General features: G+C 62.1%; 55 protein-coding genes (2 of these 55 cut by a window edge). 32 read left to right on the forward strand and 23 right to left on the reverse strand.

What is annotated here, in order from left to right; all coding sequences use genetic code 11:
• Positions 1-1,065 (reverse strand): IS3 family transposase gene (locus tag AC2YB9_RS16955; RefSeq protein WP_487266538.1). Its coding sequence is split into 2 segments (ribosomal slippage): positions 1-784 and positions 787-1,065, totalling 1,185 coding nucleotides (it extends 122 nt beyond the left edge of the window); the frame shifts between segments, so codons are not numbered across the junction.
• A gap of 264 nt (positions 1,066-1,329) precedes the next feature.
• Here AC2YB9_RS16955 and AC2YB9_RS16960 point away from each other — a divergent pair.
• From AC2YB9_RS16960 to AC2YB9_RS16970, 3 genes are read left to right on the forward strand one after another with little or no spacing between them, the layout of a single operon-like run.
• Positions 1,330-1,767 carry a hypothetical protein gene (locus AC2YB9_RS16960; RefSeq protein ID WP_487266539.1) on the forward strand — a complete coding sequence of 146 codons (438 nt, stop codon included), beginning with the start codon at positions 1,330-1,332 and terminating at the stop codon, positions 1,765-1,767.
• Positions 1,764-2,210: a hypothetical protein gene (locus AC2YB9_RS16965; RefSeq protein ID WP_487266540.1), complete on the forward strand. Its 447-nt coding sequence runs from the start codon at positions 1,764-1,766 to the stop codon at positions 2,208-2,210. The genes AC2YB9_RS16960 and AC2YB9_RS16965 overlap by 4 nt, the downstream gene beginning before the upstream one ends.
• A complete protein-coding gene (locus AC2YB9_RS16970; RefSeq protein ID WP_487266541.1) occupies positions 2,207-2,653 on the forward strand; it encodes a hypothetical protein in 447 nt (148 codons plus the stop codon). Before AC2YB9_RS16965 ends, AC2YB9_RS16970 begins: the two co-directional genes overlap by 4 nt.
• Before the next feature lie 53 nt (positions 2,654-2,706).
• On the opposite strand, the gene AC2YB9_RS16975 is transcribed toward AC2YB9_RS16970, so the two are convergent.
• From AC2YB9_RS16975 to eccD, 12 genes are all read right to left on the reverse strand, one after another.
• Positions 2,707-3,351 carry a TadE/TadG family type IV pilus assembly protein gene (locus AC2YB9_RS16975; RefSeq protein ID WP_487266542.1) on the reverse strand — a complete coding sequence of 215 codons (645 nt, stop codon included), beginning with the start codon at positions 3,349-3,351 and terminating at the stop codon, positions 2,707-2,709.
• Complete coding sequence (locus tag AC2YB9_RS16980; protein WP_487266543.1) at positions 3,348-3,791, reverse strand: TadE family protein; 444 nt, start codon at positions 3,789-3,791, stop codon at positions 3,348-3,350. The genes AC2YB9_RS16975 and AC2YB9_RS16980 overlap by 4 nt, the downstream gene beginning before the upstream one ends.
• Positions 3,788-4,279: a TadE/TadG family type IV pilus assembly protein gene (locus AC2YB9_RS16985; protein WP_487266544.1), complete on the reverse strand. Its 492-nt coding sequence runs from the start codon at positions 4,277-4,279 to the stop codon at positions 3,788-3,790. The genes AC2YB9_RS16980 and AC2YB9_RS16985 overlap by 4 nt, the downstream gene beginning before the upstream one ends.
• Positions 4,221-4,436: a hypothetical protein gene (locus AC2YB9_RS16990; protein WP_487266545.1), complete on the reverse strand. Its 216-nt coding sequence runs from the start codon at positions 4,434-4,436 to the stop codon at positions 4,221-4,223. The genes AC2YB9_RS16985 and AC2YB9_RS16990 overlap by 59 nt, the downstream gene beginning before the upstream one ends.
• A gap of 30 nt (positions 4,437-4,466) precedes the next feature.
• A complete protein-coding gene (locus tag AC2YB9_RS16995; RefSeq protein ID WP_487266546.1) occupies positions 4,467-5,369 on the reverse strand; it encodes a type II secretion system F family protein in 903 nt (300 codons plus the stop codon).
• On the reverse strand, positions 5,366-6,250 hold the full coding sequence (locus tag AC2YB9_RS17000; RefSeq protein ID WP_487266547.1) for a type II secretion system F family protein: 885 nt from the start codon (positions 6,248-6,250) through the stop codon (positions 5,366-5,368). The genes AC2YB9_RS16995 and AC2YB9_RS17000 overlap by 4 nt, the downstream gene beginning before the upstream one ends.
• On the reverse strand, positions 6,250-7,557 hold the full coding sequence (locus tag AC2YB9_RS17005) for a TadA family conjugal transfer-associated ATPase (protein ID WP_487266548.1): 1,308 nt from the start codon (positions 7,555-7,557) through the stop codon (positions 6,250-6,252). The genes AC2YB9_RS17000 and AC2YB9_RS17005 overlap by 1 nt, the downstream gene beginning before the upstream one ends.
• The gene (locus AC2YB9_RS17010) at positions 7,554-8,393 is read right to left on the reverse strand and encodes a CpaE/TadZ family protein (RefSeq protein ID WP_487266549.1); all 840 of its coding nucleotides are present in this window, start codon (positions 8,391-8,393) and stop codon (positions 7,554-7,556) included. Before AC2YB9_RS17010 ends, AC2YB9_RS17005 begins: the two co-directional genes overlap by 4 nt.
• Before the next feature lie 3 nt (positions 8,394-8,396).
• Positions 8,397-9,062 carry a hypothetical protein gene (locus tag AC2YB9_RS17015; RefSeq protein WP_487266550.1) on the reverse strand — a complete coding sequence of 222 codons (666 nt, stop codon included), beginning with the start codon at positions 9,060-9,062 and terminating at the stop codon, positions 8,397-8,399.
• A gap of 117 nt (positions 9,063-9,179) precedes the next feature.
• The gene (locus AC2YB9_RS17020) at positions 9,180-9,488 is read right to left on the reverse strand and encodes a hypothetical protein (protein WP_487266551.1); all 309 of its coding nucleotides are present in this window, start codon (positions 9,486-9,488) and stop codon (positions 9,180-9,182) included.
• A gap of 38 nt (positions 9,489-9,526) precedes the next feature.
• Complete coding sequence (locus AC2YB9_RS17025) at positions 9,527-10,663, reverse strand: CpaE/TadZ family protein (protein ID WP_487266552.1); 1,137 nt, start codon at positions 10,661-10,663, stop codon at positions 9,527-9,529.
• Positions 10,663-12,084, reverse strand: coding sequence for a type VII secretion integral membrane protein EccD (eccD, locus tag AC2YB9_RS17030; protein WP_487266553.1), 1,422 nt, complete (start codon positions 12,082-12,084; stop codon positions 10,663-10,665). The genes AC2YB9_RS17025 and eccD overlap by 1 nt, the downstream gene beginning before the upstream one ends.
• Before the next feature lie 47 nt (positions 12,085-12,131).
• Here eccD and eccCa point away from each other — a divergent pair, with 47 nt between their 5' ends.
• From eccCa to AC2YB9_RS17075, 9 genes are all read left to right on the forward strand, one after another.
• Positions 12,132-16,136: a type VII secretion protein EccCa gene (gene eccCa / locus AC2YB9_RS17035; protein ID WP_487266554.1), complete on the forward strand. Its 4,005-nt coding sequence runs from the start codon at positions 12,132-12,134 to the stop codon at positions 16,134-16,136.
• Between the two features lie 116 nt (positions 16,137-16,252).
• Complete coding sequence (locus AC2YB9_RS17040; protein WP_487266555.1) at positions 16,253-16,615, forward strand: hypothetical protein; 363 nt, start codon at positions 16,253-16,255, stop codon at positions 16,613-16,615.
• Positions 16,616-16,642: 27 nt separating this feature from the next.
• Complete coding sequence (locus tag AC2YB9_RS17045; protein ID WP_487266556.1) at positions 16,643-16,945, forward strand: hypothetical protein; 303 nt, start codon at positions 16,643-16,645, stop codon at positions 16,943-16,945.
• 14 nt (positions 16,946-16,959) lie between these two features.
• Positions 16,960-17,334 carry a hypothetical protein gene (locus tag AC2YB9_RS17050; protein ID WP_487266557.1) on the forward strand — a complete coding sequence of 125 codons (375 nt, stop codon included), beginning with the start codon at positions 16,960-16,962 and terminating at the stop codon, positions 17,332-17,334.
• 106 nt (positions 17,335-17,440) lie between these two features.
• Positions 17,441-20,332 carry a hypothetical protein gene (locus tag AC2YB9_RS17055; protein ID WP_487266558.1) on the forward strand — a complete coding sequence of 964 codons (2,892 nt, stop codon included), beginning with the start codon at positions 17,441-17,443 and terminating at the stop codon, positions 20,330-20,332.
• Positions 20,307-21,044, forward strand: coding sequence for a hypothetical protein (locus AC2YB9_RS17060; RefSeq protein ID WP_487266559.1), 738 nt, complete (start codon positions 20,307-20,309; stop codon positions 21,042-21,044). Before AC2YB9_RS17055 ends, AC2YB9_RS17060 begins: the two co-directional genes overlap by 26 nt.
• 180 nt (positions 21,045-21,224) lie before the next feature.
• On the forward strand, positions 21,225-21,851 hold the full coding sequence (locus tag AC2YB9_RS17065) for a hypothetical protein (RefSeq protein WP_487266560.1): 627 nt from the start codon (positions 21,225-21,227) through the stop codon (positions 21,849-21,851).
• A gap of 86 nt (positions 21,852-21,937) precedes the next feature.
• On the forward strand, positions 21,938-24,325 hold the full coding sequence (locus tag AC2YB9_RS17070) for a hypothetical protein (protein ID WP_487266561.1): 2,388 nt from the start codon (positions 21,938-21,940) through the stop codon (positions 24,323-24,325).
• Complete coding sequence (locus AC2YB9_RS17075; protein WP_487266562.1) at positions 24,315-24,857, forward strand: hypothetical protein; 543 nt, start codon at positions 24,315-24,317, stop codon at positions 24,855-24,857. The genes AC2YB9_RS17070 and AC2YB9_RS17075 overlap by 11 nt, the downstream gene beginning before the upstream one ends.
• Positions 24,858-25,070: 213 nt before the next feature.
• Here AC2YB9_RS17075 and AC2YB9_RS17080 read toward each other — a convergent pair whose 3' ends face one another.
• Entirely contained in the window at positions 25,071-25,241 is a 171-nt protein-coding gene (locus AC2YB9_RS17080; protein ID WP_487266563.1) for a hypothetical protein, read from the reverse strand.
• A gap of 266 nt (positions 25,242-25,507) precedes the next feature.
• Between AC2YB9_RS17080 and AC2YB9_RS17085 the strand changes: the two genes are divergently transcribed.
• The 8 genes from AC2YB9_RS17085 to AC2YB9_RS17120 all read left to right on the forward strand — a co-directional run bounded on the left by AC2YB9_RS17085 (position 25,508) and on the right by AC2YB9_RS17120 (position 34,789).
• Positions 25,508-26,107 carry an HAD family hydrolase gene (locus tag AC2YB9_RS17085; protein ID WP_487266564.1) on the forward strand — a complete coding sequence of 200 codons (600 nt, stop codon included), beginning with the start codon at positions 25,508-25,510 and terminating at the stop codon, positions 26,105-26,107.
• Between the two features lie 178 nt (positions 26,108-26,285).
• Positions 26,286-28,148: an acyl-CoA dehydrogenase gene (locus AC2YB9_RS17090; protein ID WP_487266565.1), complete on the forward strand. Its 1,863-nt coding sequence runs from the start codon at positions 26,286-26,288 to the stop codon at positions 28,146-28,148.
• Between the two features lie 100 nt (positions 28,149-28,248).
• The gene (locus tag AC2YB9_RS17095; RefSeq protein WP_487266566.1) at positions 28,249-30,558 is read left to right on the forward strand and encodes a glycerol-3-phosphate 1-O-acyltransferase; all 2,310 of its coding nucleotides are present in this window, start codon (positions 28,249-28,251) and stop codon (positions 30,556-30,558) included.
• Positions 30,545-31,981: an HAD-IB family hydrolase gene (locus AC2YB9_RS17100; RefSeq protein WP_487266567.1), complete on the forward strand. Its 1,437-nt coding sequence runs from the start codon at positions 30,545-30,547 to the stop codon at positions 31,979-31,981. Before AC2YB9_RS17095 ends, AC2YB9_RS17100 begins: the two co-directional genes overlap by 14 nt.
• A gap of 8 nt (positions 31,982-31,989) precedes the next feature.
• Positions 31,990-32,223: a hypothetical protein gene (locus tag AC2YB9_RS17105; RefSeq protein WP_487268639.1), complete on the forward strand. Its 234-nt coding sequence runs from the start codon at positions 31,990-31,992 to the stop codon at positions 32,221-32,223.
• A gap of 357 nt (positions 32,224-32,580) precedes the next feature.
• The gene (locus AC2YB9_RS17110; RefSeq protein ID WP_487266568.1) at positions 32,581-33,378 is read left to right on the forward strand and encodes a maleylpyruvate isomerase family mycothiol-dependent enzyme; all 798 of its coding nucleotides are present in this window, start codon (positions 32,581-32,583) and stop codon (positions 33,376-33,378) included.
• A gap of 17 nt (positions 33,379-33,395) precedes the next feature.
• Positions 33,396-34,328, forward strand: a complete 933-nt coding sequence (locus AC2YB9_RS17115) for an oxidoreductase (RefSeq protein ID WP_487266569.1) — start codon at positions 33,396-33,398, stop codon at positions 34,326-34,328.
• Complete coding sequence (locus AC2YB9_RS17120; protein WP_487266570.1) at positions 34,325-34,789, forward strand: GNAT family N-acetyltransferase; 465 nt, start codon at positions 34,325-34,327, stop codon at positions 34,787-34,789. The genes AC2YB9_RS17115 and AC2YB9_RS17120 overlap by 4 nt, the downstream gene beginning before the upstream one ends.
• 4 nt (positions 34,790-34,793) lie before the next feature.
• Here AC2YB9_RS17120 and AC2YB9_RS17125 read toward each other — a convergent pair whose 3' ends face one another.
• From AC2YB9_RS17125 to AC2YB9_RS17150, 6 genes are all read right to left on the reverse strand, one after another.
• Positions 34,794-36,095: an MFS transporter gene (locus AC2YB9_RS17125; protein WP_487266571.1), complete on the reverse strand. Its 1,302-nt coding sequence runs from the start codon at positions 36,093-36,095 to the stop codon at positions 34,794-34,796.
• 20 nt (positions 36,096-36,115) lie between these two features.
• Entirely contained in the window at positions 36,116-37,429 is a 1,314-nt protein-coding gene (locus tag AC2YB9_RS17130) for a dihydrolipoamide acetyltransferase family protein (protein WP_487266572.1), read from the reverse strand.
• A 9-nt stretch (positions 37,430-37,438) separates the two neighbouring features.
• Positions 37,439-38,428, reverse strand: coding sequence for an alpha-ketoacid dehydrogenase subunit beta (locus AC2YB9_RS17135; RefSeq protein ID WP_487266573.1), 990 nt, complete (start codon positions 38,426-38,428; stop codon positions 37,439-37,441).
• Positions 38,425-39,561 (reverse strand): pyruvate dehydrogenase (acetyl-transferring) E1 component subunit alpha, encoded by a 1,137-nt coding sequence (pdhA, locus tag AC2YB9_RS17140; protein ID WP_487266574.1) that lies wholly within the window; start codon positions 39,559-39,561, stop codon positions 38,425-38,427. The genes AC2YB9_RS17135 and pdhA overlap by 4 nt, the downstream gene beginning before the upstream one ends.
• Positions 39,562-39,802: 241 nt before the next feature.
• Positions 39,803-39,991 carry a hypothetical protein gene (locus AC2YB9_RS17145; protein ID WP_487266575.1) on the reverse strand — a complete coding sequence of 63 codons (189 nt, stop codon included), beginning with the start codon at positions 39,989-39,991 and terminating at the stop codon, positions 39,803-39,805.
• 69 nt (positions 39,992-40,060) lie between these two features.
• Positions 40,061-41,122 carry a histidinol-phosphate transaminase gene (locus AC2YB9_RS17150; protein ID WP_487266576.1) on the reverse strand — a complete coding sequence of 354 codons (1,062 nt, stop codon included), beginning with the start codon at positions 41,120-41,122 and terminating at the stop codon, positions 40,061-40,063.
• A 75-nt stretch (positions 41,123-41,197) separates the two neighbouring features.
• Between AC2YB9_RS17150 and AC2YB9_RS17155 the strand changes: the two genes are divergently transcribed.
• The 9 genes from AC2YB9_RS17155 to AC2YB9_RS17195 all read left to right on the forward strand — a co-directional run bounded on the left by AC2YB9_RS17155 (position 41,198) and on the right by AC2YB9_RS17195 (position 50,142).
• Entirely contained in the window at positions 41,198-42,139 is a 942-nt protein-coding gene (locus tag AC2YB9_RS17155; protein WP_487266577.1) for an EamA family transporter, read from the forward strand.
• Between the two features lie 98 nt (positions 42,140-42,237).
• Positions 42,238-43,485, forward strand: coding sequence for an IS30 family transposase (locus AC2YB9_RS17160; protein WP_487266578.1), 1,248 nt, complete (start codon positions 42,238-42,240; stop codon positions 43,483-43,485).
• A 73-nt stretch (positions 43,486-43,558) separates the two neighbouring features.
• Positions 43,559-43,945 (forward strand): phage holin family protein, encoded by a 387-nt coding sequence (locus AC2YB9_RS17165; RefSeq protein WP_487266579.1) that lies wholly within the window; start codon positions 43,559-43,561, stop codon positions 43,943-43,945.
• Entirely contained in the window at positions 43,942-44,430 is a 489-nt protein-coding gene (locus tag AC2YB9_RS17170) for a low molecular weight protein-tyrosine-phosphatase (protein WP_487266580.1), read from the forward strand. The genes AC2YB9_RS17165 and AC2YB9_RS17170 overlap by 4 nt, the downstream gene beginning before the upstream one ends.
• Positions 44,431-44,447: 17 nt before the next feature.
• On the forward strand, positions 44,448-45,332 hold the full coding sequence (locus AC2YB9_RS17175) for a fructosamine kinase family protein (protein ID WP_487266581.1): 885 nt from the start codon (positions 44,448-44,450) through the stop codon (positions 45,330-45,332).
• 65 nt (positions 45,333-45,397) lie between these two features.
• Positions 45,398-46,090, forward strand: coding sequence for a response regulator transcription factor (locus AC2YB9_RS17180; RefSeq protein ID WP_487266582.1), 693 nt, complete (start codon positions 45,398-45,400; stop codon positions 46,088-46,090).
• A complete protein-coding gene (locus tag AC2YB9_RS17185) occupies positions 46,087-47,490 on the forward strand; it encodes a sensor histidine kinase (protein ID WP_487266583.1) in 1,404 nt (467 codons plus the stop codon). Before AC2YB9_RS17180 ends, AC2YB9_RS17185 begins: the two co-directional genes overlap by 4 nt.
• Before the next feature lie 79 nt (positions 47,491-47,569).
• Positions 47,570-49,144 (forward strand): S1C family serine protease, encoded by a 1,575-nt coding sequence (locus AC2YB9_RS17190; protein ID WP_487266584.1) that lies wholly within the window; start codon positions 47,570-47,572, stop codon positions 49,142-49,144.
• 68 nt (positions 49,145-49,212) lie between these two features.
• Positions 49,213-50,142: a DMT family transporter gene (locus tag AC2YB9_RS17195; RefSeq protein WP_487266585.1), complete on the forward strand. Its 930-nt coding sequence runs from the start codon at positions 49,213-49,215 to the stop codon at positions 50,140-50,142.
• On the opposite strand, the gene AC2YB9_RS17200 is transcribed toward AC2YB9_RS17195, so the two are convergent.
• Positions 50,127-52,001: a chorismate-binding protein gene (locus AC2YB9_RS17200; RefSeq protein ID WP_487266586.1), complete on the reverse strand. Its 1,875-nt coding sequence runs from the start codon at positions 51,999-52,001 to the stop codon at positions 50,127-50,129. The two genes, AC2YB9_RS17195 and AC2YB9_RS17200, sit on opposite strands and share 16 nt — an antisense overlap.
• Before the next feature lie 74 nt (positions 52,002-52,075).
• Between AC2YB9_RS17200 and AC2YB9_RS17205 the strand changes: the two genes are divergently transcribed.
• From AC2YB9_RS17205 to AC2YB9_RS17215, 3 genes are read left to right on the forward strand one after another with little or no spacing between them, the layout of a single operon-like run.
• Positions 52,076-52,279, forward strand: a complete 204-nt coding sequence (locus AC2YB9_RS17205; RefSeq protein ID WP_487266587.1) for a CopG family transcriptional regulator — start codon at positions 52,076-52,078, stop codon at positions 52,277-52,279.
• A complete protein-coding gene (locus AC2YB9_RS17210; RefSeq protein ID WP_487266588.1) occupies positions 52,276-52,647 on the forward strand; it encodes a type II toxin-antitoxin system death-on-curing family toxin in 372 nt (123 codons plus the stop codon). Before AC2YB9_RS17205 ends, AC2YB9_RS17210 begins: the two co-directional genes overlap by 4 nt.
• Entirely contained in the window at positions 52,644-53,861 is a 1,218-nt protein-coding gene (locus AC2YB9_RS17215; protein WP_487266589.1) for an ArgE/DapE family deacylase, read from the forward strand. The genes AC2YB9_RS17210 and AC2YB9_RS17215 overlap by 4 nt, the downstream gene beginning before the upstream one ends.
• 6 nt (positions 53,862-53,867) lie before the next feature.
• Here AC2YB9_RS17215 and AC2YB9_RS17220 read toward each other — a convergent pair whose 3' ends face one another.
• Entirely contained in the window at positions 53,868-55,418 is a 1,551-nt protein-coding gene (locus tag AC2YB9_RS17220; protein ID WP_487266590.1) for a metallophosphoesterase family protein, read from the reverse strand.
• Positions 55,418-57,422, reverse strand: partial view of a HelD family protein gene (locus tag AC2YB9_RS17225; RefSeq protein ID WP_487266591.1) — the 3' portion only. Its footprint extends 116 nt past the window's final position; the window shows 2,005 of its 2,121 coding nt (coding positions 117-2,121); its start codon lies off the right edge, out of view — the gene reads right to left on this strand; its stop codon occupies positions 55,418-55,420. Before AC2YB9_RS17225 ends, AC2YB9_RS17220 begins: the two co-directional genes overlap by 1 nt.

Raw genomic sequence — 57,422 nt, forward strand, 5'->3', positions numbered from 1 at the left:
GTTGCTCGCGGGTGTCCCACCGTCTGGTGTTGAGGACGTTCTTCTGCAGCAATGAGAAGAACGACTCCATGGCGGCGTTGTCTCCGCACGCTCCGACCCGCCCCATCGACCCCAAGAGGCCGTTGATCCTGAGGGTGCGGACGAACTTCTTGGAGCGAAATTGGCTGCCTCTGTCACTGTGCACAATTGTTCCCTCAGGCGAGCGGAGACTGATCGCGTTGCGCAACGCTGAGACCGCGAGCGATGCCTTCATCCGCGAGTCGATCGAGTAACCCACGATCCGACCTGAATAGCAGTCCTTGATCGCACACAGATAAAGCTTTCCCTCAGCAGTGGGATGCTCGGTGATGTCGGTGAGCCACTTGGTGTTCGGCGCGTCCGCGGTGAAGTCACGTCCAGGCTTCCCGTTCTCATCTTTGGTGGCCAACAGGTCGTCATGGACCGGTGGGCCGGGTTTGCGGTTCAGGCCACGCTTCTTGGAGTGGATCGAGAAGATCCCCTGCAAGGAGCACAATCGCCACACACGGTTCTCCGACGCGGCGAACCCCAGGTCGGCGAGCTCGTCAGCGATGAACCGATAGCCATCACCTGGGTCCTCGGCATGCAGATCAAGGGCCGCGTTGATCAGGTGCGCATCGTCCCAGTCTCGTTGACTGACCGGTGCCTTGAGCCACTTGTAATACCCCTTGGTGCTCAAACCCAAGACCCTGCACGCCACCGTGACCGACACCCTGATTCGGGCGCCGGCCGCGGCCATTTCACGGACGAGCGGGAAGACTATTTTCCCGGCAGGTTCGCCTGCGACAAATACGCTGCCGCACGCCGCAGGACCTCGTTCTCCTGCTCCAACAGCCGGTTACGTTTCTTCAACTCACGCACCTCGACCGACTGCTTTTCAGTGACACCAGGACGGTTGCCGTCCTCAACATCGGCCTTCTTCAACCAGTTCGACAAACACGACTCCGAAATACCGAAGTCCTTCGCGATCTGGGACAGCGGGGCTTCACCTTTGCGAGCAACCGCAACAACATCATCACGAAACTCGACGGGATAGGGCTTAGGCATAACAGACATCCTTCCAGCGAAGACCGAAATCCTCACAGGTCAGGTGTCAACCAAAGTCTGGGCAGTCCCTGCCGACGCACACGGCGGAGTGTTCGAACCAGGCTCTGACGCATGGGAGGACATGTTTCAAGTGTTCACCGGTGGTACGGCGACTGGTTATCGTGAACCGGCCTACGACTGGGAGGCCGGCCACCTGGGAACCTTGACCTTCCCACACCGGGTACAGACCGGTTGGGAAACACCAGGTGAAAGGATCGACATCCCATGAAACCTTCCACCGCTCTCGTCGCCCTTGTCATCGCATTCGCCCTCATCGTCGCCGGCTGTGGCAATACCAAGGAGAACCAGATGAAGAAGATCGACGAAGTCGCCGCACACGCACGAACCGACATCGACGCGCTCGCCGCGCAAGTCGGCACCGACCCGGTAGTCAAAGACGACGTGATCACCGACTGTGTCCCGGGCCGTGATGACTCCGGCAAAGAATTCGTCTACATCGTGCATGTCAAGGTCACTCCCGGCACCCTCGCCCGACTCAGAGGAGAAATCGCCGACAACCTCCAAGCTAAGGGCTGGACCCCCCATCCAGGACCCGGAGACGAAGAAATCAGCTTCACCAAAGGCACCACCACGATGGGCGCCCGCGTGTGGGAAGACGACGGAATCGCTTCGGTCAGTGGCTCCGGTGGCTGCGTGAAATGAACACCAGACTCCTCGCCACCGCCCTCACCTTCGCTGCGCTTCTCGTTCTGGCCGTCACCGCCGGCTGCGGCGCCACCGAGAAAGACCAGATGGACACGGTCAAGAAAGTCGCCGCGCAGGCACGAACCGACATCGACGCGCTCGCCGCGCAGGTCGGCACCGACCCCGAAATCAGACAAAACGTGATCACCGACTGTGTCCCGGGCCGTGATGACTCCGGCAAAGACCTCATCTACATCGTGCATGTCAAGGTCACACCCGGCACCCTCGCCCGCCTCAGAGGAGAAATCGCCGACAACTTCGAAGCTAAAGGCTGGACCGTCAATCGCGCCTACAGCCCCGAAGGCGTCAACTTCACCAAAGGCAGAACAACGATGGGCACGCATGTGTGGGAAGACACCAAGCTGGCCTCGGTCGGTGGCTCCGGTGGCTGCGTGAAATGAACACCCGACTCCTCGCCACCGCCCTCACCTTCGCTGCGCTTCTCGTTCTGGCCGTCACCGCCGGCTGCGGCGCCACCGAGAAAGACCAGATGGACACGGTCAGGAAAGTCGCCGCGCAGGCACGAACCGACATCGACGCGCTCGCCGCGCAGGTCGGCACCGATCCCGAAATCAGGCAAAACGACATTGGCGCGTGTATCCCGGGCCGTGACGACTCCGGAAAGGACCTCATCTACATCGTGCATGTGAAGGTCACACCGGGCACCCTCACCCGACTCAGAGGAGAAATCGCCGACAACTTCGAAGCTAAAGGCTGGACTGCCAACCGCAAAATCGATCCCGAAGGGGTCAATTTCGCCAAAGGTGCCACCACAATGGGCGCCACTGTGTGGGCGAACGATGGAATCGCGGCGGTCAGTGGCTCCGGTGGTTGCGTGAAATAGATAGTCCGTACGCGGCCTACGCCGGTGGAGCCGAAGGAGTCACGTCGCGAAACTCACTTCGGCTCCTTGCATTCATCCGGCTTGTCCTTGTCTTTGTCTTTCTTGTCCTTGTCCTTCTTGGGCGTCGGGGTTGCCGTTGGCTTCGGCGTGCACGGCGTCACCTCGACCTCGGGTGGCTTGGGAGGCGCCGTCGACGGCGGGCCACCTTGGCCGGGCGGCGCAACTGACGGCGGTCCCGGCGTTGCGACCTTGCCGCTGTCCGCCTTGGAAATGCCACTGACCGGCCGGGCCAACGCAGTCCCGCTGGCGTCAAGCACATGACGCCCGATGATGCCCAGCAAGATGGCCTTTATTTGCACGCGAGTGGTGACCTTGACCGCCTTGAAGTCCCCCGCCGGATCTTGAACCGTGGTCAGCGCCGCCTGGCATTTGATCAATTGGGCGTCCGCCGCCATTGCTTGGCGGCAATATTCAGCAGCCGATCTCAATGCCTGACCCGGCAACAGATCGAGCCGCGGATCAGTCACATCAATGGCTTGTGCGCCGGCGCGTGCAGCCTCTTGGGAGTAGGCGATCGAGCGCCCTTTGGCATTGAGTTGCCGGCCACCATCGACAACCAGCGCCGCCAGCATGATGAGTGCCAGCGAAACAATGATCACGAATGGCGTGATCGATCCGGTCTCGTCATGACGCTTCATCGATAGCCTCGATAGCGGTCGAGTGGGCTGGTGAACGTACGCGAAATGTCGACCGACTTCAGCGGCAACGCCGCAAGATCGCTCAGGTCAAGGGTGCAATGCACGGTCACGGTTACTGTGTCGATCGCCGAGGGATCATTGGGGTCCGGCAGCTGGAAGGCCGTTGCGGTCAACGCGACCTTGTCCGCGACCGCGCTCTGGCGACAAGATGCCGGAGCGTCGATCATCGAGTCCTTCACAACTGCGGCGACAACGTCGGGCACGGCAGCGCGGACATTCTGCGCCGTCGCCGCGCGGGCAGCATCACGCGCCGCTTGATCCACAAGATTTTCGGTCTGCGCGTAGCGACCGAACGCAATGATCAACATCATCAGCGCCAAGAGGAATGGCGCGGTGATGACCAGTTCGAGGCTCGCTGTCCCCCGGTCGCGGCGCTTCATGGCGAGTCCCGAGTGTCGCCACGGAACTGCTCAAGTGTTGCCTCAGAGGTCTGTTGAACTTCGACGGTTCCGCCGAGCGGGAGTACGACGTCGCCGATCACCAGCATCGTGACGCGCCCGCTTTTGGTGTCGACCGAACCCACCGCAGTCACATTGGTGAGCCGGCCAAGCTTCGTCGCATAGCCGGCAGTGACCTGTTCGGCAGCATCAACGAACGCCTGAGGATCAGAATTGTTGCCCGCCAGCCGCAGATAGGAGACCCCTTCGCGGGACGCCGATTGAGCGGTGTTGCGGGCATAAAAATAAAGCCCAGCCTGGATAATCGTGAAGATCAGCAGAAGGAAGACCGGCGCGATGACAGAAAATTCGAGCGCGCTGGTGCCGCGCTCCCGCCGTCGCGGCGAGGGTTTCGGAGCGTGACGCGAGTTGCTAGTTGGCGCCTTGCTGGATTTTTGCTGCGTTGCTCTCGACAACGCCTTGGATGACACGGGCGACGACGAGTGCGAGCACGACGACGACGGCAGAGATGATGGCCCATTCGATGGCCGACGCTCCACGTTCGTTGAATCCCTCACGGCGGGCGCGCTCGGCGCGGCCACGTACCAACGTGATGATTGCCTTGGCATAGAAGACTTCAGGTAACACGGTTGACCCTCCCGATACATGATTCAGCGCCTACCCGAGTTGGCTGACCGCTGGATAGGCCAAGAATACCAAGAACGCAACGCACATGAGAAGTTGCGCCATCAACATCGACTGAGAGTTCTCACCTGCAGCGCCCTCGACATCGACCATTTCTTTTCGTCGCATGCTCTCAGCACGAGCCATCAGCGACATCCTGATCCGTGCACCCTCGTCGCCGGCGAGGGCCAGCGCCGAGGCAAGATCGCGAAGCTCATCGACTCCGAGCTCGCGACCGAGCATCGCAATGCCCTCCCACGGCGTCCAGCCCATGATCCTGGCGTTGGACAAGGCCTGCCGCATACGAACCATCGCCCAATGGTCGCCAAATGAAGATGCCGCCATGAGTGCCTCAGGAAGGCCACGTCCGCCCGCAAGGTTCATCGCCACAAGGTCGAGGAAGGCACCCGTGACGTGGCGGAAATCGCGGCGGCGCGCTTCGGCCTCGCGATGCAAAGTCAGGTCAGGAAGGATGAAGCCAAGGAGCGCCGCCAGCAGCGCTACGACCACCGGGATCCCCACATTGCTGCCGAAACCGAGCAGGACGACGGCTGCAGGGAACCAGATGAACGCTGCGAGCGCGAGCAGTGCTTTGCTGCCCAGGTGCGCCGTCATCGGTCGATTCATGACCGCTAGGTCCGCACGGGTTCGCATCAGTTGCCAACCATGCGCGGCCGCTTCGGATTCGATCCGCTCCCCCAGACTCTGGCGGACCTGTCCGAGGCGTCCCCCGGTCCCGTCTTCGGCCGCGCTCTCGGTGAGTGCCCGCTGCGTATGACGGGTGCGATCGAGTCGGCCAAGGGTGGCGGCCACACCGGGCGTGGGCCGGCTCAGCACCCAGACAATCACCATGACGCCCATGCCGACGCTCGCGCCTGCGAGGAGTTCAAGGATCATGCGTCGGCCCGGCCCGATTTTGAAGAGATGAGGAAACGTTCGGGTTCGACGACACCCGAAAGACGCCGCAACCAGAAGACGCTGAAGCCGAAGACCGCCAGTACGCCGGCGAGGACCGCCTGGCCCTGCACGGTGCCATAGGGCGCCACATACTCACGGTTAAACAGCACCAGCAGCGCCGCGACGCCGACAATGACACCCACCACGACTTGGACGCTTCGACGGGTACTGCGGCGGCTCGATTCGACTCGGCGTCGGACGTCGAGCTCGTCACGCGCCGACTTCGACAGCGCGGTCAACACATCGCGTAAACCCGGACCGCGAAGCCGCGCGTTGAGGATGAGCGCCGCGACGACCAAGTCCGCAGACGGGTCGTCGAGGTCTTCGGAGAACTTCATCAGCGCATCGGGGAGCGGCTCGCGGACCCGCAGCCGGTCGACGAGCAAATTGAGTGCCGGCCGGACCGACGGGGCGGCATTAACCGCAGTTGCCGGGATGGCCTGCTCCAGTCCTACCGCACCGGCGATCGTGTCACGCAACGCCTCGATCCAGCCGGCCAGTCCTTCAATCCGAGTGATCGCGGCGCGCTCGTGTCGCGCTCCGCCGAAGAGGCGGTCCCAGAAACCGACAAGCGCGCCAAGAACCACCGCCAGAACGACCCAGCGGCTCAGCGCCAGAACGATAATCGCGACGGCAATGCCCGCGAACAGTTGGCGAATACGACGCTTCGAGGTCCGATCGCGCGTACGGCGCCGACCGGGGGTCGCACCCACGATCGCATCGGGCTCCACGCGATTGAGCGCGAACAGCAGCACCAAGCAACCGAGGCCGAACAACGCTCCGGTCGTCGTGGCCAGCGGAACCCGAAACTCCTCAAGCATCAGGTCCACCGGCCATGCACAAGCGGCTGATAGCCGAACTCCTGCAGTTCGTTGATGCAGGAAATGGGTGCGTGCGCTGCCGCGCGGCCTTCAGAGTCAGGCGCAAAGACTTCGCTCGACAGGACCTGGCTGTCGTAGCCCACGACCTCGCGAATGCTCTCGACGACGCGCTCCTGGCCGCCGCCGGTCGAATGGTCGTTGTGCTTGCGCAGGAACACCACGAAGTCGAGTGCGCCGGCGATCAGCATCGTTGTTGCTTCTAACGGGAGTCGTTCACGGCTCTGGATCGCATAGGTACCGATGCGGTTGAACACTTCCAGCGACGAGTTCGCGTGAATCGTCGACAACGACCCGTCATTGCCCTGGCTCATCGCGTTGAGCATTGTGACGATTTCGTCGCCGAGCACCTCACCAACAATCACGCGCGATGGATTCATACGGAGCGATCGGCGCACCAATTGAGCCATCGAAACGCCGCCGAGGCCTTCAGAGTTGGGCAGCCGCTCCTCAAAGGAAATGACATTGGGGTGCAGATCGGCATACTCGCCAAGGCCGACTTCTAGGGCGCGTTCGACCGTGATCAGTCGCTCAGACGGCTCGATCACATTGGCAAGCGCCCTGAGCATCGTCGTTTTGCCGGCGTTGGTGGCGCCCGCCAGCATGATGTTCTTGCGCGCCGCGACCGCGGCCTTCAGGAAAGAACCAATCTCTTCAGACATGGTTCCGTTGGCCACGAGTTCGTCCAGCATGACCCGACCGAGGCGCGCCTTGCGGACCGAGATCGACGGTCGCGCGCACACATTCATGACCGCCGACAGACGTGAGCCATCGGGCAGTCGAAGATCGAGTTGCGGATTCGCCGAGTCGAAGGGCCGGCTCGACAAACCGGTATGCGCGGCAAGCACCTGGATAAGTTCAACCAATTCCTCATCGGATTCAGCGACCGGCGAGTGGCGTTCTTCACGGCCATCGCCATATTGAACGAAGACGTTGTCGCAACCGTTGATGTCGATGTTCTCGACTTCGGGGTCGGCGAGCAACGGCTCCAGCCGGCCGACGCCGAAGAGTGCCGAGTGAATCGCCGTGGCGACCTTGGCCTCCTCATCGGCCTGGATCGGTGAGCGCCCCTCGGCAACCTCGAAACGAGCATGATCCTCAAGGACTTGAATGATCAGCGACCGTGCGTACTCCCGCTCATCATCGGCGCCCATCGGGGCGACGCCGCTGATCTGATCGCGTCGCCGTTGTTCGTTGAGGCGATCGGCGACCTGCGAACGCAAGGTACGAACGAGGTCATGGTCAATCATGAAGTCACCGCCTCGTCATTGGATTCTGCCGCGCTGGATTCTGCTGCACTGGATTCTGCCGCGCTGGATTCTGCTGGCCGGAAGGCCCCATCCATACGATCGGACAGCTCTTGCACGATCGGCTGCGCGGATCGTACGAGCTTGGTCCGCAGCGGGCTTCCCGACACTTGGCCGAGGAAGAATCCTGCGCCAACGGAGTCCTCAGCAAGATGGAAAACACCAGCGACCGGCGTTTCCGTCCGCTCGATGGCTCCGCGGATCTCGGCGACTGCCCGCGTGCGTTTCGGCGCTGCGACAACGACGACGAATAGGGGTGGTCCGGCCGCACCACCGAGGCCATCGCTGACCCGGCGCAGTCGTTCGCGCAGGTGGATCACGCCGCTCGGCACGGTATTGACGACCAGCACGACCGCAGAGGCCGACGTTAGGAGCGCATTCTGCGGAGTGGTTGCCCCAATCCGACCGAGATCGACGATCACGTCGCGACCTTCGAGTTGGGCGAAGAGCCCGCCCAATTGGTTCCATTGCGTCAGGCTCGCTGCCTGCTCGGGTGCGGACATGCCAGTCAAGACATCGAGTCCACCGACGATCTGCTGGGTATGTTGCGAGACCAGCTCGGCATACAGGGATTTGCGACCGGCGGCCACGAGACTCAACAGACCACGGTTCGGGTCCAGCGGAGCGCCATCAGCGCCCGGCATACGCAACGCAACATCACCGCCGGACGGATCGCATTCGGCCAGCATGCTGGGTCGCGGCCATAACGCAGCAAATAGCAGGGCTGTGGTGGTGACCCCAGGCGAACCCTTCGCAGAAGCGATAGCAAGTAGTCCCACGAGTCAGCTCCTGCAGGTCTTCGCCACGACGCCGCCATCGGTACTACCGATCAAGGCTGGCGTCACAGCCGAATCGTCAATGCCTTGCGACACCACCGAGAGACAGGACAGGTCAATCGCAACGACCATCGACACCTTGTCGCCGCCCGAGCCACTGATTCCACCGGCCTTCTCCTCGCCGACCGACACCAACTCGGCATACACAGCCTGGCGGGACGTGCCATCGGACGAGCCGACCGCGAGCGCGAGCTGATCGCCCGACTGGAGGCCGCGGATGAATGGCGATGAATCGACCGCAATCGTCAGCCGCGTCTGGCCCGCAGCGATGCCCGCCTTACTGGCGACCATCGAGCGCATAAGGACTGTGCCGGGCAGCAGCCGCGTCTCAGCCGGCTTGCCCACAATGCCCTTGGTGTCGTCTGCCGGAATGGCATTCTTGAAATCCTCGGGAAGGCTCACCTTGCCAAGATCGCTCGCCTGAATGGTCGCGCCCTGCGCGACTTCCTGGTCGATCTGAACGAAGTATGCGCGATTGCCCGATTGGATTGCCAAGAACGCTGATGCCAATGCGCCGCCGACGATGAGCAGAACAGCAAGTCCGATCAATGCCGGCCTCGACTCACGTGTAGACGGTAGTCGCGACGCTTGATTCGCGTTCGGCTTTGCCATGTGGTGTGCCCCTTGAGGATGGTGGAAATTGTCCACCTGAGGGGATCCGCCCCCGAAGTGGATCTGGCCAAACGGTACACGTGCCGATCCTAAGCAGAAAACACTGGTACTACCGACTCAATTAGACGTGGCCGGCGCAGACGGGCCCGGCGTCCGTGGCGCGGACGCCGGCGGACGCTCCTGCTGCTTCTGTTGCTTCTTCTCGTTCTCCTGCGTTTTTTTGAACGCTTGGCCGACCGCCATGGCAGCGATGATGACGGCCACGACGATCAGCCCGACCACGACGGCCGGCCAGATCCGCTTGTGTTCACGCCACGTACGACGGCTGCCGTGCAGGAGTGCGGAGCGCAACTGGCGGCGACGCATCGCGTCAGCCTCAAGGACATACCGTTCGGCATTCGGCGTATTGCGCATCGCCGGGGTCATCGACACAGGGTGTTTGGTTTCGCCGCGCGACGGTTCAGTCATGACCGCTTGCCACCGATTGCGATGAGTCCGGCGATGCGAAGCAGCGCCTCACGAGTCGCCCCCGTGACGCCGGCCGGATCGTATGGCCGGCCATCCTGGAGGAAGTCATCTGGCGGGACGACGACGACCGTTTCGGCAGCAACCCGAAGCGCGTCAACAGCTTCGCGATGCGCATCTCGATAGGAGTGCTCATGTGGACAGACCACGACACTGATCACGCGGGCGGCGGCCATTGGGTTGACCGCGCGCATACGTTCCATTGCCCCGCTCAGCGCTTCTAGGCCGAGCGCGCCGGGGCCGGTCACAATGACGACCTGATCGGCTCGAGCCAATGCGGCATGGGCCGCTTCGCCAGCATCATCACCGACATCCAGAAGATTGAAGGTATGTGTGGGCCGCAGCCGATCAAGCACGCCGGCGACGTCGCTTCGCGTCATGCCCTGATCCCAGCCCGAGCCGTCAACGAGTCCCAATCCCGACTCGGCGACCGGCGGAGTTGCCGCCTCAACTTCGCCGAGCAGCGACGCCACCGTGCGCGGCTCCGCGGCTCCAAAAATCCGTCCGATCGAAGCGCTGCCACGTTGTACGTCCACGACGACACTGTGGTCATCGCGCATGGCCATGAATGCCGTGCCGACACCAACTGCGACTGTCGTGCAGCCCACGCCACCCTTGCCCGCGAGGAAGGCGATAATGCGGCGATCGGTCTGCCGATGTCGAACCGCGTCCACTGTGTCGCGCTCGCTCTGTATGGCGACCGCAGCATCGGGGGTGCTGATGCCACGGGCAACAGCCCGTAGGAAGCGGGTGGCCTGACGCGATGCCGGTGGCGGCGCGGTGACCTTGGACAGCGCCGTTTCGACACCTGATGGCACGTAAGGCTGAGCGGGCTCTTCGACCGGTGCGTCCGGCATCGACGCGAACTCTGGCCGTAGCGGCACGACCGCGGCGCGCGGTTCGGTGTCGTCGGGATCGGGTTCAGCTACCGGGCGAGGCGTCCGTTCCGGCACACCGAGACCGAGACTCGTCGGATCGATCCCCATCCGCGCTAGATCATCGGCTGCGCCCTGTGCCTGGCGGCGCTCACGTAGCGATTGATCGGGCGCGTCATTGCTGTCGTTGTCATCTGTCATCAGAACACCCCTCCGATTTTCGCGTAAACGCCGAGCGCACCAAACAGCACGGCAAGCAGGTCCACGACCACCAAGAATTCGACAATGTTGAGCCACCGTTTGACCCGTGCCCGGGTGATCTCCGACATCGGCAACGATGCGAAGCCAATCGCCGCCAACATGATCACTGCGACCGCGACGACCAGAAACGGCGTGGTTGCCTGCTTCTCCAGCGCAAACCGGGTAAGCGCGAATCCGGCCACGACGAGCCCAGCGATCCGCAGCGGAAGCATGTGCTGGGTTCGTGAGAACAGCCGCGATCGCAAGAGTGCCGCTGCGGCGAGGCTCAGGGCAAGCGTGCGATCCCATGAATCGCCAGCGAGGTCGAGCGTAATCCCGCCCCACACGATCACTAAGGCGATACCGATCAGCGTTCCGATCAGCACCGCATTGCTTGCGCGGTAGCGAGCCCGGAGAGTGACAAGGTCAAGCCGTCCGACATGACGTACGCGATAGTCCGCACTAGCAAGTCCACCGACCGACAGTGAAATCAACGGCACGGCCCCGACAACCATCAGCGCAAGGACCGGCAACACTCGACGAATCTGGTCAGCCGGTAGCGCACTCAGCCCACCAATCCCGTAGGTCGAGCCGATCACGAGCAACACGGCGGCGGCCGCCAAATGTCCGGTGAGATCCGCGGTGAGTAGTCGCGCAACACCGGCAACTGCGGCAACACAGAACACCGTCAGGAGAAGGACCTGCCAGCGGTCGGCGGTCACTTGGTCACCGACCCCGACGGCAAATAATGCCGCCCACACCATGGCCGCGACCCCAGCGATCTGGGCGTCGACGGCGCGCGCAAATGTCGCCGCCCACCAAGTCGCAAAGACCAAAACAACCACAGCGAGAGCGGACGTTCCGGGCGAGTTGATGTCCACCAAGCGGGCACCACCAAATCCCTGCCCTGCCGACCACACAGCGAGCGCGAGCACCAGCAACCCGACGGAACCAAGAATTATCGCGAACGAACGCGTGGTCTGCGTCGACCAGACACCGCCGGAAGCATCAACGCTGTCCTCGACCGCATCTCGGACGTCTTCGACAGTTGCCGGCCTGATGTCATCGTTCTCGGCCCGCAACTCGAGTACGTCTCCATCACGGATCCCGGCATCACCAAGAGTCTGCGAGAGCATCAACGGCGATCCGCCCAGATGCGCCAGAACCCAACTCGTCGTCGCCCCATCGGCGGACTCCGGAGCAGCGAATCGCAGGACCTGCGGAAGCACGTCAGCCAGTGGCAGACCGCTCGGAAGCGCAAGGTCGATTGTGCGTTCGGCCGTGACCACAGTGACCCGGCTGTATGCGGTCTGCAACGGCTTACCCCCTGAATTGCTCCGAATCGACACACCTTGTGGGCCATCGATGATGATTGTGAGCATATCGTTGACCAGAGCAACCGCGCTGCACCTCACGATCCCGGGGGACCATGACGACCACATTGGTGAAACGACCGGCACGAATCGAGCCGCCGAGCGTCGAATCAGCACCTATGGCGATTGAGGCTCCGCCAATGCGTGGCCAGGCCGCTCCGGCGATGGCTGGCGCTTCCATGATGATGATGCCGATCATGAGTGGCACCGGCTCGGTGACCGTGGCGATCACCCAACGTGGCCGCCCCATCGTCGCGGTTGCTGCGTTCCTTGCCCTGATTGGCTCAATCGCGATCGGCGTCATGATGATGATCAGCCAGCGCAGCGGAACGAAGCGGCAGGTCCGCGAAGGGCGCGAGCGCTATCTCGACTACATCGAAGCAATGCGTCACACCGTTCGCGATCAGATCGCCGGTCAACGTGCTGAGCAGGCCTGGCGCCACCCACGTACCGACGAGATCCTCGACCTCGCTCGCGACGACACACGCCGGTGGGAGCGCCGACCCTCCCACGTCGACTTCATGTCCGTCCGCATCGGGACCGGCGAGGTTCCGCTCGCCTCCGGATTGACGCTCGAGGCCGACACCGGACCGCTCAATGATTTCGACCCGGTATGCCTTCAGGCGGCCCAAGAGCTGATGGAGCGGTATGCCTCCCTCCGTGAGCAGCCGATCACGCTGCCGCTGCTGCTGACCAGCAATCTGAGCATCCTCGGACGTACTCAGGCGCGGCAAGCCATGGCCGCCAACATGGTGCTACAGGTGGCGACCCTGCACAGTCCCAATGATGTGTCGATCGCGCTCGTCCGTTCCGATGACACCGCCCGGGCTTGGGACTGGATGAAGTGGCTTCCGCACACCCAAGAGCCCCAACGGCTGGATGGGGACCTGCCCTACCGGCGGATCGAATCGAGTGTGGCTGCGATGACCGAGTCGCTCGCGGGCGAGCTCGAAGCCCGTCTCGACCGTTTCCAGCGCACCCGCGGAAGTTCCTACGCTCCCAGCTCCCAGCTCCTGGTGATCGTTGACGGCGAAGGGCTCCAGCGCGGACATCATTTGCAATCGCCGGACCCGCAGGTCCCGTTGGCCGCCCTCGGTGTGCACGTCGTGTCACTCTTGGACTCGGCTCGGCACGAGCCTGAAATGGTCGAGGGGCGCGTCGAGATCGGTGACGACGGTTCGGTCACAACCTTGGCGCACACAGCGCCGTTCACGATGGACATCCCTGTCGACGGTGTCGCGTCCGCAATTGCTCGTGTCCTTTCCTCATTGCGCCTGACCCTTGAGGATGTCGGCGATGACGGCCTCACCACCACCGTCGGGCTTGCCGAAATTCTCGGCGTCCGAGATCCCGCACACCTCGACCTCGCTGCGTCCTGGCAGGCGAGACCGCTCCGCGATCTGCTCCGGGTACCGATCGGCATTGGCGCCAATGGCAAGACCGTCATGCTCGACATTAAGGAGTCCGCGCACGGCGGTATGGGCCCACACGGACTGGTGGTCGGGGCGACCGGCTCGGGCAAATCGGAGATGCTGCGTACGTTGGTCAGTTCGTTGGTGATCGGGCACGGGCCCGATCGGCTCGCGCTCATGCTGGTCGACTTCAAGGGTGGCGCGACCTTCGCTGCAATGGAAAACATCCCACATATCGCGGGCATGATCACCAACCTCCAGGACGATCTAACCCTCGTTGATCGAATGCGTGACGCGCTTTTCGGCGAGATGCAGCGTCGGCAGGAGATCCTGAAGCAGGCCGGCAACCTCCCCAACGTCACCGCATACCAAGATCGAATCGATGCTGGCGAAGACCTCGACCCGCTGCCGCACCTCCTCGTGATCGTCGACGAGTTCTCCGAACTGTTGACCGCAAAACCCGACTTCGCCGAGTTGTTCGTCGCGATCGGCCGTATTGGCCGATCCATCGGCGTCCATCTGCTGCTCGCCTCGCAGAAACTCGAAATGGGTAAGATCCGTGGGCTCGAATCCCACCTGTCCTATCGCATCAGCCTCCGCACATTCTCCGAGGGAGAGAGCCGTGACGCGATCGGCGTGCCCGATGCGTTCCATCTGCCGCCAGAGCCCGGCTCGGGCTATCTGAAGGTGGACACGACCGTGTTCGACCGGTTCAAAGCGGCTCTGGTCTCCTCGACCTATCTGCCGCCCAGCGACGGCCCCAAAACGACCGTGCCGGTCGTCCCCTACGTCGCACTCAACGGCCTCGGCGCCTGGATCGCCCAGCAGAACGCGCTCGCCGAAGCGGTGGAGCAGCAGGGGGCCGAAGAAGCGCTCGGCTCCCAACGAAAAGCCGCGCCGAGTGTGCTCGATGTGCTGTGCGAGCAGTTCGCGGGTTCGGGAGCACCCCACGTTCGTCCCGTCTGGCTCGACCCGCTGCCAAAGCGGCTCACCCTCGGATCACTTGTGTCGATCGATGGCACCTCCTCATCGACGTCATGCAAGGCCATCATTGGCACCGTCGATGATCCGGCGCATCAGGCCCAGTTCCCGCTGGAATGGGACTTCACCGGCGGCGGAGCCAACCTCGTCATCACCGGTTCACCACAAACGGGCAAGTCGACCCTGATCCGAACGATGATCTTGTCGATGTCGATGACCTACGCGCCAGGCGATGTCGTGTTCTACTGCATCGACTACGGCGGCGGTTCGCTCGGCGGCCTGCAAAAGGTCCCCCATGTGGCGAGCGTTGCCTCGCGCGTCGACCCCGAGAAGATCAGCCGAACGGTCAACGATGTCCGGTCGGCGCTCAACCGTCGGGAGACCATGTTCCGCGAGCACGGACTCGACTCCATGGGTGCATTCCGTCGCGCGCGAGCCGCTGGCGAGATCAATTCTGATGAACCCGGCGACATCTTCCTGATCGTCGACGGTTGGGGAACGTTCCGCGACGAGTTCGACGACTTCGACTACATGATCGCCGACATCTCCGCACGGGGAACCAACTTCGGTGTCCACGTGATCGTGACGGTCACGCAAAACATGCAGGTTCGGATGCGTATGCAGGGGTCTATGGGCGGGCGACTCGAGCTCCGCCTCAACGATGCTTACGACTCCGAATTCGGGCGTCAAACAATGGAGCAAATCCCTGCGGACGTCAATGGACGCGGTGTGACAGGCACACGTAAGTCTTCGTTGCTCTTTCAGGCCGCGCTGCCGACGCTGGAGATGGCGGGCGATGAAGACGTCGATGACGATGATGACGGCGGTGCCGCAGACACCGAAGGGCAGTCCCAGCTCATCGAGATGATCTCTAAGAAATGGGGCGACCGGGGTGTCACCAAAGTCGAAATCTTGCCGCGTCTGGTCACTTTCGACGACATGCCTGCGATCGAATTCGGCGACAAAGGCACACTCATCGGTATCTCCGAGATCAATCTTGGTCCGGCCGAAATCAAGCTGTTCGGCCCCGATCCGCACCTACAGGTCTACGGCGATGGCGAGACCGGCAAGTCCAACCTGCTGAAGGTCCTGATCCACAATCTGATCAGCACACATTCCTCGGACGAGATCGGCATCGCGGTGGTCGACTACCGTCGTTCACTCTTGGATGCTGTTCCCGAGGAATACCTGCTGACGTATGCGACCAGCATGGATCAGACGCTCGGCATGGCTCAAGACATTGCTGGGGCGATCCAGGCACGCGTCCCTGGACCCGACGTCACCTCCAACCAGTTGCGCAACCGCACCTGGTGGAGTGGCCTCGAGGTATTCGTCATTGTTGATGACTACGACTTGGTGGCCACATCGCAGGGCGACCCGCTGTCGGCGCTCGTCGACCTTCTTCCGCAGGGCCGCGACCTCGGCTTCCACCTTGTCCTCGCGCGCCGCACTGGCGGCATGTCACGCGCCGTATTCGAGCCACTGATCCAGCGCCTGATCGATCTGAGCGCACCCGGCTTCATGTTCTCTGGCGACCGTATGGAGGGGCGCCTGATTGGTGGCAATCCGTCGCAACGGTTGCCTCGCGGACGCGCCATGTATGTCACCCGAGACGGCGCGAGCTCGCTCATTCAGACTGCTCGTCTGGAGGCCGACGACGAATCCTGACCGCTGTTTTGTTTACGCCGAATTCACGTCCGCCAGTCGCCTGCTGCTGGACTCAACTTGTGGCATCGCATACTGTGGGACGAACTGAAAGTCATCTACAGGGGGTATCGAAGACTATGGGTTCCAACGATCGCGTATCACTGGGCGACGGCTACGAAGGCGCGTCCAAGGCCAACCGTGGCATCGCTGACCAAGGCGACGTCGCCAATACGATTGCCAAGAAGCAGCACAATCAGACCAATGATCTGATGGGCCAGACTAAGGGCAACTTTGGCAAGCAGGCTGGCAACGGTTCGACCGCCGCGGCCAACAACATGAACGCTGGCGGCCTCCTCCACTCCTCGACTGCCGCAGGCGGCCAGGAATTTGTCCGTCGTACTGCCCAGTCTGAAGACTCGGCCGCCGATGCGCAGGGTGCCGAAGCTCGCACTGCCATGACTGCCGGTGAAGACCTGGCCAGCAAGATCAACAAGGCCTGACGGCCACTCCGACTCGAAAGGTAAATCATGTCTGATCAAGTACGCGTCGACCGCGGCGTCATCCAACAGCACACCGACGACACCCGCGCCAATGCTGGCAATCTCCGCAACGCCGGAGACGAAGTTGACCGCCAGCAGGCACATCTTTCGCGCCAGCTCGACGGCGGTGTCGGCTCGGAGCAGACCGAGGCTGTACGCAGTGCCGGACGACGTCACGGTGCCGACATTGATACCAGTGTCAACAAGGTCAACAATAAGACGTCGGAGAATGCAGACGAATTCATCTCCAACGTTCGTAGCGCGGCCAGCAAGTCGATCCGCCCGGTCTGAGGCTGTCGATCATCATGGGTGGAGAATCAGCAAATCTGATCGGAGTCGAGGTTCCAAGACTCGACGCCGTAGGCAAGACGGTTCGTGGTCGTGCTGACGTCGGCAAGCCAGCTGCATCGCAACTCGCTGACGGAATCCTCGCCGCGCACGCGACCATCGGCAAGGGCAGCTCTGTCGGGCCTGCGCTCAACCGGTTCTTCGACAACCACATCCTCGATGACTCGATCCTGCTAGGACAGCAGCTGGAAAACGGTGGAACGAACATCTCCAATGTGGCTGCCAGCGCCCGCAACGGCGACGAAGATGCCGCTGCCAGTCTGAAGCATCCCGTGACCGGCTCGTCAGATGTTGGTTTACGCATCCACGGGAATGTCCCGATTCCTGACTAATTGGTTTCATCCGAAGCTGCCGGGTTGCGTCCTCATGCGACCCGGCAGATTCGTCTCACATACACGAGCAATACGGCCGCACGACGTGCCTACCGGGGGTAAAGCAATGGTCACTTCTTTCAAGCATTATGCCCAAATCGACGGTCACGAAGGCGTCGATGGCAATGCGATCCGCGGCGCGGCCGAGGACCCAAAGAAGAACACCGATGTCATCGCCGCGCTATCCAGCGAACTCGAAGGCGACGACAAAGAAGTCGCCGGCGCGATCGAGGGCGACATCAAGCAAGGCACACGCAAGAACGCCAGGGATGCCAAGTCCGTCAGTGAGAATCTTCAAAAGGCGGGCTACTACGCGGTCGGGCTGCTGAACGAGTATGCCTCCCATGTCGACGCCTTCGACAGCACCGTCGACAAACTCAATGTACGACTGCGTGAGAAGGCCGGGAACAAGCCGACCATGCAGGCATACGCCGACGCCTTGATCGGAACTGAGGATCTCTGGACCCAGTCTTGGAACGAGGCAAAGGCCGCGCTTCGTCCGGAGTACATCCATGCTGTCAACTTGGTCGATAATCAGGCCGATGAGGTTGCCGTCAAGTTCAATGAAGGCCCCACCGCCGAGAACGTCAAAGCGCTCTTCCGTGCCGGGCTCATCCCACTCGATAAGCAATCATTGTGGCCGAGCCTGAAGTTGAGCGACGACGACAAACGTCAAGCCTACGAGAACGCCGTCAAAAACGGCACGCTCCCCGACTTCTCGACCATGACCGACGATGATGTTGAGGCCTACATCAGCGACCATCCCGAACTCTCTACCAATCTCGTAGCAATAATGGGCGCTAGTCAATTGAGCCCCGCCTTAACTTCTTTGGTCCGGGCTCAAGCTCGCATCGACGCCCAAACGATCAATGACGCGATCGATGGCGATCCCGACAGCGACACGATCACTGAGATCAACCAGGCAACCGAACGTCTGAATGCGATCAACGAGAAGATCTCAGACGGCGGCAAGATGACCAAGGCCGAAGCTGACTACATCGCGACTTGGACGAATACTGTCGGCGCTGACAACCTTGCCAAACTGCCAGAGACCATCCATACCGCCGTCGAGACATACGCCCCCGGCGGCATGCCTCAATCGACCAAAGATTCAATCGCCCGGTCCGCGATGTCACCGGTCGCCGATGCCATTTTCAACTACACGAACAAGGCGGTTCAAGAAGACGGCGCTACGCCGTCCGGAATGGTATGCACCCCGGATAACCCGTCGGGGCAGTTATACCCGGAGGCTATCCGCGAGTTGGTCGGTATGCGGATCGGCGAACAGCACGAAGGCTATCGCTCGGGCGAAGTTCCTACAGATCGAGCATCGCTCGGATCGTTCTCGACCATTCACAACCTCGATAAGTTCAATGGCTGGGCGGAGCTGATCACGAGTGCTTCCGATGAGGTTGAGGGCGGCGAACAGTTCAGCACGGACCTCGCTCATCAGGCGATCACAGCGAAGCAAGACATCAACGCGATTCTCGGCAGCGCCGGCGGACTCTCCCACTCGCAGATGTCCACGGGCAGCTACAACGATGGTCTTTCCACCCCGGCCGAGCTGCAGGCACTTCACGACAAGCTTGCCGACGACGGAGTCAGTGACCTTCTGAGTCTGGCCTCTCGCAACGAAGACGCCTCAGCCACCATCATGCTCGACGACAACGACCGCAAAGCTGTCCTCGGACTCAACTGGAACGATGCCGACGGCGCGAGCGATCTGATTCACGCAGCCACCGATCGGGATCCGGGCGCCGGCGGCGATGGCAACACCGAAGGTGGCGGTACCGAGCGCCAGGCCAAAGCTGCGTTGGCCGTCATGAAGGAGGTGTCCCAGGATCCCAACGTCTACAACAAGGTCATGCATGAAGACATCTCTGATGCGGTCGTCGACACTGCCATCACCTGGCGTGACACCTTCGGCGACGACGGAACGAACGAGGGCACGTCGGCAAATACGACCGACGTTATCGGGCGACCGCTAGACCTCAAGGTCTCGATGAACTCAGACGACCAACAACAGTTCCTGCGCTTTATCGCTGGAACTGGCGGCACCAACGACGACACCGATCCGATCCGTTTCCAGGCCAGCATCCGCGCCTACGGCAACGATCTAATTCAGCATGCCAGCAACAGTGGCGGTCCCCGTCCTTCCGAAGACCTACGCAGTGCGCTGTCATGGGCTGGAAATGCCGATGGACGTATCCATGCCGCTGACGTCGACTATGCCTGTGATCTGTATGAAACGGACGCGGCGAGCGATGAGGCCAAGATACTGGCCGCCAACCGCTCGATCGCCTCCTCGAAGGCCGCGGCGAATTTCGCGACGGCTGTCATCACGACTGGCGCCTCGGCGGCATTCCCGGCCGCGGCTCCGTTCCTCAGCATCGCCCGTGCTGGCACCGCGCCCATCTGGGACAGCGTCTTCGAGGAGCAAACGGTGCCCGACTTCGAACACCTGACCGCCGCGCAGCGAACCGAGGTGATCCAGAGCGGTCTTGAGAACACGAAGTACGAAAGTAATTACCGTTTTTCGAACTTGGTTGGTCCGGCATACAAGGATGACCCTCGGCTCGGAGTTTTGTACGACGACGGCGCGCTCAAGTCCCTCGCGCAGATCAAGGCCGACGACAACACCGAAAAGTTAAACTCGCTGGCAAACACCTTTCAGAACGACTATAACCGCGGCCGACCCAATGGCGACGAGATCTCGGTTCACGAGACTTACGGGGAGAGCCATAGGATCCATTACGGCAGCGCTGCGGTCGACGCTGACCGTGAGGACAGCAATGGCTGGCGTTCAGATGAGAAGTCGGTCAATTGGCTCTATGGCGACAATGCACAGGCACGTGAGAACGCCAAAAATCACCTGAAGTTCCATCCCGACGATCCGCGCGAGCCCTACCAACCCGGACGAGAGCAGGTCACTGATGATGCGTTCCACCCGGCCAAGTAGAGCCAGAGCCCTGCTGACCTGGTTCGCGGCAGTCTCGGCCGTGTCGTTGGTGCTCTCCGGGTGCGGTGACAAGCAGGGCAATCAGGCCAACCCATCGACACCGAGCGTGGCGGCAACGCCGACGATTCCGATTTCTCCCCAAGCGGTGGACTTTCAGGACTCCATCGCAAAGATTCCACTCGATGGCCGGAACGGTTCACCTATCAGCTGGCGATTAGACAAGACCCATACGCCATCAGAACGGGAGATGGTCGCTGCCGTTCGATACAACCTCGCACTCAACGTGGCAGTTGAATCGACCAACGATCGGATGTCGTTGGCGCCGCTGTATGGGGCGGTCACGACCGGCGGACAACGGCTCACCCGTTACGAAGCCGTCAGGCTCGATCGTGTTAAACATTTCGTCGGTCCGCGTAGGTACTGGCTCTCGACACCACACACGTTCAAGACGAACATCGGACCCGACCCGGGCGATGCCCGTGAGATCAACGTGTGTCAAGACCTGACCTCCACGAAGTCCACTGATTCGACTCCGAAATTGCACGTGGACGACGTCACGGCGTCGAAATACTACGTCACCAAAGTCGTCGATAAGGGGGTACGGCGCTGGAAGGTCTACAGCGTTGCTTCCATAGGCGTCATCCGTCCGTACCGGTCCGCAGCCGAGCGAGAGTGCGACGAATGGGCCCGCAAGGCACCGACAAAGGGCTGATATCGAGGGCTCCTGACCGAACTCCAATTGCGCCAACGGATCCAGACCGCCATCTTTACCGGGAAAAGCAGTGACCATCTACTTCAAGCCTTTGCCGAACCCAGGTGAGGCGCACCCAGGCTCTGCACTGGTCAAGAACGCCTCCGGCGACAATCAAGACAAGATCGGGTCGAACAACTGATGTCGCATCGTTATCGGCAGGCGGTGCCTGCTGCCGTTCTCACGGTCGCTGTCACCCTGGGTGGTTGCGGGTCGTCGGAACCGAAGCCGAGCCCGAGCACGACAGCATCCTCGTCACCAACTGCAGCGCCGACCGTACCCATCGACGGGCCCAAATCCGCGCCGATCACTTGGGAGTTGGCCGGTGACGCCAACTCAACCGATCCGCGCATCCAGGCCATCCAGCGCTACATCGCCTATGTCACGACGTTGCCGGAAAAGAAGCGCGACGGGGCCCAGGCCGAAGCAGTTGCTCAGAGCTATTTTCCCCTCGCCATGGGCGCGCAGCTCAAGCAGGTTGTTGCGGACACCAACGGCGGACTTCGGGGCAATCAGGTGACCGGCCCCTCGTGGATCCGGCTCGATGCATCCGAAAACAACAAGCAGTCCACGACGATCGTCGCCTGCTTCGATCGCCATGCTCAGAGCAATCAAAAGAAGGGCTCAGCTGCCAAGCCCGGCCCACCGGTGCAATACACGGTCCTCGATGAAGGCGGGAAGAGCAAGGTGGCGCTGATCCGACTGGCTCCACGGGACGAGTACCCGCGCTGCCAGTCATGGGGCGTCAGTGCACACCAGGAAGATTGAGATCCGACAGATGGAGCGTCGCGGCATGGCAGACGTTAGAATGCTCAGCGCACGCCATAACTGCATTGCATCCCGGGGGGTAAGCAATGATCACGTATTTCAGGTATTACAACCAGATCGATGTTCATGAGGGCGACGACGGAGACAAAATTCGTGCTGCAGCAGAGGACCCAAAGAGGAACGCTGACGTCATTGCGGCTTTGTCCAGTGAGCTTGAAGGTGACGACCAGCAGGTGGCTGATGCCGTCGAGGGCGACATCAAAGCGGGAACTCGCACCAATACGCAGGAGCGCGCGAAGGTCCCGCGGAATCTTCAACGGGCGGGCTATTACGCGGTCGGTCTGCTCAACTTATATGCCACCTATGTCGACACCTTCGATGACACGGTTACGAAGCTCAATGACCGTCTGCGGGCGCAGGCGGGCCCGCGTCCTCCGATGATGGCAACCCCCAATAGCAACGAAATAACTCCCGTGGATGCGTGGGAAAACGGCTGGGCAGATGCCAAGGCCGCACTCAACGGTGCATACAAGAATGCGGTGGCGAAAGTCGATGATGATTCCGACACGATCGCCACGAAGTTCGACCAGGGGCCGACAGCGGAAAGTGTGAGGGCGCTGTTTCGTGCCGGCCTGATCCCGCTGGAGAAGCAATCACTCTGGCCGGACATGACCTTGACCGACGACGACAAGCGCAAGGCATACGAGAACGCCATCAACAACGGCACACTCCCCGACTTTTCGACCATGACAGACGACCAGGTCGAAACGTATATTGAGGATCACCCAGAAATTTCTACGGATCTCGTCGTTCTTATGGGCGCCCCCTACCTGAACCCCGCGCTGACGAGCCTCGTGAACGCACAGTCACGTCTCGACGCCAAAACTCTCAATGCCGCGATTGATGGCGAAGATCGCAACGGCGTCACTTTGGATCAGATTCAGGCCGCCACCGCTCGACTTGACGCGATTAACGAAAACATCGCTGACGGCGACCACAAGCAGGACGCGTCGGCGCTCACACTGCTCGTCAAGGCCGGCGGCCACCAGTCGGCCTACGACCCTGACTTCATCTCGGAGCTCACTGGTCGGGTGTACGAGTGGGAGAAGGGCCAGGACGGTGCGGTGTGGGGACCGCGCGATTCCGATGTCATCTACGACCCAAACGATCCACCCGATTACCAACGCACCTACGATCGCTCCGGTACCTACCGCGGCCAGTGGATGGATGGCACGCGGGCAACCGATGGCCTGGCCAACCTGCTCGGCGGCATGGAACACTCTCCGGTAGGTGCCCAAGACTTCTTCCACGGGCGGTACGAGGGCTCGTCGCAGAACCTCGACCAGCGTATGGATTACCTCCTCGGCGGCGGCGACGCGCGCACGTGGGACGTCGCCGACAAGAGCGACGATGGTGATGGGTTGGGCTTGGCCCTGCAGGCAGCGACCGTAGGACAAGACTCGCGCACCGCCGATGGCACCGAGATCGCCAACAAGCTCTTCGAGAACATCGCGAAGTATGGAGGCAAGGCCGATGGCTGGGCCACCAGCGAATGGCACATCGGCCCGAATATGACTGACAGCCTCGGCGCAATCGCGGCAGGCTACACGGGCGACATCTACCATGAACTGGCCGGCTATGGGGCGACGCACGGGTCGACTCACCTCGATCTCGGCGAAAATTCTGGCGACACGCTGAAACGGGTCCTCGGGGAGCTCGGGCGTCTGGACGACAAGGGTGATCTGGAGACCTTGACCGCGGCCATGATGCTCCAGGGCAAGTCCGAGATCACCGATCAGCTGAGTCACGTTCAAGGTCCCCACACGATCGATAACCTGATGGACGCGGGCCTCGAAGGCACCCAGCAGCGCAACGGCAAGGTCATGGGCCTGCTACTCAACGAAGGTCTGTCCTTGGCGGCCGACGAGGACAAGTCCGATGAGCAGCGCGCAGCCATTCTCTCGAAGGCGATCGATGTCACGGCGGGATTTATCCCGGGCGCTGGCGGCCTGCTGGGCGATGGAGCGCATGAGTTCACCAAGATGGCGGTCGACACGATGAAGAGCGAGGCCATCGACGCGCTGAAGTCGGGCGTCGCGGCAGCTCCCGACACCGATTCGTACGTCGACGCCAATGCCATGTCGATCGACCAAAAGATCCAGACCAACGCGATCGATTCACTGGTCCAGCAGGGCTACCTCAACCCGCAGAATACCGAGAAGTACGGGCACTGGGAGGGCATGCCGAAGGATGTGCTCGTCGGCGATCACGTCGACCCTCGTCTCTACGACGCGGACGGCCACAACATCGACACATCGAAGATGACTGCAAACGAGAAGCACGATGTGGAGAAGATGCAGAACGCGTGGACCAGATACAACGAGAGCGACCCCAGCAGCCAAGTGTTGACGATCACCGGTCAGTCCGAGTTCATGAAGTACTTCACCGATCCGACCTTGACATATGACAAGTAGCGCGACGCGTAGCGCAGGGGCCGCGCTCCTGACGGCCGTCGTCGGCGCGGTGGCGCTGGCCGGTTGCCAGTCCGACGACTCGACCTCGGCCCCTGTCGCCTGCGGCCTGTTGAGCAGCGCGACCGTCAAGGCCGTCACGGGGACCACAGACGTGTTCTCAACCGGTGGTCTCTCATCGGCCAAGAGCCGCGCCGGAACCGGGCTGAGCTGCCAAATCTCCAACTCGAGCGTCACCGACCGATACGCACAGCTGCGCGCCTTCGATTCCAATCTCACTGACACACAGTCTTTGCTCGCGGACCAGAAGGCCAAGGCTCGCCAGTGCACGTCCCTCACCGACCTACCGCGCGGCGGCTTCCTCTGCATACGCAAAGACGAGGCTGAGGCCGCGGTCGCACTTCCAGGCCGCATGGTCCGCATCATCGTCACCAATAAAGCGCGCCTCAACGCGGCAACTCCCGAGAACGTCCAGAAGTGGGCCAAGGAGATCGACGAGAAGATCACCGCATACGACAAGAAGAACGCTGGCTGACTCCTCGAGGAGTACACGCTCGAAGAAGAACGGAGTCGACCGTGCGCTGTCGGCGCCGGGTCTGCCCCGGTTTGTTTGAAACCCGGGGTTAGCAACTGCGTACCCTTGCACCGACTCCTGCTGTTCGCACTAAACTGGCTGACGACAATGCGGAAATACGGAGGTTACTAACCATGCTGGCGCGCACAGGTGACCCGTTCGACTTTTCGGAAATCACCGGCGATGCCATGCGGGTCGCCCAGCCGAGTTTTCCAGGATTAGCTCAATGAGTACGCCGGCGGCGCATATGGCCAGGATCACCGGGGCGTTGGCGTAGTCATCCCAGTTCTGGATGTCGTAGGTGACTCCGTTGGCGCCCTTCGGCTGAACCGGAACAGCCGGCATTGTCGCGGTCGCGCCGTTGGTTTGGGAGCAGCCTTGCTATCGCTGCCGCATGCGGACAACCCACACGCCAGCACAACAACAGCGACACCCATCACCAAAACTTGCCGGTTCACAATGATTCCGCCGAAGATTCCAACATAAAAGCCTCACCAGCATAACCAGGCACCTGACAGCCGCACGGTTCGATAAGGAAACGATCAGCAGTTCGGTTATTACATAGTCACCAACAAACTCCTGCCCGTCGACCGCACCGATAGGCTCGACTTATGAGTGATCTCCTCGTCGGATTCGACCTCGACATGACGCTTATCGACTCCCGTCCAGGTATCCGGGCGACGTATGAGGAAATCTCCCGCCGGACCGGCGTCCCCATCGACGCCGATCTAGTCGTCACTCGCCTCGGCCCGCCGCTGGAGATCGAGTTGGCCAACTGGTTCCCTGCCGAGCGCATCGACGACATGGTCCAGCTCTACCGTTCGCTCTACGCCGAGTACGCCCTACCGCTGATCGGGCCGCTACCCGGCGCCCTCAAGGCCCTGACGGCCGTACGCGAATCGGGCCGCGCCATTGTCATCACCGCCAAGAACGTCATCCACGCCCGATCCCATGTGGCTGGGTTCGGCTTCGACCCAGCTGATGTGTTCGGCGGTGCGTGGCGCGAAGGTAAGGCAGACGTACTTCGGGCCGAGGGGGCCACGATCTACGTCGGCGATCACGTGCATGACATGGAGGCCGCACGATCTGCCGGCGTCATCGGGCTCGGCGTTTCGACTGGACCGAGTTCTGCCAAAGAGCTGCGTGCTGAGGGTGCAGCCGCCGTGCTTACGTCATTAACCGAGTTCCCCGCCTGGCTCAGCGCGCGCTGAACAGCGCCTTCGTCAGTGCACTGAGCGACATAACCGTGTTGTATAGCCCACACTCGAAATTGGTCTCCAGACTTGCCTGTGCTGCAACAAGAGCGGATACTTAAGTTACTTGTCAGTAGCAAACTGTGACCGCAGCGCACAATCCGTAAAGACTGATCTCCCAAAGGGATGGGCAACCATGAGCCATTACAAGAGCAACCTCCGCGACATCGAGTTCAACCTGTTCGAACTCTTCAACCGCGGCCACGTGCTCGGCACCGGAATCTTCGAAGATCTGGATGTCGAGACGGCAAAGAGCATTCTGAGTGAAGTCGATCGGTTGTCCCGAGACGAGCTCGCAGAGTCGTTCAGCGACGCCGACCGCAATCCCCCGGTTTATGATCCAGCCGCCAAGACCGTCACCATGAACCCCGCGTTCGCCAAGTCATACAAGACTTGGATGGAAGCCGAGTGGTGGCGTCTGCAGGTTCCGGAGGCCCTTGGCGGCCAGGCGGCGCCTGCTTCTCTCGTGTGGTCGACCGCCGAGTTCGTCCTCGGCGCCAACCCGGCCATCTGGATGTTCGCCGCCGGCCCCGCGTTCGCGCGCATCGTGTTTGAGAACGGCAATGACCGCGACAAGTTGTTCGCCCAGTTCATGGTCGAGAAGCAGTGGGGCTCAACAATGGTCCTCACCGAACCCGATGCGGGCTCGGACGTCGGCGCCGGCCGTACCAAAGCATTCCCGAATGAGGACGGCTCCTGGAACATCGAGGGCGTGAAGCGCTTCATCACCTCGGCCGAGCACGACATGAGCGAGAACATCATGCATCTCGTCCTCGCCCGACCGGTCGGCGTCGAGGGCGTTGGCGGCCCCGGCACCAAGGGACTGAGCCTGTTCCTCGTGCCGAAGTTCCACTTCGATCACGAGACCGGCGAGCTCACCGGCGAGCGCAATGGCGCGTATGTGACCAATGTCGAGCACAAAATGGGCATCAAGGTGTCCACGACCTGCGAGGTCACCTTCGGAGACGAGGCCCCGGCGCAGGGCTGGCTGCTCGGCGAGGTCCACGACGGCATCAATCAGATGTTCCGCGTCATCGAGAACGCCCGTATGTTCGTCGGCGCCAAAGCCATCGCGACGTTGTCGACTGGTTATCTCAACGCGCTGGACTACGCCAAAGAGCGCGTCCAAGGTGCCGATCTCACCGAATCGGCCAATAAAGCCGCGCCGCGCGTCGCGATCACCAACCATCCCGACGTACGCCGCTCGCTGATGATGCAAAAGTCGTTTGCTGAAGGTTTGCGCTCACTGCTGCTTTACACCGCGACCTGGCAGGACCAGATCATGTTGGCCGAGGCTGCGGGCGAAGACACCTCACTGCCCGAATCGATCAATGATCTGCTGCTGCCGCTGGTCAAGGGCTACGGCTCTGAACGTTCATGGGTAATCCTGGGCACCGAGTCGCTGCAGACTTTTGGCGGCTCGGGCTTCCTGCAGGACTACCCGATTGAGCAGTATGTGCGTGACGCCAAAATCGACACGCTCTATGAGGGCACCACGGCGATCCAGGGTATGGACTTGTTCTTCCGCAAGATCGTGAAGAACAAGGGTCAAGCGCTCGGCCATCTCGCCCAGGAGATCCAAGGTTTCGCCGAGAGCGAGGCTGGCAACGGTCAGCTTAAGGTCGAACGCGAACTGCTCGCCAAGGGTCTCGAAGATGCTCAGGCGATCATTGGCGCAACCTTCGCCGACCTCATGACCGCGAACCCGGCCGATGAAAAGGGCGATATCAAGAACATCTACAAGGTGGGTCTGAACACGACTCGTCTCGTATATGTTCTCGGCGACCTCGTCGTGGCGTGGCTACTGCTGCGTGGTGCTGAAGTCGCACTGGAAAAGCTCGGCGGCGACGTCTCGGCAGCGGACAAGAACTTCTACGACGGCAAAGTTGCCGCCGCGCAGTTCTTTGCCCGCAACGTCTTGCCGAAGCTCGCCGGTGAGCGTCTGATTGCTGAGAACATCGACGATTCGATCATGGATCTCGACGAAGCAGCGTTCTGACCCCAGCGTCTGCCGAAACCCCTCATCGTTCGGTGAGGGGTTTCGTCGTTTGCGTTGCTGTTCACCGTGTCGTTCGCCGGTTCGGGGGTAGGGTCGACAAATGTCCCCGGATCCCGTATCTCTGACTGACGATCCGGTGCATTTTGTCTTGGCCGTGGCGACAACCGATGTCGAACACGACCTGATCCAGCGGTGGGTCGACGGCGGTGGTCTCAAGGACGCAAGCAGCGTGCGGATGCTGCGAGGCACGCTCGACGAGTTGGCCGAAGGGCTGCCCGAACGAGGCGCGGGCATCGTTACGCCGCTGCAAGTCGTGTGGCTCCCCCGGGAGCGCGACGGCGCGCGCCAGACGCGGTGGTCCGACCTCGCAGCCCTCGCCAACCCGCATCGGCCCGGACAACGAAGGCAGCGCCGCATCGCCGACCGTGAACCCGATCGATATCGGGTCATCGTCGGCGAGCCAGCAACGCTGGTCGATCTACGCCAACGCTACGAGGTCGAGACCCAGCGCCAACCCGAACCTGTCGCGTTCGCCCGCTACGTCCGCCGGGCCGCCGTCGTGACCCTCGCCCGGTCCGAGCGCCAGGTCATCGGCGAGCGCTACAAGGTGCCGCGCCTCGTTGCCGAGCAGATCCTCGACCGGGCCGACTACCGCGAAGAGCTGGCAGTTCTCGCCAAGGAGCTCGACCTCACCGAGGAGCAGATCCGCGAACGTGCGGCCGGCTGCCTCGACGAGCTTGTGGCGGTCCAGAGCCGCATCGCCACCGACCTGTGGTCAGGCATCATGAGCCCGCTGCACTCCAAGACGTGGCACGTTGACGTCGACGACAGCGGCCTTGAGCACCTCCGGGACCTCAACCGGTGTCATCCCCTGATCTTCCTGCCATCGCACCGCTCCTACACCGATCCTCTGGTCCTCGCCGGCGTCCTCGCGGCCCACGATTTCCCTCGCAACCACGTCATGGGCGGGAGCAACCTCAACTTCTGGCCGTTCGGCCCCCTGGCCCGTCGCGCGGGCCTAGTCTTTATCCGCCGCAGCTTCGGCGACGACCAGGTTTACAAGTCCGTCGTGCAGGAATACTTCGGCCACCTGCTGTCAACGCGCTTCAACTTGGAGTGGTACTTCGAAGGTGGCCGCTCGCGGACCGGCAAGCTCCGCCCACCCAAGTTCGGGCTGCTCCGCTACGTGGCGACGGCCCTGCAGAGCGGCCGCACCGAGGACGTCTACCTTGTCCCTGTCTCCATCACGTATGAACGTCTGCCCGAGGTCTCAGCCATGTCGGACGAGCAGTCCGGCGGCACCAAGAAGAAGGAAGGACTGGCATGGCTGGCCAAATACGCCCGCTCCCAGCGCGGCCGGTCCGGATCCGTGCACGTACGCTTCGGCGACCCGTTCCCCGTACGCGACCGATTGGCTCCTGCCGGCTCAGATGAGGGCGAGCAGCGTATCGCCCTGCAGAAGATCGCCTTCGACGTCGCGGTCGGGATCAACCGTGCAGCCCCGGTGACGGCCAACGCCCTGATGGCCCTCGCCCTACTGGGTGTTCGCGACGAGGCACTGACCGTCGAACAGATCGGCACCGTGCTCGCGCCGATCCTCGACTATGTCGAAGCCCGCAAGATCCCAACGATCGGCCTCGAGGTGCTGACCAATCCGGCCGGCATCAACCATGTCCTCACCGAACTGGATCGCGCCGGCGTCGTCACGACGTATGGCAAGGGGGTCGAGCCGGTCTTCTCGATCGCCCCGGGCAAGCACCTCGACGCAGCGTTCTACCGCAACAACGCGATCCACTGGTTCATCAACCGGGCCATCGTCGAGCTCTCGATGCTGCACGCAGCCGACAGCCACGCCGACGATCTGCGGACCGAGGGCTGGGCCGAAGCCAAGCGGCTGCGGGACCAACTCAAGTTCGAGTTCTTCTTCCCCGACAGGGACACCTATGAGGCCGAGTTGACCGAGGAGCTGGCCCTGATCACCGACGGCGGTCGTCGTCCAGCGGAAACTCCCGAGGAAGTCCGCGCCCTCCTCGGCGATGCCGGATTCCTGATGGCGCACCGCGTGCTGCGCTCCTTCCTCGACGCCCAGCTCGTCGTGCTGGAGCGGCTCGCAGCGATGGACCCCGACGCGAAGCCCGAGGCCAAGATCCTCCTCAACGACTGCGAGGCGGTCGGCAAGCAGATGCTGCTCCAGGGCCGGCTCCACGGTCCGGAATCCCTGTCCCGAGAGTTGTTCAGCGCCGCGATCCAGCTCGCCGACAACTACGGACTGATGCACACCGGCGGCGAGGAGCTCGGCGAGCTCCGACGCATCTCGGCCCGTCGCGCCGGCCAGCTGGTCGCCAGCACTCGTAACGTCGAGTCCCTCGACGCATCCCGGCGGGCGGAGGTGGCCGGTGTCGTCATCTGACGCCGTCGCCGACGTCCTCGCCGGTCCTCGCGGGCCGTCGATCGGCGCGTTCTTCGACTACGACGGGACCGTGATCCACGGTTTCTCGGCCAGCGCGTTCTACTCCCATCGTCTCCGCAATTTCGAGATCGGGCCGGTTGAGTTGTTCAGCACAATCGGTCACCTAGTCCGCGGCATCACGACGGAGTCAGATTTCGAACGGTTCCTGGGCTCGGTCTTTCAAAGTCTGGCCGGCCGACGGATCGACGAGCTCAGTACGATTGGCGCGAAAATCTTCGAGACGCAGATCGCCGGTCGAGTCTTCCCCGAGGCCTGGGAGCTGATCCGCGCCCACGAGTTCATGGACCACACGCTCGTACTCGCCTCCTCCGCCTCGCGGTTCCAGGTCGAACCCGCAGCACGCGCACTGGGGATCGACAACGTCCTGTGCAGTGATGCCGAGGTCGACGCCGAGGGCCGGCTCACGGGCCAAGCTCGCGGCCAGGCGATGTGGCGTGAGGGCAAAGCCGAGGCGGTGCTCGACTTCGCGACCGAGCACAAGATCCGGCTCGACGAGAGCTTCGCCTACTCCAACGGCGACGAAGACGTCCCGTTCCTCGCCACCGTCGGCCACCCGCGCGCGGTCAATCCCGGCAAGCGGCTGCTCGCCCACGCACAGAAGGTCCAGTGGCCGATCTCCGCTTTCTCCGAGCGGGGCCGACCGCCGGTCAAGCAGATCGCAAGGACCGCCGCGGCGTACGGAGCGATGGCGACTGCGATGGGCACGGGCCTCACGTTTGGTCTGCTCAACCGCAACAAGCAGGTCGGGCTCGACACCGTCTTCTCGCTGACCGGCGACCTCGCCCTTCCGCTCGTCGGCGTGCGGCTCAACACCCAGGGCCAAGAACACGTCTGGAGCCATCGGCCCGCGGTGTTCCTGTTCAACCACCAGAGCCAACTCGACATGCCGGTCCTGTGCAAGCTGCTGCGTGGCGGGTTCACCGCGGTGGCCAAGCAGGAGCTCGCCAACGACCCGTTCTTCGGGCCTGCGTTTCGCGCCGCCGGCGTGGCGTTTGTCGACCGTTCCGGCTCGGCCGATCCCCGCACGGCGCTCGATCCGGCCGTGCGCAAGCTTCGCGAGGGCATCTCCGTCGTCGTCGCCCCGGAAGGGACCCGATCGGTGACGCCGGCACTCGACTCGTTCAAGAAGGGCGCATTTCACCTGGCGATGCAGGCCGGCGTGCCAATCATCCCGATCGTGATCCGCAATGCCGGTGAGCTCATGTGGCGGGACGCGGCGACAATCCGACCGGGCGTCGTCGACATTGCGGTGCTTCCCCCGATCGACGTCGGTGATTGGACGACTGACAACCTCGACGAGCACATCGCCGAGGTCAGAGGCCGCTACCTCGAGACCCTCGCGAACTGGCCCGAGCCGACCTGACAGGCTCGCTGAGCCAAAAACCCGATTCGTGGCGACATGCGACGCGACGCATAGCGCCAGCAGCCAGCTCACTTAGTACCCCCATGGCACGATGGTCCGGTGCGAACGAATCCTCTGATGTATCTCGCGGCGTTCCTATTGGCATTGCTCGGCTGGGTGGCCGCCGCGTGGATCGGCTCGACGTCCTGGGAACCACTGCATGCGGCTCCGGTAACACGGATCGAGAGCGGCATGAAGGTTGATGTGCCCAAGGATGGTGTCGCGTTCTTCACCGACATCGTCCAGGAGCGCGACGTGACTTGCCACAGCAAACCAGAGAAGGCACTCGACATTCAGGCCGCCAAGTTCGATCTGCTCAACAATGCTGGCGATCGACAGTGGCACATGATCAGCACGACAATCGAGGCCAAACCAGGCACATACACAGTGGCGTGCACGCCGCGCGACAAGGCCCTCGACACCGCGGTTTACGGCTATGCCGATCTGCCCGACTTTCGCAATGCTGTGGTCGGCAAGGGCGTCGGCAGCATCGCAACACTTATTGCCGTCCTCCTCGCGGCTTGGACTTGGTGGGGACGACGTACCACAAGGAGCTTGGCATGAATCCACTCGAAATCTACGTACGCGGTTGGCGTGACAGTGCCGACTCGACACTGGCGCTGCTTCGTGACTTGACCGGCGCTGACTGGTCCCAGCCGAGCGACTGTCCCGGCTGGAGCGTCCAGGACGTCGCCGCCCATCTGGCCCATCTAGAGCATGTCCTGACCACGAATGAGGCCGGCGAGCTTGATTCCAATACGTCGTCGATCAGCGCCGATTACACCCAATCGGGCGTTGAAGCGCGACGCGCTGCGACAACACACGAACTCATCGACGAGTTTGCCGCCGCCGTGGCGATTCGTTCGGCGGCGCTCGACCCGCTGCCCGATGACCCCAACGCATACCCGAGCATGACCCCCGGCGGTGTGCAGTGGACATGGGACACATTGCTGCGGAACCGATGCATCGACATGTGGGTACACGAGCAGGACATCCGCCGTGCCGTCGGACGACCCGGTGGCCTCGACTCGATCGGCGCCCAAGTCACGACGCACTCATTTGCCGCTGCCATGGCCTATATCGTCGGCAAGAAAGTCCGGCCGCCGGCAGGTACATCCGTGCAGTGGCGGGTCACTGGCGAGGTGCCATTCGACAGCACGGTTGTCGTCGGGGACGACGGTCGGGCGAAGCCGGCCAAGGAGTTTTCCGGTCGGCCCGATGCGTCCCTATCGATGAGCACCGAGGTTTTCAACATCTTGGCCGCAGGTCGCCGCAGCCCCGATCAAGTCGAGGTCGCGGTCGAAGGTGACAGCGAACTCGCTGCGTCGGCGCTGGCAGCGATGACCCTCACGTTCTGACGACCTACGCTGGGACCATGAGTTGGTCGACGCAGGACATACCCGATCTGAGTGGAAAACGTGCGGCCATCACCGGGGTGACCGGCGGGCTGGGCGTCAATGCGGCGATCCAACTCGGCCGCCAGGGTGCGGCGCTGACCGTGACGGCACGCGACGATGCCAAGGCGGCGAAGGCTCTGGAGCAGATTGCGCGCGAAGCTCCCGGCACCGACATTGACGTCGTCCAACTCGACCTTGCTGACCTCACGGCAACCAAGTCCGCCGCGCAGTCGGTTCTGAGCTCGATCGACCACCTCGACATCCTGATCAATAACGCCGGAGTCATGGCCGCGCCACAACGGTTGACCGTCGATGGCTTCGAGCTTCAAATGGGTACCAACCACCTCGGCCACTTCGCCTGGACCGCAACCCTTTGGCCATTACTCCTGAAGAGCAATACCCGCGTCGTCACGGTCGCCTCATTTGCCCATACCTGGGTCCATGGGATCGACATTCGTTCGCTGACGACCGAGGGGTCACCGCGTCGCTACAGCCGCTGGAAATCGTACGGAGAAGCCAAACTCGCCAACCTGCTCTTCATGCTCGAACTTGATCGCCGGGTCAAAGCGAAGGGCCTCGACGTCGAGAGCGTCGGCGCCCATCCGGGCTACGCCGCGACCAATCTGACCGCGGCCGGCCCGAGGCTCGGCGGCAACCGGCTCGGTTCGATGGGCATGCATCAGATCACCAAAATCATCGCTCAACCGGCAGCAATGGGTGCGTGGCCGTTGCTGATGGCCGCCACCGATGAGAGCTTGACCGGTGGCGAATACGTCGGTCCATCCCAGCTGCGGCAGATGCGCGGCGCGCCCAAGCTAGTCGGGATGAGCCGATACGCCCGCGATGCCGATCTGGCCGACATGATTTGGACCGCGTCGGAGCATGCCACCGGGATCGATTTCGCGATATGACGATCCGTCCGATCGGCGCCCAGGATCTCGACACGGTGCTCGCCCTCAATCAGGGTGCACTCGAAGGCGTCGGCGCGCTCGATCTCGAACGGCTCGAGTGGATCATCGGGTTGGCCGATAACGCGCTGGTGGTCGAGGTCGACGGCGAGATCGCCGGGTTCGTCATCACGATCGCGCCGCAGTCAACATACGACTCGATCAACTACGGGTGGTTCGAAGAACGCTTCGCGGAGCACTGCTATCTCGATCGGATTGTCGTGGCACCCGGTTTCCGGCGTCGCGGTGTTGCCGCGCTGCTCTATGACGAAATCGAACGGACCCTGCCGGTCACCCTCGAGGTCTACGCAGTCCCACCCAACGATGCGTCACTGGCCTTCCATGCTGGCCGCGGATATGAGGAGATCGGCCGCCTCGATCAAGCCAACGGCAAGATCGCCGCGATGTTCGTGAAGCGTCCCTGACCAGTTAGGCCAGCTTGGTCATCTTGGCCTTGGCCTCGGCATCCTCAGCAAGCAGTTGTGCGCGAGTCTTGACCCGGTAACGCCAGATCTGAATGAGCCCCAGCGTCCACAGGACATACTGCGCAGACATTGCCCAGCGGAAAGCGTCCGGTGTGTAATCGGTGCTTCTACCCGGTGTTCGCCAATCGAGGATCAAGCCGATCGCAACGATCAGAATCAAGCTCGCGATGAAGCCGCCCTGATTGATGATGCCGGTCGAACTGCCCAGTCGGCTCTGCGGATTGGACGTACGTCCGAAGTCGAAGCCGATCATGGATGCGGGGCCACCCACTCCGACGACGATCACCAAGAGCACCAGCAGCACAATCGGCGCGTTGCCTCGCCAGGTGAGTACGACGGTCCAGGTCGCCACAATCGACAAAATGATGCTCATGACCAGCGTCGAACGATGCCATGGATGATTCGTGATGATCCAGGCCAGGATCGGCCCGGCTATCATGACCGCCACGACCAACAAGGTGAGGAGGACGCCAGCCTGCGCTTGGGATAGGCCTTCACCCTGGACAAAGAATGGGTAGCCCCACAAGAGCCCCAGCGTCGTCGCGCTGAACTGGGTCGTGAAGTGCGTCCACAGCCCGAGTCGAGTCCCCGGTTGCGCCCATGACTCGGCAAGGCTCCGGCGGACTTGGGTCAACGACAGCGGAGGCCCTGACGATGATCGTTCGTCCGGTGAATCGTGGACGAAGAGCAACAGGCCAATGCCCACGACGATGCCGAGACTGGCGGCCAATAGATAGGACCTCGTCCAACCCAGATCGCGTAGTGCGATGGTCATCGGCACGGCCGCCGCGATCGCGCCGAGTTGACCAAGAACACCGGTCATCTGGGTTACCAGCGGTATGCGTCGAGCCGGGAACCACATATTCACGAGCCGAAGCACGCATACGAAGATCATGGCGTCGCCGACACCGACGAACAGCCGCGCCAGCAATGCCAGCGGATAAGATTCGGCGAACGCGAAACCGGCCTGTGCGAGGGTCAGCGTCGTCAGGCCGGTGACCATGACCCGCCGCGAGCCGAATCGGTCCAACATCAGCCCGACGGGGATTTGCATGGCCGCATAGACCAGCAACTGCAGCATGACGAAGGTCGACAGTTGCGAACCAGATATGCCGAAGCGCTCGGTCGCAGCAAGCCCCGCAACTGCCATCGACGAACGGTGAAACACCGCCAAGAGGTAGACGCTGAGCGCAATCAACCAGATGCCGAAGCCGCCCTTGAAACGATCCTCGGACAGTTGGCTCACCGGCCTAGTCTAGAGGTCGACTAGAACGTCAACGCGACCGCCGGATCGGTCAATATTGCGGCCACATCGGCGAGGAACTTCGAACCCTGCTCGCCATCGACCACGCGGTGGTCGAAGGACATCGCCAGCGTTGTGACCCAGCGTGCGACGATCTCGTCGTTGGGCCCTACCCAGGGACGTTTGGCGATCGTGCCGACCGCAAGAATGCCAGCCTCGCCTAGATTGAGGATAGGCGTACCAGCGTCGATGCCGAAGACGCCGATATTGGTGATCGTAAACGAGCCGCCAGCCATCTGCGCTGGTTGCGTCTTGCCCTCGCGTGCGGTCGCGGTCAGTTCACCGAGTGCCACCGCGAGGTCGGCCATCGACATACGATCGGCTCCAACGATGTTGGGAACGACCAGTCCACGTGGTGTCGCGGCAGCAATGCCGAGATTGATTGAGCCCTTCTGGATGATCTCCTGTGCGGCATCGTCCCAGGTCGAATTGAGCTCAGGCGTCCGACGCATGGCCACACATATGGCTTTGGCGACGATCAACAGCGGTGAGACACGAACCCCGGCGAATGCCTTGTCCTGCTTGAGCCGAGCCACGAGATCCATCGTCCGCGTCACGTCGATCGTGACCCATTCGGTGACATGTGGAGCGCTGAATGCCGAAGACACCATCGCGGCGGCGGTCATCTTGCGCACACCCTTGATCGGTATGCGGATGTCTTCGCCGCCTAACGTCATCCCGTTCGTAGGCTCCGCGGTCCGTTCGGGATGACGTCTCGTGGCAAATGCCTCCACATCGGCCCTGGTGATGATGTCGCCGGCAGCCGGTACGATGTTCAGGTCGACGCCGAGATCCTTGGCCAGTTTACGCACGGGCGGCTTAGCCAGCACGCGCAATGGACGCGTCGGCTCGACCGGCTCGACCGGTGCCGGGGGCGTACGCTGAGCAACTTTCTCCACATCAACCGATGCGACCGACGCCTTACGCGCGCGTCGCTTCAATGAGGTCGTGCGAGGACCGTAGCCAACCAATACCGGATTGCGCTCCTCAACCGGGGCAGCACCGTCTGTCAGTGACTCGTCGGCGTCAGTGAGTGACTCGTCAGCGGAGGCGATGTGGATGATGGGGGTGCCGACCTCGACGGTCTGGCCCTCCTGCACGAGGAGCGCTTTGACCTCACCCTCGTAGGGGCTGGGGAGTTCGACGATCGACTTGGCGGTCTCGATGTCAACGATGATGTCGTTGACCTTGATGACATCCCCGACCTTGACCTTCCACTCAATGATCTCAGCTTCGGTGAGGCCTTCGCCGACGTCGGGGAGTTTGAACTGGTTCATCGACACTCCTCAGTATGCGAGCGAACGGTCGACGGCATCGAGGATGCGGTCGAGGCTGGGCAGGAATTCATCTTCGATCCGGCTCGGCGGATAGGGAATGTCATAACCCGTCACCCGCAACACCGGAGCCTCCAATGAATGGAAGCATTCCTCGGAAACACGCGCCGCAATCTCGGCACCAAGGCCGAGCATCCGCGCCGCCTCGTGGACGACAATTGCGTGACCGGTCTTGCGTACCGACTCATGGATCGGCGCCATATCGAGCGGTGACAGTGTGCGCAGGTCGATGACTTCGAGCTCAATGCCGTCCTCGGCGGCCGCATCGGCGGACTCCAAACAGGTCTTGACCATCGGTCCGTATGCCATCAACGTCGCGTCCGTTCCGGCACGAACGATGCGCGAAGCGTGCAGCGGCATGGGCGTCGATTCGAGATCGACCTCGCCCTGATCCCAATAGCGTCGCTTGGGTTCGAAGAAGACAATCGGGTCATCGCTCTCGATCGCCTGCTGGATCATCCAGTAGGCGTCATTGGCGTTCGAGCAGGACACGACCTTGAGCCCAGCGGTCAACGCGAACTGTCCCTCGGGGCTTTCCGAATGATGCTCAACTGCACCGATGCCACCGCCGAACGGTATGCGGATCACGATCGGCATCTTGACCTTGCCCTTGCTGCGGAAGTGCAGTTTGGCAACTTGGCTGACGATCTGGTCGTACGCGGGGTAGACGAAGCCATCGAACTGAATCTCAACGACCGGGCGGTAGCCACGGAAGGTCAGGCCGACAGCGGTGCCGAGGATTCCATTCTCAGACAGCAACGCGTCGATGACGCGGCTTTCGCCGAAGTCCTTCTGCAGTCCGTCGGTGACACGGAAGACGCCGCCGAGACGACCGACGTCCTCGCCCATAATGAGCACCTTGTCATCGCGCTCCATCGCGGCCCGAAGGCCGGCGTTGACGCCCTTCGACAGTGGCATTTTTTCAGTGGCAATCTTGGTCATGCGGGGCTCCCCTCGTCGGCGAACCCTGCTCTGAAGGCGAGGTATTCAGCCTTCTGCGCTTCGAGTTCTGGCGTTCCATCGACGTAGACAAGATCGAACAGCGACTCGAGGTCAGGCTCGGGGAGTGCCTTGCAGGCGGCGCGCAGGTGCTTGCCGAGCTCCTCTGCTTCGGCTTCCAAATCGTCGAAGAACTGCATCGGGGTGCCACTGACCAGTAGGTGACGCTTGACCCGCTCGATCGGATCCTTGAGCTTCCACTCCTCGACCTCGGCGCTCGGGCGATAGCGGCTCGGATCGTCGGAGGTCGTATGTGCGCCCATGCGGTAGGTGTAGGCCTCGATCAACATCGGTCCCTCACCATCGCGGGCTCGCTGCAATGCGGCGGTAGTCACGGCATGGCAGGCGAGTACATCGTTGCCGTCAACCCGCACACCGGGGAAGCCGAAACCAGCGCCACGCTGGGCAATCGGCACCCGGCTCTGTCGATCAAAGGGCACTGAGATCGCGTACTGGTTGTTTTGGCAGAAGAACACGACCGGCGCGTTGAATACCGCGGCCCAATCGAATGCTTCGCTGACGCTTCCCTGGCTGGTTGCGCCATCGCCGAAGTAGGCAATGACAGCGGCGTCGCGCTCGGGGTCATTCTGACCAACGAGGCCATCCAGAGTCAGTCCCATGCCATAACCGGTCGCGTGCAGGGTCTGCGCACCGATGACGATGCTGTAGAGCGCAAATCCGTTGGCGGCCGGATCCCAGCCGCCAAGTTCGACACCACGAAAAAGGCCCAGCAGGAGAGCAGGGTCGACGCCGCGACAGAGCGCGACACCGTGTTCGCGGTAGGTCGGAAAGGCAAAATCTTGCGGCCGCATTGCGCGACCCGAACCGATTTGGGCGGCTTCCTGGCCTTGGGCCGGTGCCCATAGGCCGAGCTCGCCGTGCCGCTGGAGCGCGTGCGCCTCGAAATCGATGCGGCGCATCAAGAACATGTCGCGGAACAACTCGCGAATGCTGTCAACGTCACCGTCGTAGGAATAATCGGGATGGCTGACCCGCTCGCCTTCCGGCGTCAACAGCTGGACGAAACCATCGCCACTGCCTAACGGGCCGTGGGACTCTGGAACGGGTGCGCTCATCGCGTTTTCCCCTCAATCAGCCGGTAATCGGGGTGTCCGCACCGGAAGTCGAAGCTGAATCGGCGCACCGCTCGGGGGTGGTGAGAACTACGTCAATTCGCATGTGACGGCTGTCACAGATATCTCCACGATAACGCCTCCTGAGCCGGTTCTCCAACTGGCCCGCTCGACCAGCTATTTCAGCAGCAGCCGCAGCAGTCCGGTGGCCGGTTGCAGGACCGTGCCGACCAGATCAGAAACGTCATCGGCCTCGCGGTGTCGTGAGCCATTGGACTAGTGCCACGGCCTTGCCGTAGCCGGGCGGTGCGGCAAGAATCGTCAACGGCAGGCGCTGATCCAACAACTCCTGAACACGACTCCGCACGACCGCGATCCAGCGGGCGGCACGCGGCATCGCCCAATGACCCCGAGCACTCAATGCCGCAGGCACAGCATAACGTCGACGCTCAGATCGGCTCGAACCGAGATGTCTCGTCGAACACACCTCATGCGGCAGGGGCTAGACCCTTTCGGACTGCCATTTTTGTGCAGCCTCAAGAAACTCCGAATTGACCGCCGGTGCGCCGACGCTGACCCGCACACCATCACCGGCGAAGGGTCGCACCGAAACCGGATCACAGGCCGCGGCGAAGTCGAGCGAATCGGCGCCGAGCGGCAGCCATACAAAATTTCCTTGGGCAGCAGGAACGGCCCAACCTTGGTCTCGAAGCACCTCGGCCATCCTGGTGCGTTCGGCAACAATTACCTGGACCCGTTCGGAAAGTTCATCGATTGAGTCCAGCGATGCGATCGCGGCGCGCTGCGCGAGATCAGAAACGCTAAAGGGTGCTGTCGCCTTGCGGATCGCCTCGGCGACCGAGGGCCGGGCGATGGCATAACCGACGCGGAGCCCGGCGAGCCCGTATGCCTTGGAGAAGGTTCGCAATACGACGACATTGTCATACGCGGTGAGCGCCTCGAGCCCCTTCGCCGCAGTCGGGTCACTGACAAATTCGACATACGCCTCATCAACCACGACCACGACGTTCGGCGGCACCATCGCCACGAACTTATCCAGCGCGGCCGCCGTCACGATCGGACCGGTCGGATTGTTCGGCGTACAGACGAGAACCGCCTTCGTTCGATCGGTGATCGCTGCGGCCATGGCAGCCAGGTCATGGCTGCAATCGCCAGCCAACGGGACCTTGACGGAGGTGGCCCCGGTGAGTTCGACGGCGATCGGGTAAGCCTCGAAGGACCGCCAGGCGTAGACGACTTCATCGCCGTCGGAGCAGAGCGCGTTGAGCAAGGAAAACAGCACCGCAACCGATCCCGTCCCTGCGGCGAGACAGTCTGACGGAACGCCTAGGCGGGCCGACAGCGCCGCATACAGTTCGACGCAACCGGCATCGGGATAGCGGTTCATGTGCTCGAGTTCGGCGCTGGCGAGCTCAATGACTCCAGGCAGCGGGGAATTGGGATTTTCATTGCTGGACAGTTTGTAGGCATCGCTGGCCGCGGGCTTGCCCGGTCGGTAGACCGGGATGCCGTCGAGGGCCGCTCGAGTGGGAGGTGCAGACATGTCGGCAGCGTATCCCCCGCAGGAAGCGGGTGCCGTCACGCTCTGGTGACGCTCTATTGCTGTCACAATCAGCGAGTGCCACAATCCAATCCCCGCCTCGGCTACATCTTGGTCATCACCGGGGCGATCCTGTTCGGTGTCAACGGGGCAGTCTCACGCGTCGCGATGCGCGCCGGGTTGAGCCCCGAATCACTGACCACCGTGCGCATCACCGGGGCGGCCATCGCGTTCGCATTGGCCGCGGCATTTTGGCGGCGTTCGGCGCTGCAGCCGCCGACCGGATCGAGCCTGCTGCTGATCGCGGTCCTCGGCTTGGTCGGTGTTCTGTCATTGCAGTTGACCTACAACATCGCCATCAATCGGCTACCGCTCGGCATCGCCCTGCTCATCGAATATCTGGCACCGGTGCTGGTGGTGCTGTGGGTGCGGTTCGTGCGCCAGGAACAAGTCCGCAACCGAATGTGGGCGGCGATTGCGTTGTCGGTTTTCGGCATCGCGACTGTCGGGCAGGTATGGCAAGGGCTCGATTTCGACACCCTAGGTTTGCTCATGGCACTCGCCGCGGCGGTGAGCTTCGCGACCTATTTCCTGCTCGGCGAGCACCACGTCGGTTTCGACGAGCCGCTACGCGTGGTGTTGTGGGCTTTCGTGTTCGCCGCGATCATGATGAACATCATTTCGCCGATCTGGAAGGTGAGTGATCTCAATCAAAACGCTTCGCTGTTGGGCAACCTTGAGTCATTGCGCTTGCCGCTCATCCTGCTGATCGCCTGGATCATCCTCCCCGGGACCGTCGCACCATTTTTCCTGCAACTCGCCGCGCTCCAACACATACCGGCCACGGTTGTCACCGTCATTGCAACGCTAGAGCCGGTCATCGCAGTTATCCTCGGCTGGGCGTGGTTCACCGAATCGCTCACCGCGATCCAGGTTGTCGGCGCAGCGTGTGTCGTTGGCGGCATCGGGCTCGCCCAATCTGCCCGCCGCCAAGCCGTCCCACCTCTTCCCCTGCAATAGCCCCGAAAGCCAAACGGCCAAGATTTGTTCACTCCGCGCCCTTATGCCAACCTTGAGTTCAAGGAGTCGACGCAACACTCTGAATTTTGGAGTGCTGTATGGGCCGTTTCCCTGATGTTGATCGTCAGCGTGGGTTTTGGATTCGGGTTCGTGAGGGCTTGTCGACCGCGGAGGCTGCTCGGGCTGCGGGTGTGTCGGTTGAAACGGCCAAGAAGTGGGTGCGCAAAGGTGGCGGTATGCCGCCAATGTCGCTGGTCCTGCCCGCAACGAGTCGTTATCTGAGTGTTGCCGATCGCGAGCGGATTCACGCCGGCCTGCATGCTGATGAATCGATCCGATCGATTGCCCGGTCGATCGGCCGGGCGCCCTCAACGGTGCTACGTGAATTGCGGGCGAACATGTATCACCAGCAGTACCGGTCCTTGGCTGCGTTGAACCCGTCAGTTGCGGGTCGTCCGAGAACCAAGGGCTGGAAATATTCCCCGTCGAAGGCCCACCGGCGTGGTGTTGCCAGACGGGCGCGTCCCAAGCCAGCGAAGTTGGCGACGAACCAACGGCTTCGTGATGAGGTCCAGTTCCGGCTCGAGAAGAAGAAGCACTCGCCCGCGCAGATTGCGAACCGGTTACGGTTGGATTTTCCCGATGAGGCGGAGATGTGGGTGTCACACGAGACGATCTACCAGTCGCTCTATGTCCAGGGCCGAGGTGCGCTCAAACGTGAGCTCACTACCTGCTTACGAACCGGTCGAGCGGTGCGCAAACCCCACCGCAAAGAAGGCCGGCGACAGACCCGGATCAAGGACATGGTCAACATCAGCGAACGACCTGCCGCAGTCGAAGACCGGGCTGTTCCGGGTCATTGGGAAGGCGATCTGATCACCGGTGAGCTGAACAAGTCCGCGATCGGAACGTTGGTCGAACGCAGCACAGGTTTCGTGATGTTGCTTCATCTGCCCGAGCGTCACGGCGCTGAGGAAGTTCAGGACCAGATGATCATCCAGATGGGAAAACTATCCACACAGTTACGCGGATCGGTGACCTGGGACCAAGGCATCGAAATGTCCAACCACAAGGCAATCTCCACCGCTTTGGACATCGACATCTTCTTCTGTGACCCACATTCACCATGGCAGCGGGGCTCGAATGAGAACACCAACGGGCTGCTGCGTCAGTACTTCCCCAAAAGCACCGATCTATCGGGCTACCACGCGGACTATCTCGAGTTCGTCGCGAACCAACTCAATGACCGGCCACGCAAACGCCACCAATGGCGCACCCCCAGAGAAGTCCTCGCCACACTAGTCTGGGACCACGCAAATCAACCCGGTGTTGCGCCGACCGATTGAATCCACCAACCTCAAACGGCCATATTTCGAACAAATCTTGGGGGCTGGCGGCGGTGATGCCACAATGGTCGGTATGCCCAGATTCTTAACCTCATGGATTCTCAGCGCGGCCGCGCTCGCGGTTGCCGCAGGACTGCTCGGCACGCATATGAATATTGCCGCAGCAGACGCTTCGACCTCAAGCCAGCTGATCACGCTGGCCTTGGTTGCTGCCGTTTTCACCGCGATCAACATGTTCGTCGCACCGGTGATCAAAACGCTGTCATTGCCGTTCATCATCATCACGCTGGGGTTCGCGCTGCTCGTCATCAACGCGTTGCTCCTGCTACTCACCGAATGGGTGACGGGCAAATTTGACTTGGCATTCACGATCGATGGGTTCTGGTGGGCTGTTCTTGGCTCGATCATCATCTCGGTCACCAATGCGGTGCTCGGCGTGTTCTTCGACCAAGAACGGTGACTTTCCGCATCGCGGTCGTCTGCCTCGGGAACATCTGCCGCTCACCCACAGCGCATGTGATCCTCGATGACCGCATCCAACGAGCCGGATTGGCCGATCGAGTCTCGATCTCCTCAGCGGGCACCGGGGGTTGGCATACCGGCAATCCGATGGATGCTCGCTCCGCCCAAGTCCTGGCCAACGCTGGCTACGATCCGACCGGACAGATCGCCGAGAAGTTCACCATCGACTGGTACGCCGAGAACGATCTTCTGCTCGCGATGGATGCGGCCAATCACGCGGACATGGCCGAACTCGCGCCAACCGCCGGCGCGCTCGGCAAGCTGCGAATGTTCCGCAGTTTCGACCCTGGAGCTGAAGAATCCGACCTCGATGTTCCTGACCCATGGTTCGGTGGACCCGAAGGTTTTCGTGCCGTACTCACGATGATCGAGCGGACGTCGGACCAGCTTGTCGACCAACTCCCGGCGCTGATCGACGGCTGAGGCGGTACGTTCGACGTATGGCACGGATGGCAGGAATCGCATCGCGCGCCGAGGCACTCCTCGGTCGCGGGGTTGTCTCGACGACTCCGGTCGCGGGCGGCGATGTCTGCACAGCGACCCGGTTGAGGCTGACCGATGGTCGAAACGCGCTGATGAAGACTCGTTCCAACGCGCCCGAGGGCATGTTTCATGCCGAAGCCGAAGGCCTCACCTGGCTGCGGGAAGCGGCCGGCGCTCGTATTCCCGAGCTCCTGGCCGCCGCCGACGACTGCCTCATCCTCGAGTGGATCGAACCGGGAAAACCGACCAACGACGCCGCCGATGAATTCGGCCGCGCACTGGGCGTCACCCACCAGGCCGGCGCAGCGATGTTTGGCGCCGAACATGACGGTTTCATCGGACTCGCGCCGCTGCCCAATCGGACGCTCCCCACGTGGCCGGAATTCTTCGCATCCAGACGCGTCATGCCATATGTCCGCGCCGCAGTCGACCGGACCTTCCTCACGATCGAGCAAGCCAACACGATCGAAGCTGTCATGCGTAAAATTCACGACTTCGCCGGCCCCGCCGAATCGCCCGCGCGCGTGCACGGCGATCTGTGGTCGGGGAATGTGGTCTGGGGATCGGACGGGCATGTCTGGTTAATCGATCCGGCCGCGCACGGCGGCCATCGTGAGGGCGACTTGGCGATGCTGGCCCTGTTCGGCACACCCCATCTGCAACGCGTCATCGACGCATACGACGAGGCCACGCCGCTCGCCGAAGGCTGGCGCGAACGCATGCCGCTGCATCAGCTCCACCCCTTGTTGGTGCATGCGGTCATGTTCGGCGGCAGCTACGGAGCTCGCGCAGCCTCGACAGCTCAATCAATTCTGGACGGCCCGACCGGCCAGGACACCTGATTACCAGCGGCTCCTAAAACAGCGGCTCTTACGAAAGGTTCAGGATGGCCGGGCACACTTCTCCCATGCGCATTCTTGTCGTCGATGATGATCGTGCCGTACGCGATTCGCTGCGGCGCTCGCTGGAGTTCAACGGCTATGTCGTCGAGCTCGCCTCAGATGGCGCCGAGGCGCTCGCCCGCGTTCCACACGTCAATCCCGACGCAATCGTCATGGATGTCATGATGCCGAAACTCGACGGTCTGGAGGCCACGCGCGCCTTGCGCAATGCCGGCAACGACGTGCCGATCCTCATCCTGACCGCGCGCGATGCGATCTCCGACCGAGTCGACGGTCTCGATGCAGGTGCCGATGATTATCTGCCGAAGCCGTTCGCGCTCGAGGAGTTGTTGGCCCGAATCCGATCATTGCTGCGCCGCGTCACGCGCGCACCCGGCGACGAACCATTCGAGCCACCGCTGGAGTTCACGGACCTGTCGCTCGATATTGCGACCCGTGAGGTCCGACGCGGCGAGCGGTCGTTGACCCTAACTCGAACCGAGTTCGATCTGCTCGAGCTGTTCATGCGCCGACCCAAACGCGTCCTCGAACGCTCCTTCATCCTCGAAGAAGTCTGGGGCTTCGACTTTCCGACAACGGCCAATTCACTCGAGGTGTATGTCGGTTATGTCCGTCGCAAACTCGAGGCAGGCGGCGAATCGCGGTTGCTGCACACCGTCCGAGGCGTGGGCTATGTCCTTCGCGAGAACGCGCCGTGATTGACCGACTACATCAACTCATTGCGCCACTGACGGCTCGTCTGTCACTGGCTGCTCGAGTCGCGCTGCTGACGACAATTGCGGTGGCAATGACGCTCGCGGCGGTCAGCGCGATGGTCTATTTCACCGTTCGGACCGAGTTGCAGAGCTCGCTGGATGAGTCACTCGTACAACGCGCCGAAACTGCGGTCAGCGATGGCATCAGTCAAGACACGATCGCCAAATATTCTGCCGGTGCACTGAGTAATATCGCGCAAGTAAAGATCGCGATCATCAGCGGTGGCTATATCTTCTCCAACTCCAATGAGACGTCAGCACTGCCGTTCATCAGCACTGCGGAGAATGATGTTTCACTGGGTGAAAGAACCCACTCCAAACGCACCGACACAGTCGGCGGCGTCCGCTATCGGATTGTCGCGGTCCAGGCCGGTAAGGGCACCGCACTGGTTCTGGCCCAATCGATGGATTCGGCCTATCGAACCCTCGAGCGACTCGCCGTGATCCTGTGGCTGACTTCAATCACCGGTGTCGCGCTGGCCGGACTGAGCGGCTGGCTCGTCGCGACCAACGGCCTTCGCCCCGTGCGCCGTCTGACCGATGCGGTCGAACGCGTCGCCCGCACCCAGGAACTCACCCCGATCGCGGTGATGGGTCACGACGCGTTGGCGCGCCTCACGACGTCATTCAATTCGATGTTGATCGCGCTCGACGCCTCTCAGGACCGACAACGGCAGCTCGTCGCCGATGCGGGCCACGAACTCCGTACGCCGTTGACCAGCTTGCGCACGAATATCGAGCTCCTCACGCAAGCCGCAAACAATCCACAGCGGCACCTACCCGATGTGCAGCGCGCCGAGATCATGCACGACGTAGGCGCGCAGCTACAGGAGCTCTCAACGCTCGTGGGGGATCTTGTTGAGCTCGCCCGCGATGAACCGTTGCGGCGTGATCCCGAGCCGGGCGATTTCGCCGAGATCGTGACGCACGCGGTGGATCGGGTTCGTCTGCGCGCGCCGGGTGTCGAATTCGATACCGACATCTGGCCGTGGATGGTGTTCGGCGAACCTCAGTTGCTGGAGCGCGCAGTCACCAATCTGCTCGATAATGCGGCGAAATGGAGCCCACCGGGCGGAACCGTCCAGATTCGGCTCCGCGACGGCACGTTGACTGTTTCCGATGAGGGCCCCGGCATCGCCGAGGACGATCTGCCGCATATTTTCGACCGCTTCTATCGCTCCAGCGAGGCACGCACGTTGCCTGGATCCGGGCTCGGATTGTCGATCGTACGCCGGGCTGCCGAACGCCACGGGGGAAGCGTCGAGGCCCGATCAGCCGGATCCGGCGGCTCACTATTCACGTTGCGTATCCCCGGCGCCGAGGCTTCGGAATCGTCACAATGAAAAAGATTTCTTTGGACGCTCACACGCCACTCTCAGTTGGCTCTCAGCGATACGCGAGAATGTAAATATTATGAGTGACATGAATGATCCATTCGCAGCCAAGCCGTACGTCCCGCCGACACCCCCAAGCGATGACGCTGGCGACGGCGCTGGCGAAACCACTCCCGCGGAACCGGTCGCTGGCCAGTCTGAGTCGACGCCGCCACCGGCAGCCGAGCCGACGCCTCCGCCAGCCGCTGAACCGCCTCCTCCACCCGGCGAACCGCAGCCGACACCAGTTGCACCCGAGCCAGCGGCACCGCCCGTACCGCCAGCGGCACCACCGGCGCCACCCGCACCGCCGACTGCTGAAGAACCGACCGTTCAGACTCCTCGGGATGAAGTCACCGAACAATTCACCCACCGTTATCCCGAAGGCGGGGGCTATGCGGCGGGTTCAGCCGCAGAGCCGACACCTACTCAAGAGCTTCCACCGTTCGCAGCGACCGCTCAGGGGGCGCCCGCCTACGGCATGTCCGCTCAGCCCTATCCTGCGGCAGCTCCGGTTAAGCAGAAGAAACGGCGCAGCACTGCTCTGATCGCAAGTTCGGCGCTAGTCCTCGGCCTTGCTGGCGGCGTCATCGGTGCAGCCGGTTATGACTACCTCAACAACGATTCAGGCCCCACGGTCAACTCACTCAACTCAGGCAACGCCAAGGACCGGGCCGCAACCGGCGCCGTTGAGAAGGTCGCGCAGACGGTCCTTCCGTCCGTCGCCCAGATCAATGTGAAGGGCACGAGCGAGTCCGGTTCGGGCACCGGCATCATCATTAGCAACGATGGCCAGATCTTGACCAATAATCACGTCGTCGAGGCAGCCGCAAACAATGGCAGCATTACGGTGTCATTCAACGATGGAACGATCACCTCAGCCACGATCCTCGGCCGCGACCCCGTCACGGACCTCGCCGTGATCAAGGCGAAGGACAAGACGGGTTTGACGCCCGCGGTGCTCGGCAATTCCAGTGACCTCCAGGTCGGTCAGGAGGTTGTCGCGATCGGTTCGCCGTATGGGCTGGAATCCACAGTGACAAGCGGCATCATCAGCGCACTCAACCGTCCGGTGTCCTCCTCTAACGGAAGCGGCAGCGATCAAGCGACTGTGTTCCCGGCGGTTCAGACCGACGCGGCCATCAACCCCGGCAACTCCGGTGGCCCGCTTGTGGACCTCGACGGCCGTGTCATCGCGATCAACTCCGCGATCCGCACGACGAGCGGCTCGCCGACCGCGCAGTCCGGCTCAATCGGCCTCGGCTTCGCAATCCCAATCGATCTAGCTAAAAATGTCGCAAAGCATCTGGTGAAGGGCGAGAAAGTCCAACACGCCCGCATCGGCATCACCGTCGGAAACTCGATCGACAAGGACGGCATCACGACGATCGGTGCATCGGTCAAGGGCGTGACCAACGGGGGCGCAGGCGAGAAGGCAGGGATCAAAACCGGTGACATCATCACCGCGCTAAACGGCACCGCGGTCGGAAGCGCCGACGGCCTTGTTGCCGGTATCCGCGGCTACGAGCCCGGTGAGAAGGTCACGTTGACCGTCTTGCGCGACGGCAAGTCCCAGAAGATCGACGTCACGCTGTCCTCGGATGGCGGAAACCTCGGTAGCTGAAGCCAGCTAACACCCAGTGACGGTGCCCCGATCGCTTCGGTCGGGGCGCCGTTTCTAACATTGGGACCATGAACGAAACTGCTGCTCGCGACCTATCACTGGCGGCACTCATGATCACGGTCGTCCTCTGGGCTTCGGCCTTCGTCGGCATTCGTGATCTCGGAGCGACTTTTTCCCCCGGTGCACTGTCGTTGGGACGACTGATCGTCGGCGCGATAGCACTGACCGTGATCGCGTGGCCAAAACATGAAGTGCTGCCGCGCGGTCGCCCACTGGGTCTTATCGTCGTTTACGGCGTTCTGTGGTTCGGCGCCTACAACGTGCTGCTCAATGCGGGCGAGCGGTATCTCGATGCTGGCACGTCTGCACTGGTCATCAACATCGGGCCGATCTTGATCGCGCTGTTCGCTGGCATCTTGCTCAAGGAAGGTTTCCCGAAGCCACTCATCATCGGCACCGGTGTGGCGTTCGCTGGCGTCGCCCTGATCGCAGTAAGCACCGACAAGGATTCGACCGCAGTCGCGACCGCCAGCACGACCGGCGTGCTTCTGTGCGTGGCCGCAGCGGTTGTTTATTCAATCGGAGTGCTCTGCCAGAAGCCAGCTCTACGCACGGTCCCCGCAGTCCAAGCCGTGTGGCTCGGCTGCATCGTCGGGATGCTCGTTTGCCTGCCGTACGCGCCCAGCTTGGTCAATCAGATTCAAGACGCCTCGGCCAAGGATTTGTTGGTTCTGGCCTACCTCGGCATTTTCCCGACCGCAATCGGCTTCAGTACGTGGTCATACGCACTCAAACGCCTCGACGCCGGCACCGTGGCCGCGACCACTTACCTCGTACCTGTGCTCGCGACCCTGATCGCCTGGATCCTGCTGGACGAAGTCCCGGCGACGCTCGCCTTCATTGGCGGCGCAATGTGTCTGATCGGCGTTGCCATCACGCGAATGCGTCGACGGCGCGTTCCGCTGCCTAGCCCGGAAGCCGATCACCCAAGCAGTTGAAGAACGAGTTCCTTGATGATCTCGTAACCGTTCTGGGTCAAGATCGATTCGGCATGGAATTGCATGCCGCGATAGCGCGGCCCGGCCACAAGATGAACGTCGCCGGTGGCGGCTTCGGTCTCGACGGTAACCCCCGTCGGCAACCCCGTGGCGGGTACGCGTGCGACGAATGTGTTGTAGAAGCCGACAGTCTGCTGTGCACCCAACACTTCGAGACGACTCTGCGTGCCTTGGAACACGATGTCCTTGAACACGAGGTCAAGACCGATCTGGCTCGACAACACCTGATGGCCCAGGCACACAGCCAAGAATGGCCGCTCGGACGTAATCAGCACCGCTACGATCGAATGCAGCACCGCCATCTTCGGATCGTCTAGTTCGCGCGGATCGCCCGGGCCAGGGCCGACCACAACGAGGTCGTAGCCCTCGAGCGCGTCGGCGCCTTCCGCATTGAGCACGGCGGCATCGTGCCGCAGGATGTCCGTGGTCATGCCCAATACGCCGAAGATGTGACTGAGCATGTTGACGAAGTCGTCCTCGCCGTCGACGATGACGACACGTTTGCCAGCAAGCGCGGGCACCGGCGCGGCACCGGACTGATCGGACAGCCAGAATTGGCTCAGCCGTTGATTGCGTGAGCCGAGTGCGATCAGTACTTCGTCATCGCGCGTGAAGGCATCGAAGCCTTCGGCCGGCACGGGTGCGGCCTCCACCAGTCCGAACGCGCTCAGAATTCCCGCGGCCTTTGCCCACGTTTCGGACGTTTCATAGGCGGGATCGGAGTCGCGTACGAGCGTTGCGCCAGCGGTGATCTTGAGGTTGCCGTCAAGGTCAATGTCGGCGGTGCGAATGAGGATCGGCGCATCGGCCATCGGCACGCCATCGTCATCGCGGCCGATCAGCGCGGCGATCGAGGCGTAGTAGCCGCGACCTTCTGGTTCATATTGTTTGATCAGTCGGCAAGCATTTTCCACCGGGCTGCCAGTGACCGTGGCGGCGAACATCGAGTCGCGCAGGACCGCTCGCACGTCGCGATTGGTGCGCCCGGCAAGCAGATACTCGGTGTGCACCAAATGCGTCATCGGTTTGAGGTACGGGCCGAGCACGAGCCCGCCTTCATGGCAGATGTCGCACATCATCTTGAGCTCCTCATCAACCACCATGAACAGCTCGTAGATCTCTTTTTCGTCCTGTAAGAAATTGAGCAGTTCACGCTTTCGCTCGGCCGTCGTCTCAAGCCCGTGCAGACGGAACGTGCCGCTGATCGGATTCATCCGCACCTGTCCGGCCTCGACACTCACATGCCGTTCCGGACTGGCGCCGATCAAATAACGGTCGCCAGTGAAGATGAGAAACGTCCAAAACGCTCCGCGTTCGCGTTCAAGTAGCCGGCGATAGACACTCAGAGCACGCCCGTGATTCCAGTCCGAGAGCTGCGCCCGGTAGTTGCGCCCGACGACCAGGTTGGCACCTTCGCCGCGGCCGATTTCGTCCTCGATGATGGTCCCGACCATCGCCGCATAGTCCTCATCGGACGTCTCAAAGCCGCCACGATCGGCAAATTCGACCGGCACCTGCGGCAGCTCGGCAATCAACTCGGCCAGCGGCACATGCTGTTCGTATTCCACCGCGATCGCTGACAACGGCGTGCCGTCCTGATGCGCTTCGAAGCCACGCTCGCGCACCTGTGCAAAGGGCACGAGCACCAGGTGGTCCCAGGCGCGCTGGACGCCAGCCGACAGCGGCACATCACCAATCGATTCCAGATCCGTACGCGTGCCGCCCAACAGCGTGACCGTGTCGTCGTCGCGGACACGGATCAGCGCAAAAGCCGGGAGGGAAAGTAGTTCGTCAAGCATCAGGAATTGATCCTATCGGTGGCGGTTGTCGTCGACCTCTTGCTCCTATGGTATCGCGGCGATACCATAGATCTATGAGTATGACACTGAGGCTCGACGACGAACAGGATCGCGTCCTCACCGCGCTTGCCGCGGCGGAAGGTGTCAGCAAGAACGAAGCAGCGCTGCGAGCAATTCTGGAGCGTGCTGAACGATTGGACGGAGTGGCCGAGGTTCGCCGACTGACCCGTGAGGCAGCCGCGAAGTACGGACCGCTGCTCGACCGCCTCGGTCAATGACGGTCTACCTTTCGCTGGCCGAACTGCTCGCGATCGTCGATGAGTACGGACTTCAATCCGTGCGCGACATCGGGCTGCTCGATTCGGCCGCCCATCGCCCGCAAACTTCGGTGTTCGGGGACGATGCTTATCCGACGCTGGATGAGAAGGTCGCCGTACTCCTTGAATCAATCGTTCGGAATCACCCGCTCATCGACGGCAACAAACGCCTCGGCTGGATTTCCACATTCGTCTTCTACGCCCGAAATGACGTTTTGCTCGATGCACCACTCGACGCTGCCTATGATCTCGTGATCGGCGTGGCAACCGGCGAGATCGATTATCACCAATCGGCAGCAATTCTCCGCAACTGGACGGCTGACTCATGACAATCGACCAAGAAGCGCTCGCCGACGATCTGCGTGAACTCATTGCGATTCCAAGCGTCGGCGGGAGCCAAGGCGAAATCGACGTACAACAGTGGTGCGCCGACAAATTGGTCGACCTTGGCCTTGCCGTTGATCACTGGCAGCTCGACCTTGCTGCGCTTCGGAGCACGTATGGCTACCCCGGTGAAGAAGTCGAGCGGCTCGAGGCCTGGGGCGTCGTCGGTGCATCCGGCCCCGGCACACCGGCGCTGATCCTCAATGGCCACGTCGACGTCGTTCCGCCGGGCGACCTCGCACTGTGGCCTGATGGCAATCCATTCATTGCCCGAGAATCGGGCAACACCTGGTATGGCCGCGGTGCCTCCGACATGAAGTCCGGCGTCGCCGCGATCATCGCCGCGGCGCGGGCGCTCGAGGGCACGTCACTCGCACAGCCATTTGCGATTCACACCGTGATCGCCGAGGAGGACGGTGGCCTCGGGACCTTCGCCACCCTGCAGCGTGGCCATACCGGTGACGCCTGTCTCATCGCCGAGCCCACCGATGGGCAGATCATCTCGGCCAATGCTGGCGCCTTGACCTTCGAGCTTGAGATTTCGGGCACGGCGGCACATGGTTCGACGCGAACCGCGGGCGTCAGCGCAATCGACAAATTCGAGATCATCCATGCGGCGCTGCGCGCTTTCGAGGCCGAACGCAACACGTCGTTGCCGCCGGAGTTCGCCCATCTTGACCTCGGCTGGCCGCTCTCGATCGGCACGATCCGCGCTGGCGACTGGCCCAGCACCGTCCCCGACGTCCTGATCGCTGAGGGCCGCTATGGCGTCATGCCTGGCGAGACTCTCAACGACGCAAAACGTTCCTTCGCGCGCGCAATCGCGAAAGCGTCCCAACGCGACCCTTGGCTCCACGATCATCCGGTCCGGATCACTTGGCCGGGTGGCCATTTCTCACCGGGGCAGCTGCCCGTCGGACACGAATTGTTGGGCCTGGTGCAGGGGGCGGCGGAGGCAGCGGGCGCACCCCGGCCCGAAGCCTTCGGCGGCGCCTACGGCTCTGACCTTCGACAGTATTCACAACTCGGCATACCCACCGTGCAGTATGGGCCCGGCACGATCCGGCACGCGCACTCGGTCGAGGAGCAGGTGGAGTTTGGGCAGGTCGTGATCTGCGCCCAAACCTACGCAAACCTCATCACCGCGCACTGCAGTTGAGGCGCGCTACTCTGCCAATTTCGGGATCGGGGTTTGCGCCTTGATTTCAAAATAGGGCTGCGCGGTGACGCCACCGCCAGTGCCGAAATCGATCACCTGCAGGCCAACCGGCGCGCTCCCCTTGAACGTCACGATCGTGACCTGAGCCGGACGCCGAAGTTTGCTGCCAAGTGCGAAGGCGTAGACCGCGCCGCCGGTGGTCCCGGTGCTCAACGTCGTTGTTGCACGTCCCGTCGGACTCGTCAACGTGGTCGGTCCGACCTGCCGATGCAGATGACCGCTGAGAACTAGATCCACGCAACCTGACTTTGCAGCATTTTTGGCGCCCGACGGGCTGTGCACAATGATGACCTGGACCCCCCCATCGTCACATGCGGCCTTGGTCAAAGCTTCATCTTGGCCGTGGATCGCATCGCTCAAGTCCGACTCATTGCCGCCGTAGCCGCCAGTAAGCCCCGAGCTGCGCGGATCACTGGAGCCAAGGAAACGAATGCCGTTGATGGTTTTGGGCTTGCCAGCGAGCAGGTTGAAGCCTTCCTTGCGCATCTGCCCACGCACGAACGGTCCGGTGTCATGGTTTCCTGCGACCGAGACGACGGTGAAACCCTTAAACGCCTTCGCGAGCGAGTTGATGCTGAAGGCCTCCCAGTCGCCACCGACCGACGTGTCATCGCCGAGATCGAAGAGCATCCGTGCCCCAGCCTGATGGGCGATCGCGCGCACCGCGGCGTCCATGCCGATGTTGTCGTGCCGGTCAGTGACGACCAGCGCTGTCGTCTCGCCGTCCTCGGGCTTACGTACGACCGTTTTGCTCGCGTCGTCAGCCAGCTTGCCGTAGAACTCGACCGACTTCTTGTAGGTCGTTATCGCACCCTCAATGAGCGCCGTCCCGCCAGCACTTGCCGCACCCTGCTTGATCTCAACCTGATCAAGGATCTTGTCGGTAGGAACATTGGGCAAAGCCACCGACAATTTTACCCAGTTTGCGGCGACGGCGTCGTCGGTACTTCTGGGGCGTTCGGGCACTGTCACCAGTCCCAACGCCACGACCGTGGTCGCGCCAAGCGCAACCCCGGCGACGATCTCACGACGGCCTGGTTTGCGTGTGCGCGCCCAAATCATGGCCCGCCGCTCAGAACCAACCGCCCGCCAGCCGAACCCCACCATCAGCACCGTGAGAACACCGGTGCCAAGACCACGCAGGAGAGCTTCCTTGCCCATCTCGACGACGGTCGAAACCACCCGCTGAATCTCGCCGCGCGGCTGGCTCGCAATGACGGCGTCCTGAGTCACGAGTTGGTCAAGATTGGTGACCTCGCTGTCGCCGAAGTAGATCCGCGCGCCGATATTGAATGGCTGGTTGACTGGAATTCTGGCGCGCGGCAAAACCGCACCAAAATCAAGAGTTGCATAGCCATCGAACCGCGGAACGACCGTCGCATTGTGCGCGCCGATCACCACAGAGCGCTCGCTGTGCCGAAATGTGGAGGCAGCAACGGGCAACCCGACGGCGAGGCCGACGAGCAGGAGAATGAGGCTCTTGACGAAAAAACGCATCAGAGCCGCTGCAACCATCGATCAGTCGAGCCCACCGTGGCGAGCAGCTGGGTGGCGCGAGTGAGCACGACATAGAGGGTCCGCCAGCCGGACTCAGACTCATCGGTGATTGCGTCCGGCTCGACCACGATGACAGCGTCGAACTCAAGTCCCTTGGTATCGAGGCCGTTGAGTAGTTTGATCCGCCCCGCATACAAATCAAGCGTTGGCCCGAGCGGGCCGGCAAGGCGTTCGCGATCGACAACCGATGCCACGACCGCAATCGTCCCTTCGACGCGTTCGGCAATCTCGCCAATCGTCGTGCTCAGGGCACTAGCAACCACGTCCGAACTGACGATGATGTGTTGCGGTTCGTCGCCGGTGCGGCGTACCGCATCGGGCAGGTCCGGATACGGCACCGCGATCCGTGCGACGCCGGCAGCGAAATCGTAGATCTCGGCGGAGTTGCGATAGTTGGTCGAGAGCCGGAAGGCATGGATCGGTTTGCCGTCGAGTGCCTCGGCACGAGCGGCAGCAGATTCCTGCGGGTGTGGCCAGGACGACTGTGCCTCGTCGCCGACAATCGTCCAGCTCGCGAATCGTCCGCGGCGGCCGATCATGCGCCATTGCATCGGCGACAGGTCTTGGGCCTCGTCGACCAGCACATGCGCGAAACCGTCGTCCTCGATGCTCTGTGTAGCGCCGGCACGAAGCTCCCGATCCTCACGTTCGGCCCGCTCGAAACTCATGAGTTGCTTGGGGGTATCGAACTCGTCATCGCGCTCAAGTGGCGTCTCACCGAGCAGATAACGCAATTCGTCGATCAGCGGCACATCTTCAATCGCGATGATGTCCGAACGCCAAGACGCTCGGAGGGCACGGAGTTCATCGGCCGAGTAAGCACCGCGAGCATACTGTTGTATCCGGTCGCCCAGCGTTGCCCAGACATCGACAGCATCGAGCGGTGGCCACCACGCCTCGACGAATTCAACGAAGCTGTCGTTGCCGACAATCTCGTCGATGAAGCCTTCTTTGCCCTTCTCGAGCGCACGTTCACCATTGACCTGGCTCCACAGGGCGTCGATCAGATGCTCAGGGGCTTTGGCATACGCACGATTGCGCTTCATGCCACTGCCGAGCAGATTGCGGCGTATGCGCGTCAAGCCACGCTCATCGAGGCGGAGCACGTCGTCCTTGTAGAAAAAGCGGAACTCAGTCGGCTCGCCCGACTGGGCGGCGACGACTGCCTGCCCGAGTACGTCGACCATCCGAGCCGAGCCTTTGGCCGCCGCGGCAACCGGCTCGTTGTGATGATCGGCCCTGAGGCCATCAACCACTTCGCCGAGCGACCGCAGCGTCACACTGGTCTCGCCAAGGCTGGGGAGCACTCGCTCGATGTAGTTCATGAAAACGTTGGACGGGCCTACGACGAGCACTCCGCCAGATTCGAAGCGACGCCGTTCGGTATAGAGAAGGTAGGCAGCACGGTGCAGCGCGACAACAGTTTTGCCGGTGCCCGGCCCGCCGCCGATAGTCGTGGCGCCACGGCTGGGCGCGCGGATCGCCTCGTCCTGCTCCTTCTGAATCGTCGCGACAACCGAGTGCATCGTGCTGTCGCGGGCTCGGCTGAGACTCGCCAATAGCGCTCCTTCGCCGACGACAACCAGATCTTCCGGCGCGTTCGCGGCGTCGAGCAGGTCGTCTTCAACTCCGATGACCTTGTTGCCAGCGCAGCGCAGAACCCGGCGCCGTATGACACCGACTGGATCCTGCGCCGTGGCTTGATAGAAGACCGATGCGACCGGTGCACGCCAATCAACGACGAGGACATCGCGATTGCCATCGCGCACGCCGATGCGGCCGATATAACGCGACTCCCCGTCAAGCAGGTTGAGCCGGCCGAAGACGAGGCCGTCGTGGGCCGCATTGAGCGCCGAGATCCGTTTGGTAGCTTGATAGACCATCGCATCGCGCTCGACGAGCCCACCCTCGTTGCCGACATGTCCGCGCGCGAAACCCTCAGTG

The sequence above is a fragment of the Aeromicrobium changchenzhani genome (assembly GCF_057586615.1).

What these genes read in the sequence shown, in the direction of transcription:
- AC2YB9_RS16960 (WP_487266539.1), top strand. Translation starts at nt 1,330, where the DNA reads ATGAAACCTTCCACCGCTCTCGTCGCCCTTGTCATCGCATTCGCCCTC.
- AC2YB9_RS16965 (WP_487266540.1), top strand. Translation starts at nt 1,764, where the DNA reads ATGAACACCAGACTCCTCGCCACCGCCCTCACCTTCGCTGCGCTTCTC.
- AC2YB9_RS16970 (WP_487266541.1), top strand. Translation starts at nt 2,207, where the DNA reads ATGAACACCCGACTCCTCGCCACCGCCCTCACCTTCGCTGCGCTTCTC.
- AC2YB9_RS16975 (WP_487266542.1), bottom strand. Translation starts at nt 3,351, where the DNA reads ATGAAGCGTCATGACGAGACCGGATCGATCACGCCATTCGTGATCATT.
- AC2YB9_RS16980 (WP_487266543.1), bottom strand. Translation starts at nt 3,791, where the DNA reads ATGAAGCGCCGCGACCGGGGGACAGCGAGCCTCGAACTGGTCATCACC.
- AC2YB9_RS16995 (WP_487266546.1), bottom strand. Translation starts at nt 5,369, where the DNA reads ATGATCCTTGAACTCCTCGCAGGCGCGAGCGTCGGCATGGGCGTCATG.
- AC2YB9_RS17000 (WP_487266547.1), bottom strand. Translation starts at nt 6,250, where the DNA reads ATGCTTGAGGAGTTTCGGGTTCCGCTGGCCACGACGACCGGAGCGTTG.
- AC2YB9_RS17005 (WP_487266548.1), bottom strand. Translation starts at nt 7,557, where the DNA reads ATGATTGACCATGACCTCGTTCGTACCTTGCGTTCGCAGGTCGCCGAT.
- AC2YB9_RS17015 (WP_487266550.1), bottom strand. Translation starts at nt 9,062, where the DNA reads ATGGCAAAGCCGAACGCGAATCAAGCGTCGCGACTACCGTCTACACGT.
- AC2YB9_RS17020 (WP_487266551.1), bottom strand. Translation starts at nt 9,488, where the DNA reads ATGACCCCGGCGATGCGCAATACGCCGAATGCCGAACGGTATGTCCTT.
- AC2YB9_RS17025 (WP_487266552.1), bottom strand. Translation starts at nt 10,663, where the DNA reads ATGACAGATGACAACGACAGCAATGACGCGCCCGATCAATCGCTACGT.
- eccD (WP_487266553.1), bottom strand. Translation starts at nt 12,084, where the DNA reads ATGCTCACAATCATCATCGATGGCCCACAAGGTGTGTCGATTCGGAGC.
- eccCa (WP_487266554.1), top strand. Translation starts at nt 12,132, where the DNA reads ATGACGACCACATTGGTGAAACGACCGGCACGAATCGAGCCGCCGAGC.
- AC2YB9_RS17040 (WP_487266555.1), top strand. Translation starts at nt 16,253, where the DNA reads ATGGGTTCCAACGATCGCGTATCACTGGGCGACGGCTACGAAGGCGCG.
- AC2YB9_RS17045 (WP_487266556.1), top strand. Translation starts at nt 16,643, where the DNA reads ATGTCTGATCAAGTACGCGTCGACCGCGGCGTCATCCAACAGCACACC.
- AC2YB9_RS17050 (WP_487266557.1), top strand. Translation starts at nt 16,960, where the DNA reads ATGGGTGGAGAATCAGCAAATCTGATCGGAGTCGAGGTTCCAAGACTC.
- AC2YB9_RS17055 (WP_487266558.1), top strand. Translation starts at nt 17,441, where the DNA reads ATGGTCACTTCTTTCAAGCATTATGCCCAAATCGACGGTCACGAAGGC.
- AC2YB9_RS17060 (WP_487266559.1), top strand. Translation starts at nt 20,307, where the DNA reads ATGATGCGTTCCACCCGGCCAAGTAGAGCCAGAGCCCTGCTGACCTGG.
- AC2YB9_RS17065 (WP_487266560.1), top strand. Translation starts at nt 21,225, where the DNA reads ATGTCGCATCGTTATCGGCAGGCGGTGCCTGCTGCCGTTCTCACGGTC.
- AC2YB9_RS17070 (WP_487266561.1), top strand. Translation starts at nt 21,938, where the DNA reads ATGATCACGTATTTCAGGTATTACAACCAGATCGATGTTCATGAGGGC.
- AC2YB9_RS17075 (WP_487266562.1), top strand. Translation starts at nt 24,315, where the DNA reads ATGACAAGTAGCGCGACGCGTAGCGCAGGGGCCGCGCTCCTGACGGCC.
- AC2YB9_RS17080 (WP_487266563.1), bottom strand. Translation starts at nt 25,241, where the DNA reads ATGCCGGCTGTTCCGGTTCAGCCGAAGGGCGCCAACGGAGTCACCTAC.
- AC2YB9_RS17085 (WP_487266564.1), top strand. Translation starts at nt 25,508, where the DNA reads ATGAGTGATCTCCTCGTCGGATTCGACCTCGACATGACGCTTATCGAC.
- AC2YB9_RS17090 (WP_487266565.1), top strand. Translation starts at nt 26,286, where the DNA reads ATGAGCCATTACAAGAGCAACCTCCGCGACATCGAGTTCAACCTGTTC.
- AC2YB9_RS17095 (WP_487266566.1), top strand. Translation starts at nt 28,249, where the DNA reads ATGTCCCCGGATCCCGTATCTCTGACTGACGATCCGGTGCATTTTGTC.
- AC2YB9_RS17110 (WP_487266568.1), top strand. Translation starts at nt 32,581, where the DNA reads ATGAATCCACTCGAAATCTACGTACGCGGTTGGCGTGACAGTGCCGAC.
- AC2YB9_RS17115 (WP_487266569.1), top strand. Translation starts at nt 33,396, where the DNA reads ATGAGTTGGTCGACGCAGGACATACCCGATCTGAGTGGAAAACGTGCG.
- AC2YB9_RS17120 (WP_487266570.1), top strand. Translation starts at nt 34,325, where the DNA reads ATGACGATCCGTCCGATCGGCGCCCAGGATCTCGACACGGTGCTCGCC.
- AC2YB9_RS17130 (WP_487266572.1), bottom strand. Translation starts at nt 37,429, where the DNA reads ATGAACCAGTTCAAACTCCCCGACGTCGGCGAAGGCCTCACCGAAGCT.
- AC2YB9_RS17135 (WP_487266573.1), bottom strand. Translation starts at nt 38,428, where the DNA reads ATGACCAAGATTGCCACTGAAAAAATGCCACTGTCGAAGGGCGTCAAC.
- pdhA (WP_487266574.1), bottom strand. Translation starts at nt 39,561, where the DNA reads ATGAGCGCACCCGTTCCAGAGTCCCACGGCCCGTTAGGCAGTGGCGAT.
- AC2YB9_RS17150 (WP_487266576.1), bottom strand. Translation starts at nt 41,122, where the DNA reads ATGTCTGCACCTCCCACTCGAGCGGCCCTCGACGGCATCCCGGTCTAC.
- AC2YB9_RS17160 (WP_487266578.1), top strand. Translation starts at nt 42,238, where the DNA reads ATGGGCCGTTTCCCTGATGTTGATCGTCAGCGTGGGTTTTGGATTCGG.
- AC2YB9_RS17165 (WP_487266579.1), top strand. Translation starts at nt 43,559, where the DNA reads ATGCCCAGATTCTTAACCTCATGGATTCTCAGCGCGGCCGCGCTCGCG.
- AC2YB9_RS17175 (WP_487266581.1), top strand. Translation starts at nt 44,448, where the DNA reads ATGGCACGGATGGCAGGAATCGCATCGCGCGCCGAGGCACTCCTCGGT.
- AC2YB9_RS17180 (WP_487266582.1), top strand. Translation starts at nt 45,398, where the DNA reads ATGCGCATTCTTGTCGTCGATGATGATCGTGCCGTACGCGATTCGCTG.
- AC2YB9_RS17190 (WP_487266584.1), top strand. Translation starts at nt 47,570, where the DNA reads ATGAATGATCCATTCGCAGCCAAGCCGTACGTCCCGCCGACACCCCCA.
- AC2YB9_RS17195 (WP_487266585.1), top strand. Translation starts at nt 49,213, where the DNA reads ATGAACGAAACTGCTGCTCGCGACCTATCACTGGCGGCACTCATGATC.
- AC2YB9_RS17200 (WP_487266586.1), bottom strand. Translation starts at nt 52,001, where the DNA reads ATGCTTGACGAACTACTTTCCCTCCCGGCTTTTGCGCTGATCCGTGTC.
- AC2YB9_RS17205 (WP_487266587.1), top strand. Translation starts at nt 52,076, where the DNA reads ATGAGTATGACACTGAGGCTCGACGACGAACAGGATCGCGTCCTCACC.
- AC2YB9_RS17210 (WP_487266588.1), top strand. Translation starts at nt 52,276, where the DNA reads ATGACGGTCTACCTTTCGCTGGCCGAACTGCTCGCGATCGTCGATGAG.
- AC2YB9_RS17215 (WP_487266589.1), top strand. Translation starts at nt 52,644, where the DNA reads ATGACAATCGACCAAGAAGCGCTCGCCGACGATCTGCGTGAACTCATT.
- AC2YB9_RS17220 (WP_487266590.1), bottom strand. Translation starts at nt 55,418, where the DNA reads ATGCGTTTTTTCGTCAAGAGCCTCATTCTCCTGCTCGTCGGCCTCGCC.